This is a genomic window from Microbacterium sp. ABR10, from assembly GCF_057812175.1.
Map to the genome: position 1 here is coordinate 1 of NZ_CM173821.1, position 55,950 is coordinate 55,950.

Sequence of the window (55,950 nt, forward strand, 5' to 3'; positions counted from 1 at the left end):
ATGTCTCTGCACGAAGTACCGGATGTCCCCGTCTGGTCAGCCGTGCTGGACCATCTTCTCACCGACGACCGCGTCACACCCCAGCTGCACGGTTTCCTCAATCTGGCTGTTCCGCAGGGCGTCATGGGCGGCACGCTCTACCTCGACGTGCCCAACGACCTCACCGCCGCGCAGTTCAACAAGCGCATGCGCGCGCCCATCCTCGAAGCCCTCGCCCAGGTGCAGGGCAGCGACCCCGATGTCGGCACGTTCCGTGTCGTCGTGAACCCCGACATCGTCGAGTCCCACCGCGCCGGCAGCACGGCGGGCGGCGAGCGCAACGCGTCATCGCCGACGATCGCCGTGCACTCGAACGTCATCGACCAGGCCCCGGAGCCGATCGTTCCCGCATCGCGTAACGACACGCGCCTGAACCCCAAGTACACCTTCGACAACTTCGTCATCGGCCAGTCCAACCGCTTCGCCCATGCGGCGGCTGTCGCTGTGGCCGAAGCACCCGCCAAGGCGTACAACCCGTTGTTCATCTACGGCGATTCCGGCCTCGGCAAGACACACCTCCTCCACGCCATCGGCGACTACGCCGCGAGCATGTACGCCGGCATCCGCGTGCGGTACGTCTCGAGCGAGGAGTTCACGAACGACTTCATCAACTCGATCGCCAACAACCGCGGCTCGGCGTTCCAAGCCCGCTATCGCGACGTCGACATCCTCCTCATCGACGACATCCAGTTCCTGCAGGGGCGTGCCGAGACCCAGGAAGCCTTCTTCCACACCTTCAACACACTGCATGACCACGACAAGCAGGTCGTGATCACCAGTGACCTGCCGCCGAAGCAGCTGACGGGCTTCGAGGACCGTATGCGCAGCCGCTTCGAGTGGGGCCTGATCACCGACGTCCAGGCGCCCGACCTCGAGACCCGCATCGCGATCCTTCGTAAGAAGGCACAGAGCGAGCGACTGCTCATTCCCGACGATGTGCTCGAGTACATCGCGACGGTCGTGTCGTCGAACATCCGCGAGCTCGAGGGCGCTCTCATCCGGGTGTCGGCATTCGCCAGCCTGAATCGGTCGACGCTCGACATGTCACTCGCGCAGACGGTGTTGCGCGACATCATCGACCAAGACGACGCCAACGTCATCTCACCGACCGACATCATCACGGCGACGGCACAGTACTTCAAGCTGTCGGTCGACGACCTCTACGGTTCCAGCCGTTCACAGGCCGTCGCGACGGCGCGCCAGATCGCGATGTACCTGTGCCGTGAGCGCACGAGCCTGTCGCTGCCCAAGATCGGGCAGCTCTTCGGCAACCGCGACCACACGACGGTCATGTACGCCTACAAGAAGATCAGCGACCTGATGAAGGAACGCCGATCGATCTTCAACCAGGTCTCGGAGATCACGAGCCAGCTCGGCCGCATGCGCTGAGTGCCGTTCTCCCGGAGGGGTCCGTCCACGTTCGTGGATCGGGCCCTTTCGTGTTTTTCGCCCTCTGATCAGGCATGCAAGCCCGCCGGCATGGTGTTTCACTCGAGGTTCTGCACAGTGTGGAAAACCTGTGGATAACTTGGCTTTCCTGCGGATGACGTGTGCACGAATGCCTTAACCCTGTGGATGGGCGCCACCGGTGGGAGGCGCCCATCGCTGTTAACAGCACAGGCTCTCCGCGCACCGTCCACAGCGACCAACCCCCTCCTTCCCTGCTGTTAACACGCGTGTCGGGAGTTATCCACAGAATCCACAGCGGTTAACAAGATGAAGACTCCATCTCTTCGTTAAGGCAGATTCGATGACCTTGCCGTGCCGACAGCACTCGGCGTGCCCGTCGCAGAGGGGGCACTAGCATGGGAAAGCCATACCCGCCGTCAAGGGAGCACCCGTGAAGTTCCACGTCAATCGCGATGTGTTCAGCGAAGCCGTCTCGTTCGTGGTCAAGCTCCTGCCTCAGCGCAATCCCCAGCCGATCCTGGCCGGTGTGCTCATCGAAGCCGGCGAGCAGGGACTCACCCTCGCCGCGTTCGACTACGAAGCCTCCGCGCGCACGACGATCGAAGCCACCGTCGACGAACCGGGCACGATCCTCGTCCACGGCCGCCTGCTCAGCGACATCGCGAGCCGTCTCCCGAACGCGCCGATCCAGATCACCGTCGACGACGACGGAGGAATCCTGCTCACGTGCGGTTCGGCGCGATTCACCCTCGCCTCCATGCCCGTCCAGGAATACCCCGCGATTCCCGAGGTCTCCGGCGAGTCCGGCCTGGTCCCCGCCGACGAGTTCGCCACGGCCATCGCCCAGGTCGCCTTCGCGGCGTCGCGCGACGACGTCACACCGGTGCTGACCGGCGTGCAGCTCGAGGTCACCGGGACGCAGCTCAGCCTGGTCGCCACCGACCGCTACCGCGTTGCGCTTCGCGAGATCCCCTGGGACGGCGGTGCTGCGGCATCCGATGAACCGACGTCGGCTTTGGTGCCCGCGCGCACCCTGCAGGAGGTCGGCAAGACCTTCGCGCACGGCGGCGACATCTCGATCGCCTTCTCGGGCTCGGGCGACCGTGAAATCATCGCCTTCTCGTCGGGTAACAAGACGGTGACGTCGCTGCTCATCAAGGGGAACTTCCCGCCGGTTCGTCGACTGTTCCCGGCTCAGACGGAGCACCACAGCGTCGTGAACACCGCCGATCTCGCCGAAGCGGTGCGCCGTGTCGCACTCGTGCTCGATCGGTCCGCGCCGCTGCGTTTCACGTTCGGCCCCGACGGTGTCTCCATGGACGCATCCGGCACCGAGCAGGCCCGGGCGACCGAGTCCGTCGACGCGACGCTCGTAGGCGACGAGGTCACCCTGGGACTCAACCCGCAGTACCTCCTCGAGTCGCTCGGTGCGGTGCGTAGCGAGTTCGCCCGCATCACGTTCACCTCGAGCGACAACGCCAACAAGCTCAGCCCTGTTCTGGTCACCCCCCAAACGTCGATCGACAAGGGTGGCGAGGGGTCGTTCAAGTACCTTCTGCAGCCCAACCTTCTGCTGCGCTGAGCCGGCGCACCCCGGCCGTGTCGGAGGGGGCGGGTAGTCTGACCCGGTGATCGTGGAGCAGCTCGGACTGAAGGACTTCCGCAATTACGCGGAAGCCGATGTCTCGCTCTCTTCCGGTGCGAACGTCTTCGTCGGCCGGAACGGTCAGGGCAAGACCAACCTCGTCGAAGCCGTCGCCTACCTTGCCACCCTCGGTTCGCACCGGGTGTCCAACGACGCTCCTCTCGTGCGCGACGGGACGGATGCCGCGATCGTCCGGGCACGACTCGCCCACGGTGAGCGCACGGTGCTGCTCGAACTGCAGCTCAACCGGCAGGGTGCGAACAAGGCCCGGGTCAACGGCGTGAATGTGCGCACCTCCGAGCTCCCGCGCTACGCGCAGGTCGTGCTGTTCGCGCCCGAAGACCTCCAGATCGTCCGCGGCGATCCGTCTGCCAGGCGCCGCTTCGCCGACCAGCTGATCGTCCAGCGCACGCCACGCATGGCGGCAGTGCTCGCGGATTACGATCGCGTGCTCCGTCAGCGCAGTGCACTACTCAAGTCCGCCAGGGCCCGCGGAGTCCGCGGCGACGCGCTCAGCACGCTCGACGTATGGGATGACAAGCTGATCACTCTCGGAACGGAGGTGATCGAGGCGCGTGTGGCTTTGGCATCCGATCTCTCCGACCCCGTTGCGCACGCGTACGCGGCCATTGCGGGCGCCGATCACGAACCGCGGTTGTCCTGGGCTTTGTCGGTAGGCGGGGGGGATCCGGAAGAGGGTGACCCCGCGGCCCCGGATCGCTCCTCGGAGCCGCTCGCCGACCAATTCCGCGCGGCACTGACCGCCCGTCGCTCGGCGGAGCTCGAGCGTGGGCTCACCCTGGTCGGTCCCCACCGCGACGATCTCGTTCTCCAGGTGCGCGGCCTCCCCGTGAAGGGATACGCCTCGCACGGAGAGTCGTGGTCGGTTGCCCTCGCGTTGCGGCTGGCATCCGCGGAACTCCTGCGCGCTGAGTCGCGGCTGGGTGACCCGGTGCTGATCCTCGACGACGTGTTCGCCGAGCTGGACGTCGGGCGCCGAACGCGCCTGGCCGAGCTCGCCCGCGGCTACGAGCAGGTCATCGTCACCGCAGCCGTCGAAGAAGACATTCCGGACGCCCTCCGGGCGCACGTTGTGCGGGTCGATGCGGGCCGCATCACAGAGGCCGACGATGAGTGACGAACCCGAACTGCCCGAGACGATGTCGACGTACCTGCGGCTGCGGGGTCTCGAGCCGACGCCTTACCGCAAGAAGAAGCGCCGGCGACGTACGGATGATGGAGAGAACGCTCCCTTCACGCCCGGGCGCGATCCGCGCGGCTTGGGCGACGTCCTCTCTGCGCTCACCCGTTCGGCCGGGTGGGAGGCCCAGCTGTCGCGCGAGGATCTCGTGCGCACGTGGGACGAGGTAGCGGGAGCCGACACCGCCGCGCATACGCGCCCGGTGGCGCTGGATGCCGGAACCCTCACCGTGCAGGCGGACTCCACCGCATGGGCGAAACAGCTGCAGCTGATGCGCGCGCACATCCTGTCGGAGATCCTCAGACGTTTCCCCGAGGCGGGGGTCGAAGCGATCCGCTTCGTAGGGCCGGACGTCCCCTCCTGGAAATGGGGGCCCAGAGCCGTTCCAGGCCGTGGTCCGCGCGATACCTACGGCTAGGCCATGGTCGATCCCGACTCGACGCGATTTGTCCCCGCGTAGGGGCGTACAGGCCATTTCAAGGACCGGCGCGCGGTAAGATGGGGGTTCCGACGAATCGATCTGGAGCGCGTTCACTCATGACGTCCGAAAACCCCGACAGCGTTTCCGAGGAACCCAAAGCGACCACCCCCGCGAAGGTTCCCAACGAGTACGGGGCAGACGCCATCCAGGTGCTCGAAGGGCTCGAAGCCGTTCGCAAGCGTCCCGGCATGTACATCGGATCCACGGGTGAGCGGGGACTCCATCACCTCGTGCAAGAGATCGTCGACAATTCCGTCGACGAGGCCCTCGCCGGCTATTGCGACACCATCGACGTCACGATCCTCAGCGACGGCGCCGTCCGCGTGATCGACAACGGCCGCGGCATCCCTGTCGACATGCACCGTACAGAGGGCAAATCGACCGTCGAGGTCGTGCTCACCGTGCTGCACGCCGGCGGCAAGTTCGGCGGCGGCGGCTACGCCGTGTCGGGCGGCCTGCACGGCGTCGGCTCCTCCGTCGTGAACGCCCTGTCGACGCGCCTCGAAGTCGAGGTGCAGCGTCAGGGTCACGTGTGGCGCCAGTCATTCCGCGACGGAGGAGTGCCGCTCGCCCCCCTCGCCAAAGAAGAGGAGAGCGACAAGACGGGCACGACGATCACGTTCTGGCCGGACGCAACGATCTTCGACACCGTCGACTTCGACTACGACACGCTGCGCACGCGCTTCCAGCAGATGGCGTTCCTCAACAAGGGACTCCGCATCAGCCTGCGCGACGAGCGCCCCCAGTCGATCGTCACCGAGGGGGAACCCGGCGAAGAGGTGACCGCGCCCCGGCACGACTCGTTCCTGTACGAGCGCGGCTTGGTCGACTACGTCGAGCACCTCAACCGCGTGCGCAAGGCCGACGTCGTCAACGACGAGATCATCGAGGTCGAGTCCGAGGACACCGACCGCAAGATCGCCCTCGAGCTGGCGATGCAGTGGACCACGGCGTACACCGAGAACGTCTTCACCTACGCCAACACCATCAACACCCACGAGGGCGGCACGCACGAAGAGGGCTTCCGCGCCGCGCTGACGACGCTCGTCAACCGTTATGCGCGCGCGAACAACCTCCTCAAGGAGAAAGACGACAACCTCACCGGCGACGACATCCGCGAGGGTCTGACCGCCGTCATCTCCGTGAAGCTGTCCGAGCCGCAGTTCGAGGGCCAGACCAAGACCAAGCTCGGCAACACCGAGGCTCGCGCGTACGTGCAGAAGGTCGTCGGTGACAAGCTCGGCGACTGGTTCGACCGCAACCCGGGCCAGGCGAAGAACATCATCCGCAAGGCGATCGACGCCGCGACCGCGCGCCTCGCCGCCCGCAAGGCGCGCGAGACCGCGCGCCGCAAGAGCGTATTCGAGTCGGCCGCGATGCCCGACAAACTCAAGGACTGCACCTCGAAGGATCCGTCGATCAGCGAGATCTTCCTCGTCGAGGGTGACTCGGCCGGTGGCTCGGCCGTGCAGGGACGCGACCCGCACACGCAGGCGATCCTGGCGCTGCGCGGCAAGATCCTCAATGTCGAGCGTGCCCGCCTCGACCGCGCCCTCGGCAACAAAGAGGTGCAGGCGATGATCCAGGCCTTCGGCACGGGTATCGGCGAAGACTTCGACATGGCCAAGGCTCGGTACCACAAGATCGTCCTCATGGCCGATGCCGATGTCGACGGCCAGCACATCACCACGCTGCTGCTGACGCTGCTCTTCCGCTACATGCGCGGGCTCATCGAGGCGGGCTACGTCTACCTCGCCCAGCCGCCGCTCTACCGCCTCAAGTGGTCGAATCACCCGCACGAATACGCCTACAGCGACCGCGAGCGCGACGCGATGCTCGTCGATGGACAGGCCTCCGGACGCCGTATCCCGAAAGACAACGGCATCCAGCGCTACAAGGGTCTGGGCGAGATGAACGACCACGAGCTGTGGGAGACCACGATGGACCCCGAGACCCGCACGCTTAAGCAGGTCACGATCGACGACGCCGCCTCGGCCGACGAGATCTTCTCGGTGCTCATGGGTGAAGACGTCGAGTCGCGTCGTACGTTCATCCAGCGCAACGCCAAAGACGTCCGCTTCCTCGACATCTGATCGCGTCGGCGCGACACCGACGGCACCGACAGACGACGCACGCACTACGGAACTGAGAAGACATGGCTGACGACACCACTCCCGAGCCCACCCAAGCGCCCGAGGAAGCGGCTCACAACCACGGCAAGATCGATCAGGTCGACCTGCAGCTCGAGATGCAGCGGAGCTACCTCGACTACGCGATGAGCGTCATTGTCGGGCGTGCTCTGCCCGACGTGCGCGACGGCCTCAAGCCCGTGCACCGCCGTGTGATCTACGGCATGTACGACGGCGGCTTCCGCCCCGACAAGTCGTTCTCAAAGTGCGCGCGCGTCGTCGGCGAGGTCATGGGGCACTACCACCCGCACGGTGATGCCCCCATCTACGACGCTCTCGTGCGTCTGGTGCAGCCGTGGTCGCTGCGCTACCCGCTCGCCCTGGGCCAGGGCAACTTCGGCTCCCCCGGTAATCAGGGCGCGGCCGCCCCGCGGTACACCGAGACGAAAATGTCTCCTCTCGCGCTCGAGATGGTGCGCGACATCGAAGAAGAGACGGTCGACTTCGAGGACAACTACGACGGCCAGACCCAGGAGCCGACGGTTCTGCCGGCCCGCTTCCCCAACCTGCTCGTCAACGGTTCGGTCGGCATCGCCGTCGGTATGGCGACGAACATCCCGCCGCACAACCTCCGCGAGGTCTCAGCCGGCGCGCTGTGGGCTCTGGAGAACCCGGATGCCACGCGCGAAGAACTGCTCGAGGCGCTCATGCAGCGCATTCCCGGCCCCGACTTCCCGACGCGCGCGCAGATCCTCGGAACGCGCGGCATCAAAGATGCGTATCGCACGGGTCGCGGCTCGATCACGATGCGCGCGGTGGTCAACATCGAAGAGATCCAGGGCCGCACGTGCCTGGTGATCACCGAACTGCCCTATCAGGTCAACCCCGACAACGTCGCGGTCAAGATCGGCGATCTCGCCCGCGAGGGCAAGATCACCGGCGTCGCCGACATCCGCGACGAAAGCTCCGGTCGTACCGGTCAGCGCCTCGTCGTCGTGCTGAAGCGCGACGCCGTCGCGAAGGTGGTCCTGAACAACCTCTACAAGCACACCCAGCTGCAGGAGAACTTCGGGGCCAACATGCTGGCGATCGTCGACGGTGTGCCGCGCACGCTGTCACTCGACGGCTTCATCAGCCTGTGGATCGACCACCAGGTCGAGGTCATCGTCCGGCGCACGCGGTATCGCCTGCGCAAGGCCGAAGAGCGCATGCACATCCTGCGCGGCTACCTGAAGGCACTCGACGCTCTCGACGACGTCATCGCGCTCATCCGCCGCTCTCCCACCGCGCAGGATGCCAACGAGGGCCTGCAGAAGCTCCTCGACATCGACGACATCCAGGCGCAGGCCATCCTCGACATGCAGCTGCGGCGTCTGGCGGCACTCGAGCGCCAGAAGATCGTCGACGAGGCGACCGAGCTCGAAGCGCGCATCGCCGACTACAACGACATCCTCGCCACCCCCGGGCGCCAGCGCACCATCATCCGCGACGAGCTCACGGCGATCACCGACAGGTTCGGCGACGACCGTCGTACCGAGATCCTGCACGGCTTCGACGGCGACGTCTCGATCGAGGACCTCATCGCCGAAGAAGAGATGGTCGTCACCGTCACCCGTGACGGCTACATCAAGCGCACGCGTAGCGACAACTACCGGTCGCAGCATCGCGGGGGCAAGGGCGTAAAGGGTGCGCAGCTGCGTGCCGATGACGTCGTCGAGCACTTCTTCGTCACCACGACCCACCATTGGTTGCTGTTCTTCACCAACAAGGGCCGGGTCTACCGCTCCAAGGCCTACGAGGTTCCCGAAGCCGGTCGGGATGCCAAGGGCCAGCACGTCGCGAACCTGCTGGCGCTGCAGCCCGACGAGGAGATCGCCCAGATCCTCGACATCCGCGACTACGAGGTCTCGACCTACCTGGTCCTCGCCACGCGCGCCGGCCTGGTGAAGAAGACCCGTCTGTCCGAGTACGACACCAACCGCCAGGGCGGCGTGATCGCCATCAAGCTGCGCGGTCAGGTCTCGGAAGACGGGGACGACACCGAGCAGGGCAGCGCCGATGAGCTGGTCAGCGCGATGCTGGTCGACGAGGGCGACGACATCCTCCTCATCAGCCGACTCGGCATGTCACTGCGCTTCTCCGCCACCGACAGCGCGTTGCGCCCCATGGGTCGGTCCACCTCGGGCGTGAAGGGCATGGACTTCCGCGACGGAGACAGTCTGCTCTCGGCATCCGTCGCCAAGGATGACGAATTCGTCTTCGTGGTGACAGAAGGCGGCTACGCCAAGCGCACAGCCGTCACCGAATACCGCATGCAGAACCGCGGCGGACTGGGCATCAAGGTGGCCCGTCTGACCGACGATCGCGGCGTCCTCGCGGGCGGGATGATGGTGTCCGAGGGTGACGAGGTCCTCGTGGTTCTTGCCAGTGGCAAGGTGGTACGCTCCTCCGTGGCCGAGGTGCCCGCTAAGGGACGCGACACGATGGGTGTCGTTTTCGCCCGGGCCGGTGGCGACGATCGCATCATCGCGATCGCCCGCAACGCCGAGCGGAACCTGGCCGAGACGACGGAGACGACCACAGAGCCCTCCGCATCCCCTGCGGATGAGGCCGACGCCTCCGCTCCCGAGACCCCTGAGGAAAGTACTGACGCATGAGCACGGTAGCTGACAAGCTTGCGAAGAAGTCGACTCACAAGACCCAGGCCAAGCAGGTGCGACTGCGCCTGGTCTACATCGACTTCTGGTCGGCCGTGAAGCTGTCGTTCCTCGCGGCGGTGGCCCTGGCCATCGTCACCGTGGTCTCGTACTTCCTGCTCTACCTGGTCGTCTCGGCAACGCTTCTGCCGCGACTCGATGAGTTCTTCGTGAGCTTCACCGACGGCGGAGCCAGCCTGTCGCAGTATGTCGGGCTGCCCCAGGTGATGGCTTTCGCGGCGATCATCGCCATCCTGAATCTCGTCGTCGTCACGGTGCTCGGTGCCGTCATGGCGGGGATCTACAACCTCGCCGTGAAGGTGACGGGTGGCCTGCTCGTCGGGTTCACTTCGAACTGACGTCGATTCGTGAAAACCTCGGGATTCCGGTAAAGTCTTCGAGGTTGACGTGATCACGTCAGCGAGACGGGGCTATAGCTCAGGCGGTTAGAGCGCTTCACTGATAATGAAGAGGTCCCAGGTTCAAGTCCTGGTAGCCCCACCCCTTCCCTCGCGGGGCCTTAGCTCAGCTGGTAGAGCGCCTGCTTTGCAAGCAGGATGTCAGGAGTTCGAATCTCCTAGGCTCCACAACATCGAAGAGCCGGTCCATGAGGACCGGCTCTTCGCTTTTCTCTTCGCTAGAGTCTGGTCATGGACATGCGGGTCGCCGCGTACGCCGTCATCACCGACGCCGACGATCGCGTGCTGCTCGCCCACTGGATCGACGGACGACGGGCCGCGTGGACGCTGCCCGGTGGCGGACTCGAGCCCGGGGAGGACCCTGTGCACGCCGTCCGCCGTGAGGTGAGAGAAGAAACCGGGTTCCGAGTCTCGGTGGGTGAGCTGCTCGGCATCCATTCGCGGGTCATCCCCGCCGAAGCGCGCTTGGCCGACGACTCGTCCGGCCCGCTGCACACCCTGCGCATCGTGTATCGCGCGAGGATCGTGGGGGGCCGGCTCCGCAACGAGACGGACGGCTCGACGGACCGAGCAGAGTGGTTCACCCTGGGCGCGGCCAGAAGACTGCGCCGGGTGCAGTTGGTCGACATCGCGCTGCGAATGGCGGGCCTGCGGGCGTGACGTTACTCAGGCGCGGTCGGACGTGATGTCGGCGACGACCGCGTCGTAGGCGGCGATCAGGTCATCGGCGTCGACGAACAGGCTGAAGCCATGCGCGCCGGCGCCCATGGCGATGCGGGAGCCCACGATGCGTTCGTCGGCGAAGACGGGCCAAGCCGTTGTACTGCCGATCGGCACGATGGTGCCTCGTTCGTAGCCCGTCGCCGATAGTGCCAACTCGGGCTCCGGAAGACGGAGCTTGTTCACGCCCACCACAGCTCGGAGCTTGGGCCACGAGATCGCGCGATCGCCGGGAACGAGGGCGAAGAGGTAGGTATCGTCGGACCGCTTGACGACGAGCGTCTTGACGATGGATGCCGAAGGGATCCCGAGGAGTTCGGCCGCCTCATCGAGGCTCGACGCCGCGGGACGCTCGCGAACCTCGACAGAGAGGCCGCGCTCTCGCGCGGCCTCTCTGACTCTGATGGTGGGATCGCTCACGCGTCCGGGGCGCGCAGTGGGTCGTCGGCCACCCACAGCTCGTCGTCGGCCCGCAGCGTCTGCCAGGCCGCGTATGCGACGCCGGCGGCCGCCACGACACCGAGGATGATGGCGATGACGCCACCGGCACCGATGCCGTCGTGCTGCGACGGCAGCTTCTTGGCGAGACGCTTCGACGCCTGCTTGCCGTACTTCTCGGCACGCTTGGCGTACTTGTGGGTGTCGAGTTCGAACCCACGCCCCTTCGAGATGCGGTCGCGGGTGTCGCCTGCGGCATCCCACACCGACATCGCTCCCCCGACCACGGCTCCGGCAGCAGGAACGACCTTGTTGCTCAGGAAGCGGTTGCTGTACTTCACGCTCTTGTCGACGTACGGTGCGGCGTACTTGCTGTAGCCGTCCTGTACGGCGGGGACGAGATCTTCGCGGCTGAAGCGACCGAGCTGGTGGCCGGCTTCACGAGCGACCTTCCCGCTCTCGCCCAGCAGCACCTGCTGCGACTCCCACACCTTGGCGGCGTGCTTCTGGAGCTTGCGCAGTTCCTTCTTGCTCTTGCGGCTGAGGCCCACGGCTCATCCTCCCTGTCGATGGGATGTACGTCCGATCATCTTGCCAGACCGGGCCGCTCGGCCCGCCGACCCTTGCAGATAACTCTGAGAGAATGTACTCATGGCCAACCACACCGCCGTCGCGACCTTGCACACCAACCACGGCGACATCGTCGTCAACCTGTTCGGAGACCACGCTCCCCGGACCGTCCGCAACTTCATCGGTCTTTCCGATGGCTCGCAGGAGTGGACCAACCCGGCGACGGGTGCCAAGGGCGACGGTCCCCTGTACAAGGACGTCATCTTCCACCGCATCATCCCCAACTTCATGATCCAGGGCGGCGACCCGCTCGGTCAGGGCGTCGGCGGACCCGGCTACAACTTCAACGACGAGATCAGCCCCGAGCTCGACTTCACCCAGCCCTACAAGCTGGCCATGGCGAACGCGGGTCTCCGCCGCAACGCCATCACCGGTCAGCCCGAGGGCACGAACGGCTCGCAGTTCTTCATCACCACCGACCCGACTCCGTGGCTCCAGGGCAAGCACACCATCTTCGGTGAGGTCGCAGACGACGCCTCGAAGGCCGTCGTCGACGCGATCGCCGCCGTTCCCACCGCCGCTGGCGACCGCCCGATCGAGCCCGTGGTGCTCACCTCGGTCGACGTCGTCTCGGTCTGACCTCACGGGCGGCGGCGGGTGTCCACCACCGAGGAGTTCCGTCGCAACAGCGACAACTTCTGTTACCGGCATCCTGACCGGCAGAGCTTCGTGCTGTGCCAGCGGTGCATGCGCACCGTCTGTTCGGAGTGCCGCACACCCGCCGCCGTCGGCGTCATCTGCCCGGAGTGCATGGCGCAGCAGCAGGCCGCTCAGACGCCCGCCCAGAAGAAGGCCGAGCGGCGCTGGGCTTCGCGCTCGCGGCCGATGACCGTGGTCGCCTCCGGTCGGCCTCGTGTGACGCTCACCATCGTCGCCGTGACCGGGCTCGTGTACATCATCGGTCTGATCCCGGGTGTCGGCGGGCTGGTCGCGAACCTCCTCGCTTTCAACAGCATCTTCGTGCTGCCTCAGGCGGGGGTCTTTCAACCGTGGCGGCTCTTCACCGTCGCGCTCGTCCACAGCGGGTTCTTCCACGTCGGCCTGAACATGCTGGCGCTGTGGTTCATCGGGCGCAGTCTCGAGCCGATGCTCGGCCGCGCGCGCTTCCTGGTGCTCTATCTGTTGGGGGCGCTGGGCGGGTCGGTGGCCGTGACGCTGCTGGCTCCCGGCGTCTGGACGGTCGGAGCGTCGGGGGCGATCTTCGCGCTCTTCGGGGCATTGCTCGTCATCGGGCGGCACATCGGCGCCGACATCCGCGTGATCGGCATCCTGATCGCCATCAACTTCGCCTGGCCGTTCGTTCTCGCGGCCATCAACGCCATCGGTTCGGGCGACTTCATCGGGTCACTGACCGCCGTGGGCATTTCGTGGCAGGCCCACCTCGGCGGGCTGATCACCGGAGCACTGGTCGGACTGATCTACGCCCGTACGCGCACCGCATCGCGACGCGGTGTGCAGATCGGGTCGCTCGTGGGGCTCGGCGTCGCGCTGCTCGCGCTTCTGGCGATACCCGCCGTGCTGTTCTGATGTGAGTTATCCACAGGTTCATCCACAGATGGGGATGAATTACACCGGTGTAAGTCAGCGCCACCGGGTGGTCATGAGGAAACCCACGAAGGCGATTCCGAAGCCGATTACGAGGTTCCAGGCGCCGATGCCGGGGATCGGGAACGTGGAATTGCTGAGATAGAAGACCAGCACCCACACGAGACCGACCAGCATGAGACCGATCATGATGGGGAGGAACCACACCGGGTTCGGAGCCGCGTTGCCATCGGTGCGTTCTGCGATCGGGTCGTCGCCTTTGCCAGTTCGAGCCATGGGCCACAGTCTAATGCTCAGCGGTCACCGAACCCACGGAACTAGAATCGCCCCGTGCAGACCGACACGCAGCCGCTGACCCGCCGTGATCGGCGTGCAGCGTCGACGCCTCCGCCCGCACCCGCCCCCCGTCGACGGGTGTCGGTCATCGGTGTGATCGGCGATCTGCTCGTCACGGCGGGGGTCCTCGTGCTGCTGTTCGTGGTCTGGCAGCTGTGGATCGGCGATGCCATCATCGGCGCCCAGTTCAAGGACGAAGGCAAACAGCTGAGTGAGCAATGGGCAGCCGATCCCCAGCTCCCGGCGCCCAGCGCCTCGGCCGCGCCCGACGCCCCCGACCAGCCCGCCGGCCCCCCGACGGCGGAGCCGCCCGCGCTGGAGCAGCCGGGCGACGCCGAGCGATTCGGCGTGGTCCACATTCCGAGATTCGGTCCCGACTACCTCTTCACCGTCGCGGGCGGTGTCAGCGCGTCGCGCACCCTCGACCCGATTGGGCTTGGACACTACCCCGACACCGCGATGCCCGGTGCCGTCGGCAACTTCGCCATCGCCGGGCACCGGGGCAGCCACGGTGCACCCTTCGCCGATCTGCCCTCGCTTCGCGTGGGAGACGCGGTCGTGGTCGAGACCGAAGAGGGGTGGTTCACCTACCGCTACCGCAACCTCGAGTACGTGCGGCCCGACGGTGTCGACGTTCTTCTCCCGCTGCCGCAGCAGCCACAGGTGCAGGCAACCGACCGCGTCATCACCATGACCACTTGCAGCCCGCGCTACGGCTTCTCGGAGCGCGCCATCGCGTACGGCGTCTTCGAGTCGTTCACGCCCCGCACCGACGCGGGTCCGCCGCTTTCCCTCACCACTGGAGCAGCCTGATGTATGGAGCCCTCTGGCGAGTCCTGCCCGGTCCCTGGTGGATCCGCCTCCTGATCGTCCTCGTGCTGCTTGCGGCGGTGCTGTACGGACTCTTCTTCTACGTCTTCCCCTGGGTGAGCGACATCGTCTATCCCCAGGAGGTCACGGTCGAGTGACCGCGTGGCGCGTCGCGGTCGTCGACAACCGCGACAGCTTCGTCCACACCCTCGCCGGTTACCTGCGTGACCTGGGTGCGGCAACCGTCCTGCGCACCTCGGATGACCCGGAACTTCCCGGTCGGATCGTGCGCGACGCCGACGCGATCCTCATCTCGCCCGGCCCGGGTCATCCGGATGACGCCGGCACCTCGGTCGAGGTGGTGCGAGCGGCTTACGCGGAGGGCATGCCGGTCCTCGGCGTCTGCCTCGGTCACCAGGCGATCGCCTCGGCGTTCGGCGCACGCGTGGGACACGCTCCCGAGCTGCTGCACGGGATCACCAGCATCATCCGCCACCAGGGTGCGGGGGTCTTTCACGATCTGCCCGACGGGTTCGTGGCGACCCGGTATCACTCCCTCGCCGTCGACCCCGGAACGCTTCCCGCCGAGCTCGAGGTGACCGCGCGCACCGAGGAGGGCGTGGTCATGGGCCTCCGGCACCGTCGGGCACCGATCGAGGGAGTGCAGTTCCACCCGGAAAGCGTGCTCACCGAGGGTGGTCACCTCTTGCTCGGGCGCTGGCTCGAAGATGCCGGTCTGCGCGGTGCAGCGGCGCGTGGCCGGGGTCTTCACCCCCGCGGGGTCAGGAACCTGAGCACACCGTCAGCGTGATCTCGCTGTGGACGGGCACCTCGCCCGGCGCCAGCGACTGCGTGGCGACCGTCGGCGGGGTTGCGGCCCGGCATCCGGGGTCGTCCTGCCGCTGTACCGTCAGCTGTTTCTCTTCCGACTCCAGCTCGCGCTGCGCCGCCTCGAGCGTGTACCCGGTGTAGTCGACGATCACGACCTGGCCGCTCGCGATGACGAGGTTGACCGTCGTGCCCTTCGCCACGGCAGAGCCGGACTCGAGGGTGGAGGAGATCACCGTTCCCTCGGCGAGGGCGGGATCGTTCTGCCGACGGATGGATCCGACCGTCAGACCCGCCGCCTCGAGGGAGGAGCGTGCTTCGTTCTCGTTGATGCCCTCGAGCGTGGGCACGGTGGCGGTGTCGGGACCGCTGGACACGTACACGGTGATCTTCTGGCCCGCGGCCACACTCGTGCCCGCTTCGGGCACGGTGCTCACCACGTTGCCCGCCGCGATCTCTTCGTCGGATTCGTTCACGCGGGCCGTTGTCAGCTGCTGCCCGGTCAGGGTCTCGGCGGCGCGTTCGTACGACATGTCGACGACGTTCGGCACCGTGAGCGAGGTCGTGGGCACCTCGTCGTTCGGCTGGATCTGCATCACCCAGATCAGCACGGCGACCAAGAGCACCGCGAGCACGCTGACGCCCGCCCAGATCCACGCCACGGGAGGACCCGCCTGCGTGCGACGCATCGTCGTGTCGGTGCTGAGCTGCCGCAGGGAGCGAGCGGTTTCCGCCGCCTGACGCGGGTTCGGTCCGTACAACTCGTTCGAGAGCGCCGACATCTGGCGCTTGGTGGGAGCCTTGCCGTCGGCGGTCTCATCCAGCGCCTCGCGGAAGCTCGCGGCATCCTGCGGACGCTGGAACGGGTCTTTCGCGAGGGCGCGGAGCACGATGGCATCCAGTGCCCGCGGGATGGACTCGTCGATCTCGCTGGGAGGGAGGGGAGCCTCGCTGACGTGCTGGTAGGCGACGGCGACCGGCGTGTCACCCCGGAACGGCGTGCGTCCCGTGAGCAATTCGTAGAGCACCACACCGGTGGAGTACAGGTCGGCACGGGCGTCGACCGATTCGCCCTTGGCCTGTTCGGGCGAGAAGTACGCGGCGGTGCCGACGATCGCCGTGGTCTCGGCGACGGTCGAGGACGAGTCGGAGACCGCGCGGGCGATGCCGAAGTCCATGACCTTCACGCGGCCGGACTCGGTGATCATGACGTTGCCCGGCTTGATGTCGCGGTGGACGACGCCGGCGCGATGTGAGTACTCCAGCGCTTCCAGGATGCCGTCGACGTAGCGCAGCGCGTCGTCGGTCGGCACCTTCCCCTGCCCGATGACGTCCTTCAACAGGCGCCCGTGCACGAGCTCCATCACGATGTACGGGACGGGGCGTTCGACACCGTCGACATCGGTCTCGGCGTCTTCGCCCGCATCGAACACGCGCACGATGGTGGGGTGCGCCATGCGCGATGCCGCCTGCGCTTCGAGCCGGAAACGCGTGCGGAAAGCCGCGTCGCCGGCCAGGTCGGACTTCAGGATCTTGATGGCGACCGTGCGGCCGAGCGTCTGGTCGTACCCGCGGTAGACGCTCGCCATCCCGCCGCGACCGATGAGGTCGTCGACACGATAGCGCCCGGAGAGGACGCGCGTCTCAGTGGTCACGAATGGAGCTCCTGGCGTGAAAACGGGTCGGTCAGTTGGACGCGGCCGTGGCGGTCGGCGTCGGCGAGGAGGAGGGGTTCCCGCCCGTGATCGACGCCGACGCTTCTCCCGAGGGACCTGCCTGACGGTCGGGGCTGCCCGAGCAGCTGACGGTGTAGGTGACCCGCAGCGTCTGGCCGGCGGAGTTGCTGACCTTCAGTGCGGCGTTGCGCGCGTCGGGCGGGAAGGACGACGTCGACTGACCGTTCGCATCGAACGTGCCGTTGGTCGCCGTGAAGTTGTACGAGGTCACCGAACCGGTACCCGACGGGCAGGTGTACTGCTGCCAGGCCACCTGGATGTCACTGCCGGCCGAGACCGACGCGCTCGGGAGGGTCGGCGTGCCGGGCGTCTCGAGCGGCGTCTGCTCCGCGTAGAAGCGCACCGTGATGGTGGTGCCCGCTTCGACTCCACCCGTCGGGTTCACGTTGTAGATGAGTCCGACGTCGCTCGCCTGGGTCGCCGCGTTGCCCACCTGGCAGTCGGCGACGAGGTCGTTCTCTTCGAGGATGGCTCGGGCGTCGTCGCACGTCTTGCCCTCGAGACCGAGGGACGACACCTCGACGCGCTGCGAGCTGGGCGTGGGCGTCGGCGTCGCCGAGGTCGGCGACGGCGTGGGCGTCGGCGAGGGGGCCGCGCTCGTGGGGACGGGCCCGGGCTCGCTCTGGTTGGAGATGACGTTGAAGAGCGTGACGCCCAGGACGAGGGCCAGCAGCGCGATCAGGGCGATCAGCGGCCACGTCCACCGCGAGCGCTTCTTCTGCGGGGCGGGGTCTTCTTCGATGTGCTCCTCGGTCAGCAGCGAGGTTGCCGCAGCCGGGGTCGGCATCAGCCGCGTCGCGGCGGACGTCTGGCCGGCGGTCAACAGCTGCGTGGCCTCGTCGGCGACCGCGGCACCCGCGGCGACGGCCGGTACGGCGGCGGTGGCCGCCGTGAGGTCTCCGCGACGGAGTGCCGTCGCTGCGCGCGACACGGCGGCCGAGGACGCGGGACGGTCTTCCGGCTTCTTGGCGATCATCGCCATCACGAGGTTCTGCACCGGCACCGGCACGGTGGGGGGCAGCGGCGCGGGCTGCTCGTTGATCTGGGCCATCGCGATGGCAACCTGCGACTCGCCCGTGAAGGGGCGCTTGCCGGCCAGGCTCTCGTACGCGACGATGCCCAGCGAGTACGTGTCGGTCGCGGGTGACGCGGGGTGGCCCGACGCCTGCTCGGGCGAAAGGTACTGCACGGTGCCCATGACCTGACCGGTCGCCGTCAGCGGCACCTGGTCGGCGATGCGAGCGATGCCGAAGTCGGTGATCTTTACCCGGCCGTCGGGCGTGATGAGCAGGTTTCCCGGCTTGATGTCGCGATGCACGAGACCGGCGGCGTGCGCGGCCTGGAGGGCTGCTGCGGTCTGGGCGACGATGTCGAGGGTCTTGTCGGTCGACAGCGACCCCTCGCGCTCGAGGATCGTGGAGAGCGCCTCACCGGGCACGAGCTCCATGACGAGGAAGGCGCTGCCGTCTTCCTCGCCGTAATCGAACACGCTCGCGATGCCCTCGTGATTGACGAGGGCTGCGTGCCGGGCCTCGGCGCGGAAGCGCTCGAGGAAACCGGGGTCGCCCATGTACTCGTCTTTGAGGATCTTGATCGCGACCGTACGTCCGATGACGTGGTCGGTCGCTTCCCAGACCTCGCCCATGCCGCCGATCGCGATCCGCGACTCGAGCTCGTACCGCCCGCCGAAGGTCACACCCTGTGTCGGTCTCATGTACCCAGCACCGCCTCCATGACCTTCTTCGCTATCGGGGCGGCGATCTCGTTGCCGCTCCCGCTCTGCCCCTGGCCTCCGCCGTTCTCGACGACCACGGCGACGGCGACCCGGGGGTCATCCGCCGGCGCGAAGCCGGTGAACCAGAGAGTGTAGGGACGGGAATCGTTCTCCGCGGTGCCGGTCTTACCCGCGACCGGGACCCCGTCTATTCTTGCATTCGATGCCGCGCCGTCCTGGACGTTCGCCGTCATCATCGACACCATCTGCGCCGCGATGTCGGTTTCGAGCGCCCGCCCGAATTCGCTGCTGCTTCCCTCGCTCGCGACCGACAGGTCGGGTCTGATCACCCGGTCGATCATGCGCGGATTCATGACCACGCCGCCGTTCGCGATGCCCGCAGACACCATGGCCATCTGCAGCGGCGTCGCGCGCACGTCGCCCTGACCGAAGCCGCTCAGGGCGGTCTGAGGAGCGTTGGGCGCGTCGGGATAAGTGGATGCCGTGGACTGCAGCGGCATCGAGAACTGCGTGTTGAAGCCGTACTTCTCGGCTTCGGCACGGATGGCGTCGTCGCCGAGATCGACCGCCAGTTCGGCGAACGGGATGTTGCAGCTGAGCCGCAGCGCCGTGGCGATGGTGACGGTGTCGCCTTCGCCGCACGTGCCGCCCCCGGCGTTGCTCACGACGTTCGTCGACTGGGGGAGCGTGTACGCCGCGAGGTTCGGGAAGGCCGAGTCGGGGGTGTACCGACCGGATGCGAGTGCGGCCGAGGCCACGACGAGCTTGAACGTCGAGCCGGGAGGGTTCAGATCGCCCTCGATGGCCCGGTTGTCGAGCGGCTTGGACGCGTCGGCGACGAGCTGGTCGTAGGCCGCGTTCACGGCATCCGTGTCGTGCGACGCGAGGGTGTTCGTGTCGAAGCTGGGCTTGGAGACCATCGCGAGGATGCGGCCCGTCGAGGGTTCGATCGCCACGACCGCGCCCTGCTGGTCACCGAGTGCATCCCAGGCCGCCTTCTGCACGCTCGCGTCGACCGAGAGTTCGACGTTGGCGCCGCGCGGCAGCTGGCCGGTGGCCGCGCGCTCGATGCGCGAGAAGTAGTCCGCATTGTCGGAGCCGCTGAGCACGCCGTTCTCGGTCGCCTCGATACGCGTCTTCGAGTCGAGCACCGGGTTCATATAACCGGTCACGGGCGCCCACATCGCGGCATCCGTGTACTGGCGCTGCCAACTGAACACATCGTCGGAGGGCACCGACGACGCGATGGCCGTGCCGCTGGCGATGATCGAACCGCGCTGCACCTCGTACGAGTCGTAAAGGGCACGCGTGTTGCCCGCCGTGTTCGTCAGGGCGCCGGCCTGGACGACCTGGATGATGCTCGTCGAGGTGAACAGGGCAAGGAACATCGCGAGCATGACGATGCTGAGGCGGCGGAGCTCCTTGGTCACGGTGCCTCCTTCGTCGTCGGGGCGGGTACGGGCGGGAGAGGACGTGTCATCAGCCGATCACCACCCGTGGGCGGCTGCGGACCGCATCGGAGATGCGCAACAGGAACGCCACGATGATCCAGTTCGCGATGAGCGAGGATCCACCGGCGGCGAGGAACGGCGTGGTCAGCCCGGTCAGGGGGATCACGCGAGTGACACCGCCGACCATGATGAACACCTGCAGCGCGATGGTGAACGAGAAGCCCGTCGCGAGGAGCTTTCCGAAGTCGTCTTGGCCGGCGAGTCCGATCCGGATGCCGCGACTGGTGAACACCATGTACAGCGCCAGGATCGCGAACAATCCCACGAGCCCGAGTTCTTCGCCGAGGCTGGGCACGATGTAGTCGCTCTGCGAGAGCGGCGTGATGTACGGACGCCCCTGCCCGAGGCCGGTGCCGAACAGGCCGCCGTGGGAGAGGCCGAAGATGCCCTGCACGAGCTGGTAGCTGCCGCCGTCGCGCTCGATGACTTCGGGGTCGAAGGCGCTCAGCCAGTTGGCGAAGCGTCCGTTGACGTAGGGAAGGACACGGGATGCCAGGAACGCACCGCTCGCGACCAGCACGAGACCGATGACCACCCAGCTCGTCTTGCCGGTGGCGACGTACAGCATCGCCACGAACATGCCGAAGATGAGCAGGCCCGTACCGAGGTCGCGCTGGAGCACGATGATGCCGAGCGAGACAAGCCAGATGATCAGCACGGGGCCGAGCTCGCGCGCGCGCGGCCACGTCATGAACAGGAAGCGCGTACCGGTGGAGGTGAGGCTCTCGCGCGTGCGTACGAGGTAGCCGGCGAAGAAGATCGCCAGGCAGATCTTCGCGAGCTCGCCCGGCTGGAACGAGACGAAGCCGAGTGAGACCCACACGTCGGCGTTCTGGTCTGTGCCGAGGCCCGGAACGAACGGCAGGAGCAGCAGCAGGATGCCGATGAGGCCCGACAGGTAGGTGTAGCGGAAGAGCACGCGGTAGTTGCGCACGAAGATCAGCACGGCGAGGGCGGCGACCATCGCGATCACAGCCCAGGCGATCTGGCGGTGGCCCGTGGCATCCCATCCGCTGGCCTGATCGGCCAGGTCGATGCGGTAGATCATCGCGATACCGAGACCGGTGAGGACGGTGGCGATGGGCAGCACGAACGGGTCGGCGTCGCGGGCGCGCAAGCGCAGCACGATGTGCGTGACGAGCGCCAGGACCGCGGGGATGCCCGCGAGGATGAGGAACCCGGTTTCGACGGCACCGGTCGCCCCGAGCTGGACGAGGGTGACCGCCGCACCGTAGACGGCGATGGCGAAGACGAGCAGTCCGAGCTCGCGGTTGCGCTGCGTGGCGGGTACTCGGATCTTCTTGAGGGCGCGCATGACGGCGGTGTCGGTGGACACGGCATCCGTCGACCGGGTGAGCTTCTGATCTGTCATCCGCTTACCTCCGGGGCGGGGCGCAGGCGATCGACGATGCTCTGGGCGTCGGCGAGCGAACCGGCCGAGATGGTGGTCTCCACCGTCTGCCGATCGAATTCCGACAGGTCGTCCAGTGCGACGTCGGTGTCTTCGTAGACCGTCGAGAGCGTGAGGGGGCCGATGGACTGCTGGATGCCGCGGTAGATGACGACCGAGTTCTCGTCGGCACCCACGTAATAACGCGTCTGGGTCCAGTTGTAGCCGGCGAACAGGCCGAGCCCGATGCCGGCTAGCACGATGAGCAGCGCCGCGAGCCAGCCGAACCGCCGGCGACGCGCGCGGCGACGGTCCTCTTCGATGAGCTCCTCGAGGAACTCGGCCGCGGGCTCGAAGTGCGTGGGCTCGTTCGCGACCTGACGGGCGTGGTGCAACCAGCCGCCGCGTCCGGTGCGCGCCGCGGGGACGACGACACCACTCGGGTTGGACGCCGAGCCGACGACCGTCGGGGTGCCGATGAAGACGGGGTGCTGACCTCCCACGTCGACCAGGACGACGGTGACGTTGTCGGGAGCGCCGCCGTCGAGCGCCTGCTTCAGCAGAGCGTCAGCCGTGCGCGCCGGTGGCATGCCCAGCGCGAGGGTCTTGGCGGTGTGGTCGTCGTCGACGACCCCCGACAGTCCGTCGGAGCACAGCAGCCAACGGTCGCCGTCCTGCGTCGGCATGATGAAGCTGTCGACCTCGGGGTCGGGGTCCATGTCGCCGAGCACGCGCATGAGCACGGAGCGCCGCGGGTGGTAGCGCGCCTCCTCCGGGGTGATGCGGCCCGAGTCGACCAGGCGCTGCACGAAGGTGTGGTCGGCGGTGATCTGGGTGAGCGTGTCGTCGCGGTAGAGATAGATGCGCGAGTCGCCGATGTGGCCGATGACGGCGTAATCGTCGACCATGACCAGCGCGCTCACGGTAGTCCCCATGCCCGCGAGTTCGGGGCGGCGTCCCACCGTGTCGATCAGCTCGGTCGCGGTGTCGGCCAGGGCGTCGCGAATGGCGTGCTCGGCATCGGTCGGCGAGCGGAACGGCTGGTCCAGCTCGGTGAGGCGACCGATGGCCAGGCTCGAGGCCACGTCGCCGCCCGCGTGCCCGCCCATACCGTCGGCGACCACGAAGAGATTGGACCCGGCGTAACCGGAGTCCTGGTTGTTGGAGCGCACCTTGCCCGTGTGGGAGATGGCGGCGCTCGAGCCCTGGAAGACCATGGAGGTGGCTTACGTCCTCAACTCGAACGTCGTCGCGCCGACCTTGATCGGAGCACCCACCTTCACCTGCACGGGAGCCGCCACGCGCGTACCGTCGTGAGAGGTGCCGTTCGTGGAGTCGAGGTCTTGCAGCATCCACTGTTCGCCCCAGAGCACGAGGCGAGCGTGATGGCTGGAGGTGTAGTCGTCGCGAATGACGAGGCCGGATTCGCTCGAGCGTCCGATCGTGAGCGGCTCGGTGCCGAGCGGCAGCTCGAGCCCTGCCTTCGGGCCGCTCGTGATGACGATGCGCGAGACGGTCGCGGTGGTGGCGAGCCCGCCCGCCGGGGCGGGGACCGGTGCGGAGGGACGCTTGACCTGGGTGGTCACGGCATCGGGCGAGGCCACGGGGGCCGCGGCCGCCGGAGCGGGGGATGCCACCGGCTCGGGGAGCTTACGCACTTTGACGCCGAAGAGGTCGGCGCGCAGGGAGTAGACGACACCGAACACGAAGAACCACAGCAGGACGAGGAAGCCGCCCTGCAGAAGAAGAAGAGTCAGTTGACTCATGACTGGGGTCCCCGTTCCCGGACGTCGAAGATGCTCGTGGCGTCGGGCGCCTGCGGGCGCCGCGGCGGCTGCGCCTGCGCGACCACACGGAACACGATATTGGTGCGGCCGATCGAGATCGTCGAATCGGGCGGCAATGCCGCCTCGGACACCTTGTGGCCGTTGAGGGTCGTGCCGTTGGTCGAACCGAGGTCTCGGACCATTGCGCGCTCGCCGTCCCAGAGGATCTCGACGTGTTTGCGGCTGGTGCCGGCGTCGGGGATGGTGATGTCGGCATCGCTGCCACGGCCGATCACCGTGCGCGATCCCGTGAGCGGATGCCGCGTGCCGTCGATGTCGACGACCCCACGCCAGGCGATGCGGCCCTCGGTGGTCTGCGAGTCGACGCGCAGCGTTCCGGTCGACAGGGAGGCGTCGCGCTCGATCGAGATGGCGACGGGGCCGGCGAACGAGTAGCCCTGAGTGCGCGCGTGCTTCTTGACCAGGGTGTCGAGTTCGGAGACGAGGGTCGAGCCGAGTGCACTCATCTTCTCGTCGTCCGCGGGGGAGAGGCGGACCGCGAAGGTGTTGGGGGCCAGGATGCGATCACGCGTGACGACAACGGCCTTCTTGTCGAGCTCGCTGCGCAACGCGGCGGCGATCTCCACCGGCTGGATGCCGCTGCGGAAGGTCTTCGCGAACGCACCATTGACGGCGCGTTCGAGACCTTTCTCGAAACTGTCGAGTAGTCCCACGAGACTCCTTCGGGCAGGCAGACCAGTAGGCACATCGTAGTCAGCACGGCTGGACAGGTCATGGATGCCGCTTGCGGAGCCTGCGTTTCGTGACGCGGTGGCCGCCGTGATATTCTCGGGAAGTTGGTCGCGTGGCATCCTCGATGCCCCGCACGCGCGAGTGGCGGAATAGGTAGACGCGCTGGCTTCAGGTGCCAGTGCCTTCACGGGCGTGGGGGTTCAAGTCCCCCCTCGCGCACACAACGAAGAAGGCCCCGGGTTCATCCCGGGGCCTTCTTTGTTGTCTGGGGGAGCGGGGGGTTCGCCACCCGTGCGGGTGGGCCCGCACCGCCGGAGGCTCCGCGCCGCGAGGAGGAGCGCTCACGGGTTGATCCCGGAACGCTCCTTTCTCCCCGCAGGTTCGGCCGACACCGAGACGCAGCTCGGGAGATCGGTGCGCCACAGCGAGACGGTGACGCCCGCCCGCGAGCGCCCGGACCTGGCCGCCGTGCGCGGTGAGCGCACGTGCGACATCGAGAGCCCACGATCTCCACGGTGAGGTCTCGACCGTCGGCACGCGCACCCCGCCGAACGCGCGCGCGGTCAGGCGGCGCCGTAGTGCTGCTGTCGCGAGTTCGTTCCCTGTGACGCGTACGCGTCGAGCACAGCGTCACTGATCCGACCGCGATCGGACACCTCGAGGTTGTTGGCCCGTGCCCATTCCCGGATCGCACGCCGCTTCATCGTGCGCTGCGATCTCGTCAGATGACGGGCGTTCTCGAAGCCCTCGGTCCTGGCGGCGGCGATGAACGGTGCCAGAGCCTCTCGGAGCTTCTCGGTGTTGCCTCGCGTCAAATCGATGGAGTATTGAACTCCCTCGAGAGCAAATGACACCGGGGTGGAATCCAAGTCCAACTCGGATCCGTCCAAGTCGTCGAGTCGACGAAAAATCTGCTCGAGTGCCACAGCACTCCCCTCCCATTGTGCCCCCACACAAGACCAATCATAGCGGCCGATCTCTCGATTTCCAGGGGTCGTTGATCGAGTCGAGATCATGTATATGAATCGACCTCGACGCGCCGCTGAGCCGGACAGGCCACGGCGCTGAGCCCGGCATCCGAGAAAACTCGCGAGTTTCTGCGCCTGCACCGTCGCGTGCCCGCGCGACACACAGAATTCGGGGCGCTGCGCAACCCACCCCCGAAAATCGCTTCCTGGGAGGAACCTGGACATAACGAGAGCCTGCCCACGGGTGGGCATCGGTTCACACTCGCGAAAGGAACAAAAATGGGATTCCTCGGATTTCTCCTCCTCGGCCTCATCGCCGGCGCCATCGCCAAACTGATCCTCCCCGGCAAGCAGGGCGGCGGATGGCTCATCACGCTCGTCCTCGGTGTCGTGGGAGCGCTGCTCGGTGGCTTCCTGGGTAGCGTGCTCTTCAACGCCCCCCTGGAGAACTTCTTCTCCATTCAGACCTGGCTCCTGGCCATCGGCGGTTCGATCATCGTCCTGCTGATCTACGGCCTCATCGTCGGACGTCGCGCCTCGCGCTGACGATCTGAGGAAGGCCCGGGGCGGTGGGACCGCGCCCCGGGCCTTTCGTCGTTCCGGCCCCCCGTCAACCCGGGCCCCTCTCGGACTGCTCCTTCCATACGGTGGGCTCATGCCCCATGACACCCCCTCTGCGCAGACGATCGTCCGCCGCATCGTTCAGACGGCGTCGGCCGATGTCGAATCCACCGAAGCCGCAGCCCTCGCCGACGTGCCCGATGGATTGCACCAGCACCGCACCGTCGTACGGAGGCTGCGAAGCGTCGTCACGGCGTTTCGACGGATCATGCCGGCAGGGGAGACCCGTGAGTTGAACGAGGCCCTGAAGACGTGGGGTCAGTTGCTCGGCCACGCGCGCGACGCCGAGGTGCGCGCGGAACGCGCCGAAGACGCCCTGATGGAAACCGGAGTGGACGATGCCGACGCGCGTCGCCGGCTCGTGGGCGACGAACGTGCGGCATACTGCCACCTCCATGCGCGAGTCGTCGCGGCGCACGAGACAGAGGAGTCCCGCGCCCGCACCCAGCTCGTTCGCGAAGCAGGACTGCGCCTCGAACTCGACGACGCCGACGCCAAGTCGAAGAAGGTCTTCCGTCGTCTCCTTCACGGGGAGGCCGACCGTGTCGCACGAGCGGCGCGACGCAGCGACGGCTCGATCGAGCGCCTTCACGACGTGCGCAAGGCCGCGCGTCGGCTGCGCTACCTCGCTGAAGCCGTCGACCGCGCTGATCCTGAGCTGCTCGGCGGCGACGCTCGACGCGTGGGACGCTCCGCGAAGCGCGTGCACAAACTGTTGGGGCATCACCGCGACGACCTGCTGCTGGCCGAACGTGCGAACGACCTCCACCGCCGTGCCTTCACCGCGCAGGAGGACACTCGTCCCTATGACGCGGTCGCCGCGCTCGCGGCCGAGCGGGCCGAGGCCCACCTGAAGGATGTGCCGAAAGCCCTCAAGACGGTGAAGAAGGCGGCCAGGCGCCTGGGCTGACCCACCGCGGACGCCGATGCTCCGTCGCCCCCGTCTCTCGTTCCTCGTCGTCCTGATCGTCGGCGGGGCGGTCGCGTCGATCGCGGTATGGCCCGGGAATGTCGGCGTACTGATGGTCCGCGGGTGGGGCGTGCCCGGCCGATCGTCGCGACGCTCACGCGCCGGTGAGCGCCGGCGTCACTCGAGGGTCGGGGGCAGGACGTAGACGACGTCGTCACCGTCGCGTCGGTGCTCGACGAAGCCGATGCGTGCGAGGACGTCGTGGGACGGCTCGTCGCTCGCGGCGACGCACGCGTACAGCGGCCGCTCGGCTTCTCGCGCGGTCAGCAGACGCAGTGCCTCGGTGGACGCGTCGCCCTCGGTGTCGGGTGCGACGGCGAGAAGGACCTCCCGGTCGCCGTCGACGTCCAGCGCCGCGGCGATGCCGACCACCGAGGCATCCTGGACGATGGCGAGAGCGACGACATCGGTGCGATCCGTCCACGCGTCGAACGAGGGGCGATCGTCGAACGTGGCACGCGGCCACGCGGATCCGCTGGCGTGAACGGCCGAGAACACGGCATCCCGGTCGTCGTCGTGAAGATCGCGTAGCTCGATGTGCGGCATCCCGTCACGCTAGCGGCGCCGGACGACGCCACCGCCGCACTTGTGCGGTCAGGAGAAACCGTGCAGAGCGAGGAACGTCCAGGTGGCGCCGTTCGCGTCGCGCGCGGCGACCTGCGTGCGCAGGTGATGGAAGAGCGGCTCGCGCGTGTCGTCGGAGATGCTCTCCCAACCGTCGAGATTGCGTCGCAGGACCAGGTCGGTCTGCTCCAACGCCCGAGAGAAGACGATGTTGCCGGATGCGGCTGCCATGTGGGCGTAGAACGTCAGGACGGCGGTGACGTACGACCGCGAGGTCTCGGCGTCGCGCATGCGATCGACGAGGACGACGGCGACATCGATCTCGTCGTCGGTGCACCGCGCCAAAGCCACGCGGACGGCACCTGCGATGGTGTGGGCGGCGTACTCGCGCATGTCGACACGGGCTCGGTCGGTGACTTCGGACACCCGCGTGTACCGGTTGGCCGCGATCTCGACGAGGCCGATACGCTCCAGCTTCTGCAGGGCCTCGCGCACCGGCGTGCGGGAGATGCCCATCAGTTGCGCCAGCTCAACGTCGCGCAATCGGTCTCCCGGCCGTAGACGACCGTCGACGATCGCCCCGCCGAGGGCACGATACGCCTCGTCGACGAGGGCCGAAGCGCGGCGGCGATCATCCATCAGGCGGAGTTTACGGCTTCCAGATATCACAGAACATCGACATAAGTTACTGTTTCTTCGATTTCGTGTCGCGCGCACGCCTCGACGCCGGTATTGTCATCACGTCACGCTTGCGTGGCATATCCGGGGGGATCCGTCGACGCCCGGGCTTTGAGCCCTGCTCAGCCCGGGCGTCGTATGGGCTCCGGGTGTGCGAGGCCCCGTTCCGGCTCACGCAACGTTTGTGTCACAGTGCCGTGCGCACGGCGAATCCGCCCGTTACCGTGGGGGCACAGTCCGGCGCGCTCGGTGTCGGCTCGAGCGGGAAACGGCATCAGGATGAGCACGCAGGGCACGGTCAAGTGGTTCAACTCGGAGAAGGGCTTCGGCTTCATCGCCCCGGATGACGGCGGGCAGGATGTGTTCGCCCACTACAGCGCCATCCAGTCGGGCGGCTATCGCTCGCTCGAGGAGAACCAGCGCGTCGAGTTCGAGGTCGCCCAGGGCCCGAAGGGCCTGCAGGCGGAGGACATCCGCCCGCTCTGACCTCCTCGCACTCCGAAGCGGATGCGCCCCGGCCGACAACTGCGTCGTCCGGGGCGTTTCAGTTGTCGGACCGGACGAGATCCACCCCGGCGGCCGCGAACTGCCGGATCGTCGCGTGCGGGAGGAACGCCCGTGTGAGAGCGGCACCGATGCGCGTGAGATCCGCCTCATCGCGGTAGAGCAGGTACATGGTCTCGTAGCGCGGGTGGAACTTCTGCTTGAAGCGGTGCAGCGAGGCGAAGCCGTACACGGGTTCGAGTGCGTCGGCCATGCGCTTCTGCAGGTCGGCGATGACACCGGCATCCGCGGGGTACTCGTGCGCCAGCGGCGCCCCCGACAGCGACATCACCTCAGCACCCTCGGCGGAGAACTGTCGGGCGGATGCGCCGATGAGGAACTCCATCACAGGGCCGAAGCCGCCATCGCGGCGTCGCATGAGGTCGAGGGTCCATCCGCGGATCGCACCATCGCCGTAGATGGGCAGCCACGACAGGAACCCGTCGACGTCTCCGGCGGGCGACACCGCGAGGGCGATCCGCACCTCGGGGTCGGATGCCTCGTGCAACGTGCCGAGCGTGAAGCCCATCTCGGGCAGGCCCTTGTCGCCCACCCAGCTCTCGGAGATCGCACGCAGCTGTTGGCGGACACCCCAGCTCTCGTCGCTCAGTCGGGAGAGGCGGAACGTCATGCCCTCGCGCTCAGCACGGTTCAGTGAAGTGCGCACCGCCCACCACGCCTTGCCGGTGAACTGCAGGCCAGGGAGGTCGACTACCGTGTCGTCGGCCACGACGATGCTGCGCCATCCGCTCGGCACGGCGGCGAAGGTCTCCGCGCCGGCGCTGAAGAAGCACGGGGCCAGCCCCGCCGCTTCGGCGCGGTCGATGAAGGTGCGAACCGTGTCGGCTCGTGCGTCGGCCGGACCGAGCGGGTCGCCGAGCGCCAACGCGACGCCGGAGCGCCGTTGATACGCCACGATGCCGCGGCCGAAGCGGGCGTACGACATGCCGTCCCACGTCGTCATCCACGACAGGGTCCCGCCACCGGTGGCGCTCAACTCCTTCTTGACGTCGTCGGGCGTCGGTGTCGGGATGTCACCGAGGGCAGCGCGTGGACGGGCGCGGAACGCCGCTCGCACCAGCACGAAGTAGACCGACGCCACGATCCACAACGCCGACGAGGCCAGGACGCTGGTGACATCGGCATCCAGGTCGGCCTCGATGCCGCTCACTCCGGACAGGAGCAGGACGGCGACGACGAGCGCAACCAGGGCGAAGTTCAGGGCGCAGTAGACCATCACGACGACCCACGCCCACCGGCGGCCGCGTCGCAGGGCGGTGGCCACGAGGAGGACAATCGCCGTGTTCACCGCGACGTCGATCCACGACCCCGAGACCGCCGCGGAGGTGCCGAACGGGCCGGTCATGGGCGCGATATAGCCGAGGATCTCGATGGCCCCGAGCGCGCACAGCACGACGAAGGCCACCAGGCGCTGTTCGCGAACGCTCACACGCTGCGGGCGCAACGATCGGTCGACGGCGAGGACCAGCAGCACCGCGAGGACGTGCTCGAGGTCGGGCAGCGAGCCGTAATAGAAGAACGACACGAGCAGCACGGCGAGGAAGACCGTCCAGACGCGCAGACGCCACGGGGAGGGGAGCAGCGCGAGCGCGGCGGCGAGGCACGCGAACAGGCCGCCCGACGGACCGACGTCGAGGGCGGCTGCCTGCTGCTGTGCCCACGACCACGGCAGGAGCGCGGCTCCCCACAGGAACACCGAGGCCGCGAGGACGGAGAACAGCTGGCCCCCGGCGAAGGTGATCGCTGCGGCGCGGGAGCCCCGGCGCGCCTCGAGGAACCCCATCGCCGCGAGAATCGGGATGCCGGCCGCATAGACCCAGGGGGAGTCGACGAAGAAGGTGCCGGTGATCGGCGTCCACCATCGACCGGCCGAGAGGGCGGGCAGCCCGTAGGCGACCGAGGAGAACAGGTCGGAGTCGGCGAAGGGCCGCCGCAGGCTGCCGGAGAACAGTCCCACCAGCAGCAGGATGCCGGCGAGCGTCAGCGTGACCGGGACGCGCCTCGCCACCGCGAGCGAGCGAGCGACGAGGGTCTTCTGCGCCATGCCGCCCACCATAGGGCACGCGTGCGTCGTGACGTGAGGCGGCGAAGGGGGCTGCGCCTCAGACGGGTGTCAACGCGGGGTGGACCAGGTGGGTGGGGTCAGCGCGGGGTGGACCAGGTGGGTGGGGACAGCGCAGGGCGGACCAGGCGGCGGGTCAGCGCAGGGCGGACCAGGCGGCGCGGGCGGCGGTGAGCGCCTGCGTGGCGTCGGTGGCGGCGCGGGCCTCGGCGAGGTGGCGCCGCGCGCGTTCCACCCGCAGGCGCTGGGCGATGCGGTCGGCGTCGTTTGGCGCCTCATCGCGCTTCTCGTCGGCCGCGTGGATGGCCGTTCCGTCGGCTGTCTCGGCAGTCGCCCGCGGAGCGGCTTCTGCGACTGTCTCGGCGGCGGCGAGGGCCGCGCGGGCACAGGCAAGCGTTCCGGGGAGCGCCGTGCGAGCGGCCTCGACACGTCGGCGCATGCTGACGGCGGCGTCGAGGAGCTCGTCGCGCTCTTCGCGCACGCGTGCAACGGTGGCGACGGCTTCGCGTGGGCGTCGAGACGCCGCGGCGGCAGCGTCGTCGAGTTCGACAGCCGCCGCACGAAGGCGCTCGGCTGCTCCCGGCCGGCAGGCTTCGGGACGGGCGGTGGCCACATCGATCGCCTCGCGGATCTCGGCGCGTGCGGCGGCCACCTCGGCGTCGGCGTTTCCGGCGGCCTGGAGGGCGATGCGGTGGCCGTCTTCGACCTCGCGAAGGTAGCGTGCGGCGAGGCGCAGAGCCACGGTGGCGCGGAAGATGTGGCCGCCCTCGGCCTCCCCCTCAGCGCGTCGGAGGGCGTCGTCGGCGTCGGCCAGAGCGCTTCTCGCTCGATCCGTCGCCACGGCAGCCTCGGACCAGTCATCGTCGTCGAAGCGCGCGCGCAGAGCGCCGACGAGCGGCTCGGGGTCACCCGATGTCGCGACCAGATCATCGCGACGGCGACGCGCGGCCGCGAGCAGACCGGCGGGTGAGCGGTTCTCGCGCTCCCACTCCGCGAGGCGGGCGCGTACCGCGGAGACCTGCGTGCGCTGCGCATCGAGCGCCCCGTGCAACCGCCGCGCCTGGTCGCGCCGGCGAGCGGCCACGCCGGTGTCGGCCTCGAGCACCAACAGGTCGCCGAAGCCCCGATCGCGGGCGCGGTGCGCCGTGGTGCGGGCGCGACGCAGCTCGGTGGGGACGTCGTCGGCATCGAGCGCGTCGGCGGCCTCGAAGGCGAGGTCGAGATCGTCGACGTCGTCATCGAGTGCGAGCAGGGCGACCGCCGCACCCGACACCGTCTGACCGGCGGCCGCACGGCTGCGGGGAGACCGGCGCTGCACGCGGACGGCGATGACGACGACCGCCACCACGAGGGCGGCGGCGGCGAGGGCGATCGCCGTCGGCACCGCCCACGCGAGATCAGGCATCGGCATCGGGCGCGTCACCGACGAGGAGCAGGGCACGAAGCTGATCGACGTCGTCGACGGCCGCCTGGGCGCCCTCGGCCTCGTGCGGCCAGCTGAAGCCCCACCGTACGAAGATCACCGGCACGCCGGCATCCTGACCGCCTTCGACGTCGTGGTGCCGATCGCCGATCAGCACGGGGCGCGACGTGTCCACCCCGGCGACGTCGAGCCGACGGAGCGCTTCGCGCACGATGTCGGACTTGGCGCTCAGCGTGCGCTCGTCGAGGGTCGCGCCGACCATGGCCTCCAGATCGGGGGCCAGACCGAAATGGTCCATCAGCGCCACGACCTGCACCTCGGGCTTCGAGCTCGCCGTCGACTGAGGGATCCCTGCCGCGTGCAGGTCGTGCACCAGCTCGCCGACCCCCGGATACAGCCGCGCGCTGACCGTGTAGCCCTCGCTCTTGTTCAAGCCACGGTAGAACGCGACGGCCTCGACGGCCTGCTCGGGAGTCATGCCGACGTTCACCTGGAACGACTCGAACATGGGCGGGCCGATCCAGTGCGACAGCTCGCCCCGCGTCGGCGGCGTGCGCCCGAAGTGGTCGAGCGTGGTCGTCAGGCGGCGGAGGATCCCCTCGGACGCGTCGACGAGGGTTCCGTCGACGTCCCACAGGACGCACGAGAAGGGAGAGCGTTCGGGCATGCGTCCACGCTACCGGCGCGGTGTGCCGGTAGGCCGTCGGATGCCGTGGTGCGGAGTCGCGACGTGGACGATCTTCGAGGACTAGTCGGCGCGGGGGTGATCGGGGAGCCGGTCGCCGACGTCGATGAGCACGCTCACGATCAGGCCCACCACGAGGCCCACCGCTCCGCACACGACGGCCCAGCCGGCACACCACGCGAGCATGGAGTGCAGGAGGAACCTCGGATCGTCCGCATGCATCGCGAGAGCGGACGGGAACCACCCGATCAGCACGAAGAGAGCGCCGAGCACCGCGCCGCACGCGAAGCCGATCGTCCCGCACCTCACGAGTCGACGGATGAGCGGGAGCGCACATCGGGTCATGGCGGCCACGGCCTCAGGAGAAGACGAGTGAGGGTCTACAGCCCGAGCAGCCTCTTCAGTTCCGCCGTCTGCTTGGTAGTGAGGCAGCCTTTCGGCAACACCCGCATCGCGTCGACGCTGAATGAGCGCGTCTTCCCGCCGTACGTGATCTTCACGAAGCCGGGTCGCGATTCGAGGACGCAGATCGTGGGAGCGGGCGGAGTAGGCGGCTCGGTGTACATGTCGGCGGGCCTGCCCCCGTTCCACTGGTTGGTGCCGTTGGAGAACTTGTAGTTCGCCGACGCCGTCGCCACGAGCTCGCCCTGGGCGTTGATCGACCAGCTCATCAGGGTGCTCGCCGGGGCACCCTCCACCTTGTCGGCATCCCAGTGGGCATCACCCTTCACGGCGGGGTCGTCGACGACCCAGTCTCGACTGACGACGGGGGCGTCGAGCGTCATGCGCGGATAGCCGGGGAGGCACCCGTCGGGGAAGGGGTAGACGCGCTCGCCGACGACCCGCCACGTGACTGATCCGTCGGCGCCTCGATCTCCGACGTCGCCCGCCACCGTGACCTTGATCTGCTGAGCTCGCGACAACGTCACGGGGGCAGAGAACTTCCCCCTCGCGTCGGTGTGGCCGTGCGTCTCGACCGCCGCGTCGGTTCCGCCGACGATCTGCTCCGTGACCTTCACCCCGACACGGCCGGCGACGTCCATGGGTTCGTGCGCGATTCCGACGCGGACCGCCGCGCCGCCCCCGGAGGTGCAGAAAGGCTCGCCCCACACCGCGGAGAGAGCCGGGATCGTAGGCGGAGCGGCCGGCTGGTCGGCGGCGAGAGCCGGGGACGCGGCGACGAGCGCGAGCGCCGTGGTCATCGCAGCGACCGTTGTCACGATTCGGAATCGGGCGGAGAGCAGCCGTCGGGCGCTTCTGGCGAGCATGTAGTCCTTCGAGAATCAGGGCTGAAAGCCCGACCGGCGAATGGGTGGGCGGGAGGGGATCGCCGCGCGTGCAGTCCCCGCTGCCCGGACAGTAGCAGTCGAGCGTTCCCGGTTCTCGCCGCTCCCCGTCATGCGCTCCGCGCGCTCACCTGGCGGCGTGCCCGGTTCTGGCGGTGGGCCGCTGCATCCGCGTATGGCGACTGCGGGCGATCGGCGCCGCGGCATCCTGCGTCTCGTTGCCCTCAGAAGAGGCGGGGTGCGCCCGACTGCACGCCTTTCATCTCGTCGTAGTCGAGGGTGAGGCACCGGATGCCGCGGTCGGTGGCGAGGACCCGCGCCTGCGGCCTGATCTCCTGCGCGGCGTAGACGCCCGTGACGGGGGCGAGCAGGGGGTCGCGGTTGAGCAGCTCGAGATAGCGGGTCAGCTGTTCGACGCCGTCGATGTCTCCCCGGCGTTTGACCTCGATCGCGACGGTGCCGCGACCGTCGTCGTTGCGCAGCAGCAGATCGACGGGGCCGATGGCGGTGGGGTACTCGCGGCGTACGAGCGTGAGATTCTCACCGACGACCGACACCTGCTCGGCGAGCAGGCGTTGCAGGTCGGCCTCGACACCGTCTTTGATCAGGCCGGGATCGACTCCCAGGTCATGGGCGGTGTCGTGGACGATCTCGTGGATGCGCACCAGAAGGGCATCGCCGGTCTTGGCGTGCGTCACGCGCCAGCGCTCGATCACCCCGTCTTCGACGTCGACCTCGTCGGGCTGCTCGAGAGTGAGGGAGCAGGGCGGGCTCATCCAGTTGAGCGGCTTGTACGAGCCGCCGTCGGAGTGCACCAGCAGACTGCCGTCGCCCTTGTGGACGAGCAGTCGGGTGGCGAGGGGGAGATGCGCGTTGAGGCGGCCGGTGTAGTCGACGGAGCAACGGGCGATGACGAGACGCACCCGACGAGCCTAATCGCGCCGTGCGGGCTCGGCGGGCTCGGGGGTCGAGGCCTCGTCGACGACGAGGGGCTTGGCGGCTCCCGAGAACAGACCGGATGCCACGATCAGCCCCACTACGATGAGCAGCGTGTTGAGCAGACCGATGTGGTCGCCGATCCACCCGAGGATGGGCGGGCCGCAGAGGAACGCGACGTAGCCGATCGTGGCGGCGGCGGCCACGCGCGAGGCGGCCTTGGCGGGATCGTCGGCGGCGGCCGACATGCCGATGGGGAAGCCGAGCGAAGCGCCGAGACCCCAGAGAGCCGCACCGACGAAGACGAGCGGGCCGAACGGCGCGAGGATGAATAGCAGCAGCCCGGCCGCCGCCGTGCCGGCGAGGACCCGCAGCACGAGCACGCGGCCGAGTCGGTCGACGACCGGACCGCCGGCGATGCGTCCCACGGTCATGGCGACCGAGAACACGGCGAGAACGGCCGGGCCGGCCTCTTCGGGGGCACCGTGGCCGTAGACCACGGCCGAGGGGAGCCAGTCGTTCGCGCTGCCTTCGGCGAAGGCCATGCCGAGCATGATGACGCCGAGCGTGTACGTGCGCGGCTCGCGCCACGCCTGAAGCGAGGTGGAGAGGCGTTCGCGCCAGTGCGCGCGCTCCTCGGCGGCGGGGGCGTCCATCGCGACCTCGGCGCGGGGGACGTTGGCCACCGACACGAACGCGACGACGAGGATCACCACGCCCATCGCGACGCAGTGCGCCATGACCGGGATGTCGAGGGTCACGGCGAGGAAGCCGAGCCCGGCGCCGATCACCGTGCCGAAGCTGAAGAAGGCGTGCAGCAACGGCATGATCGTGCGGCCGGTCGCCTTCTCGAGCGCCGCACCCTCGACGTTCATCATCACGTCGACGGCGCCGTTGCCGAACCCGAAGAGAGCGAGGCCGACCAGGGCGACACCGAAGAGTTGAAGCGTGTCGGCACCGAACCCGATGATCGCCAGGCCGATCCCGACGAGCACGAGCGCGACGAGCATGCCGGAGCGGGCGCCGATGCGTGCCATGACGGCGGGGGCGATGGAGAGCCCGATGATGGATGCCACGCCCATGCCGAGCAGGAGCAGTCCGACGCCGGAGTTCTCGATGCCCAGGGACTCGCGGATGGCGGGCACGCGAGACGCCCAGGTCGAGATGCTCAGACCGCTCGCGAGAAAGATCGCGCAGATCGCGACGTGCCAGCGCACGAGCTGGGAGCGGGTCAACGTGGAGTGCATGCCGACACTGTACCGAATCGATTCGGCCACGATCGAATCGATTCGGGGTTAGCCCACCTCCCCGGGTAGCATCGCCCCGTGAGCTCCCGTCGCGCGACCATCAACGACGTCGCCCGAGAGGCCGGCGTCTCGCCCTCGACCGCCTCCGTCGTCTTCAGCGGCAAGACGCCCACCTCCGAGGCGACCCGCGCCCGCGTGCTCGCGGCCGCCGAGAGCCTGGGCTACACCGGCCCCGACCCGCGCGCGGCATCGCTGCGGCGCGGGCGCTCCGGCATCGTCGGGGTCGTCTTCGACCAGCACCTCGGCACGGCCTTCCTCGACCCGGTCACCACCCACATGATGGACGGCCTCGCCGACGGGGTCTCGCGGTTGGGAGCCGCGCTCCTCCTGCTTCGCGACGACGGCGTGACGGTCAGCGAGCCCTCGCTGCACACGGCGCCCATCGACGCCGCCGTCCTCATCGGATGCAGTCCGCGCATGCGTGACTCGCTCGAGATCGTCCGTGGACGCGGCATCCCGGTCGTCGTGGTCGAGGGGGATGCGGGCGAGGGGATTCCCCGCGTGCTGCTGGATAACGCCGACGCGCAGCGCGCTGCAGCCTCGCACCTCGCCTCCCTCGGGCACAGCGACGTCGTGATCGTCACCCTCCCCGTCGATGCGGGCCGACGGCGCGGGTGGCTCGCCGACGATGCCGTCGTCGGGGTCGACGTGACCGCCGACCGTCTGCGGGGCGCGAGAGAAGTCTTCCCCAAAGCCCCCGCGCTCGCCGCGGCGACGAGCTCCATCGACGAGGGGGCGATCGCCGGTCGCACGATCTTCGCCGAGCGCCGCCCCACCGCCGTCATCGCACAGAGCGACCTGCTCGCGGCCGGCGTCATCCGGGCCGCAGAAGAAGCAGGACTCAGGGTTCCGCAGGACGTCAGTGTCACCGGGTTCGACGGCGTGGTCGTCGACGGGCTGGCCCCGCACGTCCTCACGACCCTCGTGCAGCCCGCCACCGCGAAGGGCCGCGCCGCGGGCGAGGCGGTGGCGGCGATGCTCGAGGACGCCACGCCGTCGGGCCTCGATCTCGAGTGCACGTTCCGCGCCGGAACGACGACGGGGCCGCCGCGTACCACATGACATCCGTGGGTTCGTGAACTCTCATGCGCCGCATAGAATAGGTCCGACACCCCGAGAGCCCGGGCATCCGCCCGTCGACCCCGAGGAGGCCCGCGCTTGTTGATCTTCCTTGGCGCGTTCGCGGCGCTCCCGCTGCTGTTGCCGTGGTTGGTCTCACGCATCGGGCCTCGCGCGTTTTACGTCGCGGCCGTCCTCCCCGCTGTCGCCTTCGTGCACGCAGTCGTGCTCGCCCCCGCGGTCTTCGCCGGGAACATTCCGTTCGAGGAATACCGCTGGATCCCGGCGATCGACGTCTCGCTCTCGATGCGGATGGACGTGCTGGGCTGGCTGCTCACGCTCGTCGTCACCGGCGTCGGCGCCCTCGTCATGCTCTATTGCCGCTGGTATTTCCGTGGCAAGACCCAGGGCGTCGGGCAGTTCTCAGCCGTGCTGCTGGCCTTCGCCGGGGCCATGTACGGGCTCGTCCTGACCGACGACCTCGTCGTGCTCATCATGCTCTGGGAAGTCACGAGCGTGTTGTCGTACCTGCTGATCGGCTACTACCACGCCCGATCCGCCAGCCGGCGTGCCGCGCTCCAGGCGTTGCTGGTGACGACGCTCGGCGGGTTGGTCATGCTGATCGGCGTCGTGCTGGTGGTCGTGCAGGCGGGCACATCGAGTCTGTCGGCAATCCTCGCCGATCCGCCCACCGGCACCGTCGTCGACGTCGCCGTGCTACTGCTTCTCGTGGGCGCCCTGAGCAAGTCGGCCATCTTCCCCTTCCACTTCTGGCTCCCCGGCGCCATGGCGGCCCCCACCCCGGTCAGCGCGTACCTCCACGCCGCGGCCATGGTGAAGGCCGGCATCTACCTCGTGGCGCGCCTCGCCCCCGGCTTCGCCGAGACGCCCTTCTGGCGTCCCACGCTCATCGCGCTCGGCGTGTTCACCATGCTGCTGGGCGGATTCCAGGCTCTGCGCGAGCGCGACCTCAAGCGCATCCTCGCCTTCGGCACCGTCAGCCAGCTCGGTTTCCTGACGGTCATGCTCGGCTACGGAACGCGGGATGCCGCCCTCGCCGGTGTCGCGCTGCTGCTCAGCCACGCGTTGTTCAAGTCGTGCCTGTTCCTCATCGTCGGCGTCATCGACCGGCAGCTGAACACGCGTGACATCGGACAGCTCTCGGGCCTCGGGCGCCAGGCGCCGGTCATGGCCACGGCCTCGTTCATCGCGATCGCCTCGATGGCGGGCGTCATCCCCACTCTCGGGTTCGTCGCGAAAGAGACGGCGCTCACGGCCCTCGTCCACGAGGCGGAGGCCGGCGCCGGGTGGGGCATCGTCGCCCTGGTGGGCATCGTGCTGGGCTCCGCTCTCACGGCGGCGTACGGCATCCGATTCCTCTGGGGCGCCTACTGGACGAAGCGCGACGTGGAGGCGACCGACTGGCCGGATCCCCCGATCGGTTTCCTCTCGGCGCCGGTCCTGCTCGCGGCGGCGTCGCTCGCCCTCGGGTTCCTCGCCCCGATCGTCGACCACTGGCTCGCGCCCTACGCCGACGGACTGCCTGAGGCCACTCCGGGTGTTCCGGCACCCGAGTACCCGTACCATCTGGCGCTCTGGCACGGCCTGGAGCCCGCGCTCTTCATCTCGCTCGGGACGCTGGCTCTCGGCGCGGGCGTGTTCTGGGTGGTGCGCAAGACGCAGCTGCACACGCGTCCGCGCGTGCTGCCCTTCACCGCGAACGACGTCTACAACCTCGCGCTGCGCTCCATCGACCACTCCTCCGAGTGGGTCACGGCGCGGTTCCAGCGCGGTTCGCTGCCGTTCTACGTCGGCACGATCTTCATCGTGCTGGTCGTCGCCGAGGGCACGGCGCTCCTGGCCTCGCGCGATTGGCGTGCGCAGCTCGACGCGTGGCAGTCTCCCGCGCAGCTGCTCGCCGCCCCCCTGATGATCGCGGCGGGAATCCTCGCGGTGCGCGCCCGCAAGCGCTTCACGGGCGTCGCCCTCGTGTCGGTCACGGGCCTGGGGCTCGTCGTGCTGTTCGCCACGAGCGGCGCGCCCGATCTCGCCCTCACCCAGGTGCTGATCGAGACCGTCACCCTCGTCGTGTTCGCCCTCGTGCTGCGGCGCCTGCCCGCGCGCATGGGCGAGCAGAACGCCTCCGTCGCCCCCATCGCCCGGGCCGTGCTCGGCGTCGGCGTCGGACTCACGATGGCCCTCGTCGCGATCGTCGCGACGGGCGCCCGTCAGGACGTCCCGGTGTCGATGGAGTGGCCCCCGCTGTCGTACGAGATCGGGCACGGCCGCAACGTCGTGAACGTCGCGCTCGTCGACCTGCGCGGCTGGGACACGATGGGGGAGCTGTCGGTTCTCGTGCTCGCGGCCACGGGCGTGGCATCCCTCGTCTTCATCACCGACCGCAGCGACAACCTCGCCCGCCGGTCCGGTACCGCCCGCAGTCGAACCGGCATCGGGCGCCGTCGTCCCCTCATCGAGACCGACAGCGGTGTGCGGGCGCGGCGTCCGGGTGAAGCCGACGCCCCGCGCGCCTGGCTGATCTCGGGGTCGAAGGTGCAACCCGAGAACCGCTCGATCCTGCTCGAGATCATCGTGCGGGTGCTGTTCCACTCGATCATGATCGTGTCGCTTTACCTCCTGTTCGCCGGTCACAACCTTCCGGGTGGAGGCTTCGCCGGCGGCCTGGTCGCCGGGATGGGGCTCGTCATGCGGTACATCGCCGGAGGTCGCTGGGAGCTCGGCGCCGCTGCTCCCACCGACGCCGGTCGTCTGCTGGGGGCCGGCATGGCGATCGCCGTGCTCTGCGCCCTGCTGCCGATGGTGTTCGGATTCGCGCCGCTGCAGAGCTTCACGTTCGAAGGCGATCTCCCCCTCATCGGGCACTGGGAGTTCGTCACCAGCACGATCTTCGACGTGGGTGTGTATCTCGTGGTGATCGGTCTCGTCCTCGACGTGCTCCGGAGCCTCGGAGCCGAGGTCGATCGACAGTCGCAGCATCCCGAAGATGCGGAGATGGCCCCCTCATGACCATCTCCCTCGTCCTCGTCATCGTCATGGCCGCGCTCTTCGCGTGCGGCGTCTACGCGATGCTCGAACGCAGCCTCACCCGCGTGCTGATCGGCTTCCTGCTGCTCGGCAACGCGGCCAACTTGCTGCTGCTGATCATGATGGGAGCGCCCGGTCGCGCTCCGTTCTACGACGACGGCGCGACGGATGTGTCCGAGATGTCCGATGCGCTCCCGCAGGCGCTCATGCTGACCGCCATCGTCATCACCTTCGCCATCTCCGCCTTCCTGCTCGCCCTCATCTACCGGTCCTGGCAACTCGGCCAGGCCGACACCGTCGTCGACGACGCCGACGACGTCGCCCTGCGCACGCGTACCTCGGCCGAGGCCGAGGACGCGATGGACGAGGAGTCCCGCTCCGACGATGACGACGTCACGACGGACTTCGTCGGCGACGTGGCCTCGCCCATCCGCGTGCTGCACCAGGGCGACCTGTCATCGCTCGTCGACGACGCCCCAGTCGACCGCGTGGCTGTGCGGCGCGACGGGGAGCGCGCGCAGGACGACACCCGCGACCCACAGGACGGTGACCGCCCGTGAGCGCGCTCGTGCCCCTGCTCGTCGGCATCCCCCTCATCGGCGCCGCGATCAACCTCATCTTCGGTCGGCGCAAGAAGACGCAGATCGTGGTGTCGGTCGCTGCCCTGACGACCGTGCTGGTGCTGGGGGCGGTGCTGCTGGTCACCGTCGACACGAGCGGCCCGATCGCCGTGGCCATCGCCGCCTGGCCGGTTCCGCTGGGCATCGTGCTGTACGTCGACGTGCTCGCCGCGCTGCTGGTGGTGGTCACGAGCATCGTGCTGCTCGCGGTCCTGCTCTTCTCCATCGGCCAGGGCGCCGCCGACAACGACGCCGACACCCCGGTGTCGATCTTCTACCCGGCCTACCTCATCCTGGGCGCGGGGATCTTCAACGCCTTCATCGCGGGCGACCTGTTCAACCTCTACGTGGGGTTCGAGATCCTCCTGGTCGCCTCGTACGTGCTCATCACGCTGGGCGGGACCGAATCGCGTATCCGCACCGGTGTCGTCTACATCGTCGTGTCGCTGGTGTCGTCGATTCTCTTCCTCGCGGCGATCGCGATGGTCTACGGAGCTCTCGGCACCGTCAACATGGTGCAGATCAGCGAGCGCATGGCGCTGCTGCCCCAGGACACGCAGACGATCCTGCACCTGATGCTTCTGCTGGCCTTCGCGATCAAGGCGGCGGTGTTCCCGCTCTCGTTCTGGCTGCCCGACTCGTATCCCACCGCGCCGGCCCCGGTCACGGCGGTGTTCGCGGGCCTGCTCACCAAGGTCGGCGTCTACGCGATCATCCGCACCGAGACGCAACTGTTCGTCGCGAACGACCTCAACTTCCTGCTGTTGATGGTCGCGCTCGCGACGATGATCGTGGGCGTGCTCGGGGCGGTGGCGCAGGCCGAGCTCAAACGCATCCTGTCGTTCACCCTGATCAGCCACATCGGATACATGATCTTCGGCCTGGCGATCAACACGCCGTTGGCGATCGGCGCGACGATCTACTACATCGTCCACCACATCATCGTGCAGACGACGCTGTTCCTCGCCGTGGGGCTGATCGAGCGCAAGGCGGGAAGCACCTCCATCCTGAAGGTCAAGGGGCTCATGCGCGGGGCACCCCTGATGGCCGTGCTCTACTTCATCCCGGCCATCAACCTGGGTGGTCTCCCGCCGTTCTCGGGCTTCATCGGAAAGTACGCGCTGTTCGACGCTGCGGCCCAGGTGGGCACGCCCGTCATGATGGTCCTCATCGTCGGCGGTATCGTCACCTCGATCCTCACCCTGTACGCCCTCATGCGGGCATGGAACCTGTCGTTCTGGCGTGAAGACGACGACTCGTCCGAAACGAGCGAGCGCATCGCGTATCTCGGCAACGCTCCGGCGGCGTCCGTGTCGACCGAGCGACGCACGATCCCCCGGATCATGACGTTCGCCACGGCCGGAATGGTGGCGGTCACGATCTCCCTCACCGTCTTCGCGGGCCCGTTGCTCGACGTGTGCCTGCGCGCGGGGGAGCGTGTCGCCGAGGGTGTGACCCTGGTGCAGCTCGAAGAACAGGTGGGGCAGCGATGAGCCCGTCCGCGCGGTCGCAGAGATCGCTCTTCCTGCATCAGCTGCCGCTGCTGCTGTGGCTGATCGCGCTCTGGATGCTGCTGTGGGGCCAGCTGACGTGGTTGGGCCTGATCACCGGCATCGTCATGGCGATCTTCGTCACGCGCGTGTTCCGTCTGCCGCCGGTGGAGCTGTCGGGCCGCATCAACCTCTGGTACGGCCTGCTGTTCGTCATCACCTTCCTCGGTGCCGTCATCAAGGGCTCGCTCATCGTGGCGTGGCAGGTGCTCGATGTGCGCCGACAGCCGGGTGCGGCCATCATCGCCGTGCCGCTCCGGGTCGCCGACGACGTGATCATGGCCCACACCGCGGTCACGGCATCGCTCATCCCGGGGTCGCTCATCGTCGACGTCGACCGCGAGAACCGCACCCTGTACCTGCACACGATCGGCGTGCGAAGCGACGAGGATGCCGAGCACCAGCGCCGCGTCGTGCTGCGGTGGGAGGCGCGCATCACGAGGGCGGTGGGGTCGAAGGAGGAGCTGCGCGACCTGCGCGCGCGCATCGCCGACAGCTCGGTCCACCGGACCGCCGGCTCTCCCGAGAAGCGGAGGACCGCCCCGTGAACACCGTGCTGGTCGCCGTCATCCTCGTCGTGTTCGCCGCCGCGGCCCTGCTCGCGCTGATCCGCCTCGTCATCGGGCCCTCGATCCTCGACCGCGCGGTCGCCGCCGACGTGCTGCTGACCGAGGTGGTCTGCATCCTCGGAGCCGACATGGTGATCAATCACCACACGCGGTCCCTGCCCGCGATGCTCGTCATCGCCGCGATCGGCGTGTTCGGCTCGATCGCCGTGGCCAGATTCGTCGCACGGAAGGAGAATCCCCGATGACCATCGAGGCTGTTCTCGACACCGTGGCGCTCGTCCTCGTGCTGCTGGGTGCCGTGCTGTGCCTGACCGCGACCATCGGCCTGCTGCGCTGGCGCGACGTGCCCACGCGCCTGCACGCCGCGACGAAGCCGCAGGTGCTCGGCGTGCTGCTCATCGTCATCGCCGTCGAGCTCGCGCTGCGGTCGTGGGAGGCGCTGGCCTTCGGCATCCCGATCGTGCTCATCCAGTTCGCGACCGCGCCGCTGGCCGCGCACATGGTGGGACGCGCGGCGTACCGCAACCGGACGACCGACGAGGCGAACCTCTACGTCGACGAGCTGCAGCACCGCACCGAGCAGCCGGGGTCGACCGGCGCCGAGACGCGCCCGGAGAACTAGGTCAGGTCGCCGATTCGCGCACGTCTCGGCGGGCCTGCGGTGACGGCGTGCCCTCCGGTGGATCGGGTGTCTCGGTGCGGTGATCGAGTTCGCGCGCTTCGCGCTCCGCACGGCGGCCCTCGGCGAGGAACGCCAAGCGGTTCAGGCACTCGTGGTTGCGAATCGTCAGCATCGGCTTCCACAGCAGCGACGGAAGAATCGATGCCGCGCCCGACACGGGCTCCTCGACGATCGTGACCGCGGTGCCCGACGGATGCGGACGCGCGTCGATACGGATGACACCCCGGCCCACGATGCCGGCCTCCGGGCGCAGCCGTAGCCGGCGGGGAGGATCCCATTCGACGATCTCGGTCTCATCATGGATCATGACCGGCCAGACGCCGAGCGAGTGGTGGATGCGGGAGCCCTCCCGCGGCCAGTGTTCGTCGACGTCGCGCATGCGCGCGGCCCCCACGACCCACACGGGGTAGAGCCACCCGTCCGAGAGCACCGCGAACAGGTCGTCGGGGGTGCAGTGCATCAGTCGCGTGTTGCGGGCGGCCATGGCATCCTCCGGTCGGCGTGCTTCGACTGTAGGGCGGATGCCGCGGGGTCGGCAGGACTTGACGTGGGCTCGGGTGGGCGTGGGGTGGGGTCGTGTCGACGGAGCGCGAGCGGGCGCCGGATCCTGCGACGCAGGCTCCGTGGTCTGCGCACGCTCAGTGGCATCCGGGACCAGGCGACTGATCTTGCGCGAATCGCTGAGTGTGCGCTGCCGCCGAGTCGCGCGGGCGCGGGTTCTCGACGGGCTCGACGACCAAGGGGACACGGGCCGTGACGAACGGAGGGCGAGGGAGGAGGGGAGGGGGATGCCGCGAGAGCGGTCCTCCGCAGTTCCCTGGCCCTCCGCCCGTCACGGGTGCTGGCTGCGTTGAGCGAGACCGAGGGGGATGCCTCGAGAGCGGTCCTCCGCTCATCCCTGGCCCTCCGCCCGTCACGCGGGCACGACGGTCACCCGCGGGTGATGTCGGTGACGACGCCCTTCGCGAGGCGGAGGCGACGGCGGGCCCGCTGGGCGACGGCGGAGTCGTGCGTCACGACGATGAGCGTCAGACCCTCGGCGTTCAGCGCCTGCAGCACGTCGAGGATCTCGTCGCGCATGCTCTCGTCGAGGTTGCCGGTCGGTTCGTCGGCGAGCAGCACCCGGGGCTGTTTCGCCACCGCGCGGGCGATCGCGACGCGCTGCTGCTGGCCACCCGAGAGCTCACCCGGGCGATGGTCGGCCCGGTCCTGCAACCCGACGCGTTCGAGTGCCTCGGCCACCCGCCGTCGCCGCTCCGCGCGATCGAGGCCGAGGGGCTCCAGCCCCATGTCGACGTTCTCGGCGGCGGTGAGGGTCGGGATGAGGTTGAAGCCCTGGAAGACGAAGCCGATCTCCTGCGCCCTCACCCGCCCGAGCTCAGCGTTCGAGGCGGCCGCGATGTCGACGTCGCCGAGCGTCACGGATCCGCTCGTGGGGCGGTCGAGGGCGCCGAGCATCTGCAGCAGCGTGGACTTGCCGCCGCCGGTCGGGCCCTGGACGGTGACGAAGTCGCCCGCGGCGATGTCGAGGTCGACGCCGGCCAGGGCCTGGACGGTGCGGTCGCGCTGGCGGTAGGTGCGGGTCACGCCGCGCAGGCTGTAGGCGGTCGTGGTGAGGGCGGGGGCGGTGAGGGTCATGATGTCTCCTTCGAAGGATGGGGGATGCCGCTCACGCGACCGAGCGGAGGGCGGCGGCGGGACTGAGACGCGCGGCGCGCCAGCCGCCGAAAGCACCCGCGAGCACACCGCCGAGCACGGCGATGCCAACGGCGGCCACGACGACGACCGGCGTCACGGGTGCGTTGAGGACGATGTCGGTGGCCTGCGCCGCCGCCTGGCCGAAGCCGCCGGGGCCGCCGGGACCGAAGCCCTCTCCGCCGCCCTGACCGGGGCCCGTGGCCTGGCCGCTCACCGAGATGGTCGGCGAGACGACGTTCACGAGCAGGATGCCGCCGAGCCCGAGGATGAGACCCGCGACGCCGCCGAGCAGGCCCTGGACGAGCGACTCGCCGGCGACCTGGCGCACGATGCGGCCGTTGGACCACCCGATGGCCTTGAGCGTTCCGAACTCCCGCGTTCGGCGGGCGACGCCCGACATCGTGAACAGGACGGCGAGGGCGAGGGCGACCAGCAGCACGACGACCGACAGCCACGTGCCGAGGTTCGAGATCATCGACGACGCGCTCGACAGCGAGCCCGAGACGGTCGAGGCGAGCTCGGACTGCGAGCTGACGGTGGCGTCGGGGAGTGCGGCCGTGATCTCGCTCTGCACTGCGTCGATGGCATCCGCCGACGTCGCCTGCACGTACACGGTCGAGACGACGTCGCCGACACCGGCCAGGGTCTGCGCGACGTCGAGGGGCAGATAGACGTTGGCCGCGGTGTCGGCCTCGGCCGAAGCGGATGCCACGATCCCGACGATCTGCATCGTCGTACCGGCGACGTCGACCGTGCCGCCCACGGCGAGTCCGGCGCTCGCCGCGTACGTCGCGTCGATCACGGCGACGTCGGTCCCGGCGTCGGAGGCGGCGAGGGCGCGCCCGTCGGAGACGGTCACGGCCGAGAGCGGACCGATGGATGCCGCGGGGTCGACGCCGAGCACGCTGAACGAGTCGACACCGAAGGCGCTGCCCCCGTCTCCGCCGGGGCCGACGCCGGACGGGGGCTGCTGCGGCATCCCCTCGCCCTGCGTGGTTCCGGTTGCGGCACCGCGGTCGGGCATCTGCCCCGAGAACGTCGTGTTCGTCAGCGACAGTGCGCCGGTGACGGCGGAGACGCCGTCGAGGCCTTCGACGGTGGTGACGGTGGAGGCGTCGAGGGTGCCGCGTCGCATGTCGGTCATGAGCCGCGACTGGCTGAGCGTCGTGGTCCCGTCGGTGGTCGTGCCCGCGTCGGCGCCGAAGTCGAAGCGCGGGCCGCCGCCGCCCTGACCGGGTTCGGTCTGGGCGCCGGTCACGGTCAGGTCGGTGCCGACGCCGTACACCGACGACAGAGCCTGCGACTGCGCGTCGCGGACGCCCGCCGAGAGCGCGTTGACGACGATGACGAGCGCGATGGCGATCGCGAGCCCCACCGCGACGATCACGGTCTGCTTGGTGCGGCCGGCGAGTTCGCGCCGAAGGTACGTGCCGTACATGGTTCTCCTTCCGGACGCGGGGTGCGGCCGTCTCAGGCGAAAGTAGGAACGGCACCCTCACCGCTCCCTCACCGTTGCTATGAACCGCGTATGTCGCGTGACTCCGAGGCCGGGGAGCGTGCATGCTGGCTCTCGTGACCTCCCGCCCTGCGCCCCTCGCCCGTCCCGACGGCTCGCCCATCCGTGTGCTCGTCGTGGACGACGAGGCGAACCTCAGTGATCTCCTGCGCATGGCGTTGCAGAACGAGGGGTGGGACGCGCGCACCGCGGCGAACGGGCAGGAGGCGCTCGGCGTCATCCGCGAGTTCGCGCCCGATCTGCTGGTGCTCGACATCATGATGCCGGGGCTCGATGGCATGGAGCTGCTGACCCGCGTCCGGGCGGCGGGCAACGACGCGCCCGTGCTGTTCCTGACGGCGAAGGATGCCGTGGAAGACCGCATCGCCGGGATCTCGGCCGGCGCCGACGACTACGTCACGAAGCCCTTCAATCTCGAGGAGGTCATCGTGCGCCTGCGGGGAATGGCCCGCCGTCACGTCGCGGCGGCCGTCGACGCCGACCCGCGGTTGCGCGTGGGCGATCTCTCGCTCGACGAGGAGTCGTACGAGGTCGAGCGCGGTGGCATCCCGATCAAACTCACCGCGAAGGAGTTCGAGCTGTTGCGCTACCTGATGCAGAACCCGCGCCGGGTGCTGAGCAAGGCGCAGATCCTCGATCAGGTGTGGAGCTACGACTTCGGTGGCAACGGCAGCGTCGTCGAGATCTACATCTCGTATCTGCGCAAGAAGATCGACACGCTCGGCGAGCCCCTGATCCACACCGTCCGCGGCGTCGGATACACGATCAAGGCGTCATGACCCGGGCCCGCTGGACTCTGCGGCGCACCCTCGTCGTCGGCACGAGCGTGCTGGTCGCGCTCGCGTTCGTCGTGATGAGTCTGGCCACGATCCTCGCGCTGCGCTCCTTCGCCCTCGACCGGCTCGACCAGCAGGTGCGCGAGGGGCTGTCGTTCGCGGTCGGCCGGGACGCGTTCGGGGGGCGCGGCGACGACAGTCGGCCCCCGGGGATGGATACCGGGAGCCCGGCGCCGCGCATCGGCACCCTTCAGGCGGTGATCGATGGTGACGGGACGGTGCAGCGCTCGGGCTACACGCGAGCGGACGGCACCGAGGTGGCGTTGAGCGACGAGCAGGTCGCGCTGCTGCGCTCGTCGGTGGCGACCGACGGCACGCCCACGACCGTGGACCTCGGCGCAGACTTCGGGGCGTTCCGCGTAGCGGCGGCCGTCGACGATGGCGTCACCGTCTTCGCCGGCAACTCGCAGGCCGACGTGACCGCGACCACCTCGGCCCTGACCGTCATCCTCGTCGCCGTCTCGGCGGTGACGCTGCTCGTCGCGGTGCTGGGGCTGTCGCTCTTCGTGCGACGGAGTCTGCGGCCGCTCGACCGGGTGGCGGGCGTCGCGCAACGGGTGTCGACGCTGTCGCTGAGTGCGGGGAGCGTCGACATCCCCGACCGGGTCGCCCCCTCCGACACCGACCCCACGACCGAGGTGGGCAGGGTGGGGGCGTCGCTGAACGGGCTGCTCGGGCACGTGCAGTCCTCGCTCGCCGCGCGGCAGCACAGCGAGGAGCAGCTGCGGCGCTTCATCGCGGACGCCAGCCACGAGCTCCGCACGCCCCTGGCCAGCATCCGCGGCTACGCGCAGCTCTCCCTCGGCGAAGACGCGCCGATGACGCCCACCCAGGCCCGTTCGTTCGACCGGATCGAGTCGGAGGCCCAGCGCATGGCATCCCTCGTCGACGATCTTCTGCTTCTGGCGAGACTGGATGCCGGACAGCCGCTGCGCCGCGACGAGGTCGAGCTGACGCTGCTCGCCGTCGACGCCGTGAGCGATGCCCAGGCCGCGGATGCGACGCACGAGTGGCGGCTCGACGTGACCGACGACCTCATCTCGGTGACCGGAGATGAGAACCGCCTGCGGCAGGTCGTGGCGAACCTGCTGCGAAATGCGCAGACGCACACGCCGCCGGGGACGACGGTGACGCTGTCGCTCGCCCGCGAGGCCGCGGAGGCCGTGCTGCGCGTGGCCGACACCGGGCCGGGGATCGATCAGAGCGTCGCGGAGCGCCTCTTCGACCGTTTCGCCCGGGGAGATGACTCGCGCAATCGGGATGCCGGGAGCACGGGTCTCGGGCTCTCGATCGCGCAGGCGATCACCGAGGCGCACGGCGGGAGCATCTCGGTCGAGAGCGCGCCCGGGCGGACGGTGTTCGAGGTGCGGCTGCCCGAGTGAGCGCGGGCGGCCGCGGAACGAATCGGTCGGCGCAGAGCGTCTCCCCCGGATCACCCCGTCTCGCAGGTGGTGGCGGTCTGCACGAATCCCTCTCACGAGCAACGCCCCATATCCCACTCATAGGAACGCTTAGGGTCGCGTTATGTGCTCGCTATGAGGATCTGAAGATGCCTGCGCCCCCCGACGCTGATTTCGTTGTACTCACCAGCCGTTTAGCGCCTCACCGCGACGGAGGGTACGCCGTCGCGGTCGCTACGCGCCTTCGCCTGCTCGGGTCGATCGGCGTCACGCACCCGCTGCTGCTGACCTTCGACGTCGGCGGCGCGGACGAGCACGCGAGGGACAATCGACAAGCCTTCCCCGATCCGCACCCGAACGTCGAGATCCGGAACCTCTTCGAAGAGATCCTGCACGATCCGTCCTGGCTCTGGGAGAAGGCTCGAGAGGGCCGGGCCGATCCCGACGCCTCGTACCGCGCGATCCGCGACGGGGAAGGACGAGAGGTCGTCTCCCTCCCCGTCATCGGGGATCCCGCCTGGCACCTGACCGAGACAGCGGTCGTCGTGCGCGCAGACGGCGGCTGCAGAACCATGGCCGGCTTCAAGGAGCTGTACATGGCATGGTTGACGCGCGTGGCCGCGCAGCTGCGTTCGCGCGCCGACGACGAGGATCGTTGCATCGTGGTCATCTGCGAGTCCAAGCAGCTCGGTGAGCTGATCGCGGACTGGGCCGATCCGAACGTGCGCATCGTGCACACCGTTCACAACTCGCACCTCGACGCCCCCTGCGAGCCCTCGTCGGCGCTGCGCGACGACGGGTGGCGCAGATGGTTCGCCCTTCTCGACCGCTTCGATGCCGTCATCTGGCCCACCGCCTCGCAAGAGGATGACGTGGCCGAACGCTTCGGAGCCCGTGAGGGCTCCGTCGTCATCCCCACACCCATCACCCCCGATCCCCGTCCCCGTCTTCGCCGGCGGAGGGTCCGCGAGGTGCTCATGGTGAACAGGCTCGTCGACCAGAAGCGGGTCGACACCGCGATCGCCTCCTGGCCGCGCGTGCTGCAGAGCGTTCCCGACGCGCACCTCCACATCTACGGGGACGGTCCCCTGCGGACCCTGCTGCAGAACCTCATCGAGGACCGCGGCTTGGCCCAGAGCGTGCACCTCCACGGATATTCGGATCGGGTCCGCGAGGCGATGGCCATCTCCACCGCCTTCCTCAGCACCAGTGCGTTCGAGGGACAGAACCTGGCCATCGGCGAAGCGCTCGCCAGCGGTCTGCCGGTCGTGGCGTTCGACGTGTGTTACGGGCCCCGCGACTACGTGGGCGAGGGAGGCATTCTGGTCGCCCCCGGCGACACCGAGGGTGTGGCGAGCGCTCTGTCCGCACTCCTGCTCGATGACGCCGCGCGGGCCGATATGTCGAAGCGAGCCGTCGAACAGTCGCGCCGATTGAGCCCGGAGGCGGTCGGGGAGACTTTCTCGCGTCTCCTGGAAGACGTCGTCGCCCGCCCGGCGCGACCCCGAACGTCAGGCGCCAAGCGCGCGGCGTGAAGTACCCGTCGAGCCGCTGATATGCGTCGTCCGTCGGCGCTGGGGTGGTAGCGGTCCCTTCGACAGGCTCAGGGACCTGTGGTGGGGAGGTGGCTGAGCTCGTCGAAGCCCCCGGGACCCGGCTCAGCCGATCAGGCTCGGCTGCAGGTCGCGCAGCGTGCGGTGGTGCGTCATGCGCGTCACGCCGATCGCCGCCACCAGCACGCCGCCGACCATCCACGCTCCCAGCACCAGCAGATCCGAACCGACCCGCGCGACGTCGCCGCCGTACATGACCTGGCGCATGGCATCCACGACGTATCCCATCGGCAGAACATGGTGCAGCGCCGCGAGCGGGGCGGGCAGCGTCTGCCACGGGAACGTGCCACCGGCGGTGACGAGTTGCAGCACCATCAGCACGAGTCCGAGGAACTGTCCCACCGAGCCCAGCCACACGTTCAGGGCGAGGACGATCGCGGCGTAGGTCGCCGACGCGAAGATCAGGATGCCGAGGGCGGCGGCCGGGTTGGCGAACGAGAACTGCAGGGCGATGGCGAGCACGGTGAACAGCCCCACCATCTGCAGCGCGCCGAGACCGGCCGGGGCGAGCCAGCCCGCCAGCGTCACGCGCACGGGGGAGCGCAGCGCCGTGATCGCGCGCTTCGACACCGGCTTGACGATGAGGAACAGCGCGTAGATGCCGATCCACCCGGCCAGGGCCGCGAAGAACGGCGCGAGGCCGGCTCCGTAGTTCTGCGCCGTGGTCACCGCGCTCGTGCCGACGGCGACGGGATCGGAGATGGCCTGGGCCTGCGCCTGGCGCGTCGCGTCGTCGGCGTCGGGGATCTGGGCGACCCCGGCCGCGAGACCGTCGCGCAGTTGCGTCGCACCGGTGGAGAGCTGAGCGATCCCGCCGTCGAGTTGCGACGCTCCGTCGCGCAGCTGCGCCGAGCCGTCGCGGAGCTGGGCGGCACCGGATGCCGCGGTGCCGGCGCCGTCGGCGAGGGCTGCGGCCCCGTCGGCTGCGCTCGCCGCGCCGGTGGCGAGGGAGGCGCTCCCGGCCGCGACCTGGCGGGCGCCGTCGTCGAGCCGGTCGATCTGGTTCACGGTGTCCTGCACGCGCGTGTTCGCCGCGGCGAGGCGTTCGCCGACGGGGTCGAGGCGCGAGAGGATCTCGTCGACGCGGGCAGGGTCGAGTCCTGCGTCGGTCAGGGCTCGTGCGATGTCGGCCCGGGCCTGGGGCAGCTGGGCCGCGGCATCCCCGGCCGCCGTCCCCACCCGCCGGGCGGCCTCGTCTATGCGGTCCACCCCGCCGGCGACCTGCTGCGCGCCGTCGGCGACCTGTGCCGCGCCGTCACGAACCTGGGCCGTACCGTCGCGCAATTGGTTCGCGCCGGTCGAGAGCTGCGCGGTGCCGTCGGCGAGCTGCGACGAGCCGTCGGCAAGGGTCGCAGAGCCGCTCGCGAGTTGCGACGAGCCGTCTTTCGCCGTCGACAGACCGTCGACGAGCTGCGTCGCCCCGGTGGTGGCGTCGACGAGCTGCACGCGGATCGTGTGCAGGGCGTCGAGCAGGGTGAGCCCCGCCTCGTCGGTGACCTTCTGCGCCACCGACGTGCGGATGCGGGCGACGGCCTGCGTGCCGATGGTGGAGGCGAGGTAGTTGTTCGCGTCGTTCGTGCGCAGCTCGATGCCGGCCTGGCGCGGGCTGGCGCTCGAGAGCGAGGCCACGGCATCCGTGAAATCGGCGGGCAGGGTCACGATGAAGTCGAAGTCGCCCGCCTCCAGCCCCGCGTCGGCCTGGTCGGAGGTGACCCGGTGCCACTCGAACGTGTCGCTGTCGAGCAGCTGCTCCGCCGCCTCGTCGCCGAGGTTGCGCTGCTGGCCGTTCACCTCGGCGCCGGTGTCGTCGACGACGAGCGCGACGGGGACGCTGGACAGGTTGCCGTACGGGTCCTGGTTTGCCCACAGATAGAGACCGCCGTAGAGGATGGGCACGGCGAGCAGGGCGACGAGGGCGATCACCGACATGCGCGTCGAGGTGAGGCGGCGGAGCTCCGCCGTGATCATCTGCGGGATCTTCATCGTGTGACCTCCGCGGCGTCGTCGGCCTCGCCGACCTCAGCGTCGACCTCGGCGACGATCTCAGCGCCGACCGCCGCGGCCTCGATCGCGGTGCGCGAGGCCTGACCGGCGATGACCAGCACGGCGTATCCACGCTCCGCGAACTCCTGGGCGATCCCCCACCAGGCGAGGGGTTCCCCACCGTGGCGATCGGGCGCGACCAGCACGAGCGCCTCGACGTCCTTTCTCAGCGCGGCCAGTTCGAGCAGCAGCCGGATGCGCACGGTCGGTTCGACATTGCCGATGGGAAGGCCGGTGGACGCGTCGAGGCCGATGCCCTCCAGCCACCGCGCGGCGGCGAACGGGGTGGGGGCGTGCCCGGCGAACATGAGCTCTTCGGCGGCGACGCCGATGACCGACACGTTCGGCTCGGGTTCCGACACGATCGGGGCGTCGACGAGGGCGACGCGACGGCGGAGGGTTCTGGCATCCACCCGTCCATCGACGGTGACGGAACCGGAATCGATCTTCATGCGACCGGATGCCATGAGACCCAGCACCGTGGGGCGCTGCTCGGTCTCGGCGACGACGAGACTCGCCCGGCCGGTCTCGAACGCGGTCGTGGTCGCGGGCAGGGCGCTGCGGCCCTTCGCGACGGCGTCGACGACGACCCTCACGATGTCGCCAGCTCGGGGTGCTGGGCCAGCAGGTGGCGCGCCTCGGTCCAGGAGAGCCCGGCGATGCCGAGCACGGCGTAGACGGCGATCTCGCGTGCCGTGGAGCTCTCGGCATCAACCCGGGAGACGACCGTGCGACCGGTCTCCTCCAGCAGGCGCGACAGCGTGGGGGCGGGAAGGTCGGTGCGCAGCTCTCCCGCTTCTTGGCCGCGGCGCACGATCTGGTCGATGCGGCGGCGCAGCGGTGCGAGGGCGGCGGAGGTCTCGGTCAGGTGGGCGTCGTCGAGGGCGAGGGCGGCGGCGGCCTGCACGTGGGCGGCCTCGCGCCAGAGCTCGGATGCCAGGCGGGCGAGCGCGACGCGGGAGTCGGCGTCGTCGATCCCGGCGGCGATGGCGTTGAAGCGCATTGCGCCCGCGGCGATGACCTCGCGGACGATGGCGGTGCGGTCGTCGAAGTGCCCGTAGAGGGCGCGACGCGACAGGCCGGCGCGGCGGGCGATCGTGTCGATCGATGCGCGGGGGTCGTGGCCGATGGCGGCGGTGGCCGCTCTCAGGATGCCGGCGCGGTTCTCGACGGCGTCGCGGCGGGTGGATGTGCTCACGACGAGCAAGTGTACGCCTAAAGTGCACACAGGTGTGCAAGTTATGAGAGCGTGCTCACGCCTGCTGCGGGTAGGCCCCGTCGGCACCGGCCGCGGTCCACGCCGCACCGAGGGCGAACAACGTCGGTGCGCGGTAGTACTCCATCGCGGCAGCGATGCGACGTCGACCTGTGCGCGCGTTGATCCCCAGCTGGCTCGACGCGCCCGCGAGCGTGTAGCCCTGCTGCATGAGGCGCAGGATCGACGTCCACGGTTGCGCGTCGACGCCGACGGGGGATGCGCGGCGCCACAGCTCGTCGAAGTACGCGCGCACCATGTTCGCCAGGCCCTCGTGACGTACACCGAGAACGCTGGTGGGGGTGGTCTCGCCCCACACGTAGGGCAGGGCGAGGTAGTCGCCGTCGACCCAGAACCACGCCGGGGCCTTCTCGAGGGAGCGGTACTCGAGTCCGGTGGGACCGTACAGCGCCATTCGTTCGAGGACCACCGGATCGGTGGTCACCGATGCGGGGACGATGATCCGCACGTTGTCGCGGGCGCTGAGTGCGGCGCCGAATCGCAGCGCCCGGTCGGGGGATGCCGCCATCAGTCGGTCGACGCTGGTGAAGACGGCGACCAGCGAGCTCGACGGGGTTCCGGAGAGCTCCCACATGAGGTCCTCGGCGGCGTACGGGCCATGCCGCAGCACTGTGGGGACCAGGTCGGCGGACGCCTCTCCGACCGACCAGGCACGCAGGATCGACGGGAGGTTCTCGAGGATCCGCTCGATGCCCGACATCGCGTCTTCGGCGGCCGCTCGAACCCGACGGGTGTGCACCGTCACGGCCTCGTTGGCCCAGTCGGCGGGGGGCGGGTAGGCCAAGAGGTCGTCGACACCGCCGATGAGGCCGCGCTTGCGCAACCGCTCGATGGCGGAGACGACCCGCGCGGTGTCGAGGTGGGTGGTGAGGACGGCGTCGGCGACCGTCGCCGGGCGCCCACGGAGGAGGATCTCCAGCAGGGTGTCGTCATCCATGTGCTTCTCCGAAGTGTGACCGGTCGGACTCCCCATCATGGCCGGGGCGCTTTCTCGCGATGACGGCTTGCGTTCGCCGGACAGTTGCGTTTCCGCCTCACCCTCGTCGGCCCGTTCGGGGCTCGAAAGGACGGAGCGACGGTGCGCGCGAGTCGATGTCGATTCCTCCCCGCGAGTGGGGCGTCGGCCTCGCGTCATCCCCCGACGGCAATGGTCAGGATCGCCGCCCCGGCGAGGCCGAGACCGGCCATCTGCACCCGGCCGATACGTTCACGCACGACCCCGACCGCGAACGCCACCGTCACGGCGGGGTAGAGCGAGATGACCACGCTCGCCAGCGACAGCAGCCCGGTGCGGAACGCGTAGAGCATGGCGACGTTGGCGACGGCGTCGAAGACGCCGATCATGACGGTGAGCCAGAACAGCCCGCCCCCCACGGGTTTCGCGCGGCCGAGGCGGAGCGCCGCCACGATGATGACCGCCGCGGCGACGGCGCGGGCGAAGGCCAGCGGCCAGAGGCCGCCGTCGGCGGGCATCTGACCTGTGAACACGAAGCTCAGTCCGAACAGCACGCCGGATCCCACCGTGAACCAGGCGACGCGCGGTGTGAATCGGCGTTCGTCAGTTCCGCCGGCTCCGCTGCGGCTGACCAGGGGGATGGCGATCACGGCCAAGACGATCCCCACCACTGCCAGCGTCGACGGGCGTTCGCCGAGCGCCACGCCCGCGATGACGGGAATCGCCGTGACGAGGATGGCGGCGACCGGCGACACGACGCTGATCGGACCGTCGGCGAGGGCGAGGTAGTACCACCAGATCGCCAC

At 68.9% G+C, this 55,950-nt stretch carries 54 protein-coding genes and 3 tRNA genes (1 of these 57 only partly in view); 29 read left to right on the forward strand and 28 right to left on the reverse strand.

The window, feature by feature from the left end; all coding sequences use genetic code 11:
• The 10 genes from dnaA to ACXKZF_RS00050 all read left to right on the forward strand — a co-directional run bounded on the left by dnaA (position 1) and on the right by ACXKZF_RS00050 (position 10,680).
• On the forward strand, positions 1-1,428 hold the full coding sequence (gene dnaA, locus ACXKZF_RS00005; protein ID WP_055952715.1) for a chromosomal replication initiator protein DnaA: 1,428 nt from the start codon (positions 1-3) through the stop codon (positions 1,426-1,428).
• A 451-nt stretch (positions 1,429-1,879) separates the two neighbouring features.
• Positions 1,880-3,031 (forward strand): DNA polymerase III subunit beta, encoded by a 1,152-nt coding sequence (dnaN, locus tag ACXKZF_RS00010; protein ID WP_055952717.1) that lies wholly within the window; start codon positions 1,880-1,882, stop codon positions 3,029-3,031.
• A 46-nt stretch (positions 3,032-3,077) separates the two neighbouring features.
• Entirely contained in the window at positions 3,078-4,232 is a 1,155-nt protein-coding gene (recF, locus tag ACXKZF_RS00015; protein WP_488984971.1) for a DNA replication/repair protein RecF, read from the forward strand.
• Positions 4,225-4,713 (forward strand): DciA family protein, encoded by a 489-nt coding sequence (locus tag ACXKZF_RS00020; RefSeq protein WP_055952722.1) that lies wholly within the window; start codon positions 4,225-4,227, stop codon positions 4,711-4,713. The genes recF and ACXKZF_RS00020 overlap by 8 nt, the downstream gene beginning before the upstream one ends.
• Positions 4,714-4,832: 119 nt before the next feature.
• On the forward strand, positions 4,833-6,869 hold the full coding sequence (gene gyrB, locus ACXKZF_RS00025; protein ID WP_055952725.1) for a DNA topoisomerase (ATP-hydrolyzing) subunit B: 2,037 nt from the start codon (positions 4,833-4,835) through the stop codon (positions 6,867-6,869).
• A gap of 62 nt (positions 6,870-6,931) precedes the next feature.
• Entirely contained in the window at positions 6,932-9,562 is a 2,631-nt protein-coding gene (gene gyrA, locus ACXKZF_RS00030) for a DNA gyrase subunit A (protein ID WP_488984972.1), read from the forward strand.
• Complete coding sequence (locus tag ACXKZF_RS00035) at positions 9,559-9,960, forward strand: DUF3566 domain-containing protein (protein WP_055952731.1); 402 nt, start codon at positions 9,559-9,561, stop codon at positions 9,958-9,960. The genes gyrA and ACXKZF_RS00035 overlap by 4 nt, the downstream gene beginning before the upstream one ends.
• A gap of 68 nt (positions 9,961-10,028) precedes the next feature.
• A tRNA-Ile gene (locus tag ACXKZF_RS00040) sits at positions 10,029-10,102 on the forward strand.
• Positions 10,103-10,115: 13 nt separating this feature from the next.
• Positions 10,116-10,188: transfer RNA gene (locus ACXKZF_RS00045), tRNA-Ala, on the forward strand.
• Positions 10,189-10,251: 63 nt separating this feature from the next.
• Positions 10,252-10,680, forward strand: a complete 429-nt coding sequence (locus ACXKZF_RS00050) for an NUDIX hydrolase (RefSeq protein ID WP_488984973.1) — start codon at positions 10,252-10,254, stop codon at positions 10,678-10,680.
• Positions 10,681-10,686: 6 nt separating this feature from the next.
• Here the strand turns inward: ACXKZF_RS00050 and ACXKZF_RS00055 are convergent, their stop codons facing one another.
• The gene (locus tag ACXKZF_RS00055; RefSeq protein WP_488984974.1) at positions 10,687-11,160 is read right to left on the reverse strand and encodes an aminoacyl-tRNA deacylase; all 474 of its coding nucleotides are present in this window, start codon (positions 11,158-11,160) and stop codon (positions 10,687-10,689) included.
• Positions 11,157-11,729, reverse strand: coding sequence for a DNA helicase (locus ACXKZF_RS00060; RefSeq protein WP_488984975.1), 573 nt, complete (start codon positions 11,727-11,729; stop codon positions 11,157-11,159). Before ACXKZF_RS00060 ends, ACXKZF_RS00055 begins: the two co-directional genes overlap by 4 nt.
• 100 nt (positions 11,730-11,829) lie before the next feature.
• Between ACXKZF_RS00060 and ACXKZF_RS00065 the strand changes: the two genes are divergently transcribed.
• Both ACXKZF_RS00065 and ACXKZF_RS00070 read left to right on the forward strand, forming a co-directional pair.
• Entirely contained in the window at positions 11,830-12,387 is a 558-nt protein-coding gene (locus ACXKZF_RS00065) for a peptidylprolyl isomerase (RefSeq protein ID WP_285136694.1), read from the forward strand.
• A gap of 18 nt (positions 12,388-12,405) precedes the next feature.
• Positions 12,406-13,335, forward strand: coding sequence for a rhomboid family intramembrane serine protease (locus tag ACXKZF_RS00070; RefSeq protein ID WP_243223020.1), 930 nt, complete (start codon positions 12,406-12,408; stop codon positions 13,333-13,335).
• A gap of 54 nt (positions 13,336-13,389) precedes the next feature.
• Here the strand turns inward: ACXKZF_RS00070 and ACXKZF_RS00075 are convergent, their stop codons facing one another.
• Positions 13,390-13,629, reverse strand: coding sequence for a cell division protein CrgA (locus ACXKZF_RS00075; RefSeq protein WP_243223019.1), 240 nt, complete (start codon positions 13,627-13,629; stop codon positions 13,390-13,392).
• A gap of 54 nt (positions 13,630-13,683) precedes the next feature.
• On the opposite strand from ACXKZF_RS00075, the gene ACXKZF_RS00080 reads away from it, so the two are divergent.
• The 3 genes from ACXKZF_RS00080 to ACXKZF_RS00090 are packed head-to-tail and all read left to right on the forward strand — an operon-like array spanning position 13,684 to position 15,310.
• Positions 13,684-14,502 carry a class E sortase gene (locus ACXKZF_RS00080; protein ID WP_488984976.1) on the forward strand — a complete coding sequence of 273 codons (819 nt, stop codon included), beginning with the start codon at positions 13,684-13,686 and terminating at the stop codon, positions 14,500-14,502.
• Positions 14,502-14,657: a hypothetical protein gene (locus tag ACXKZF_RS00085; RefSeq protein ID WP_200936071.1), complete on the forward strand. Its 156-nt coding sequence runs from the start codon at positions 14,502-14,504 to the stop codon at positions 14,655-14,657. Before ACXKZF_RS00080 ends, ACXKZF_RS00085 begins: the two co-directional genes overlap by 1 nt.
• Positions 14,654-15,310: an anthranilate synthase component II gene (locus tag ACXKZF_RS00090; RefSeq protein ID WP_488984977.1), complete on the forward strand. Its 657-nt coding sequence runs from the start codon at positions 14,654-14,656 to the stop codon at positions 15,308-15,310. The genes ACXKZF_RS00085 and ACXKZF_RS00090 overlap by 4 nt, the downstream gene beginning before the upstream one ends.
• Here ACXKZF_RS00090 and pknB read toward each other — a convergent pair.
• The 7 genes from pknB to ACXKZF_RS00125 are packed head-to-tail and all read right to left on the reverse strand — an operon-like array spanning position 15,282 to position 24,199.
• Positions 15,282-16,982 carry a Stk1 family PASTA domain-containing Ser/Thr kinase gene (gene pknB / locus ACXKZF_RS00095; protein ID WP_488984978.1) on the reverse strand — a complete coding sequence of 567 codons (1,701 nt, stop codon included), beginning with the start codon at positions 16,980-16,982 and terminating at the stop codon, positions 15,282-15,284. The two genes, ACXKZF_RS00090 and pknB, sit on opposite strands and share 29 nt — an antisense overlap.
• A gap of 31 nt (positions 16,983-17,013) precedes the next feature.
• Positions 17,014-18,777: a serine/threonine protein kinase gene (locus ACXKZF_RS00100; RefSeq protein ID WP_488984979.1), complete on the reverse strand. Its 1,764-nt coding sequence runs from the start codon at positions 18,775-18,777 to the stop codon at positions 17,014-17,016.
• Positions 18,774-20,228 carry a peptidoglycan D,D-transpeptidase FtsI family protein gene (locus ACXKZF_RS00105; protein ID WP_055952762.1) on the reverse strand — a complete coding sequence of 485 codons (1,455 nt, stop codon included), beginning with the start codon at positions 20,226-20,228 and terminating at the stop codon, positions 18,774-18,776. The genes ACXKZF_RS00100 and ACXKZF_RS00105 overlap by 4 nt, the downstream gene beginning before the upstream one ends.
• A 49-nt stretch (positions 20,229-20,277) precedes the next feature.
• Positions 20,278-21,681: an FtsW/RodA/SpoVE family cell cycle protein gene (locus ACXKZF_RS00110; protein ID WP_055952765.1), complete on the reverse strand. Its 1,404-nt coding sequence runs from the start codon at positions 21,679-21,681 to the stop codon at positions 20,278-20,280.
• A complete protein-coding gene (locus tag ACXKZF_RS00115) occupies positions 21,678-22,916 on the reverse strand; it encodes a PP2C family protein-serine/threonine phosphatase (protein ID WP_055952767.1) in 1,239 nt (412 codons plus the stop codon). Before ACXKZF_RS00115 ends, ACXKZF_RS00110 begins: the two co-directional genes overlap by 4 nt.
• A gap of 9 nt (positions 22,917-22,925) precedes the next feature.
• Positions 22,926-23,465, reverse strand: coding sequence for an FHA domain-containing protein FhaB/FipA (locus ACXKZF_RS00120; RefSeq protein WP_488984980.1), 540 nt, complete (start codon positions 23,463-23,465; stop codon positions 22,926-22,928).
• Complete coding sequence (locus tag ACXKZF_RS00125) at positions 23,462-24,199, reverse strand: FHA domain-containing protein (protein ID WP_488984981.1); 738 nt, start codon at positions 24,197-24,199, stop codon at positions 23,462-23,464. Before ACXKZF_RS00125 ends, ACXKZF_RS00120 begins: the two co-directional genes overlap by 4 nt.
• Positions 24,200-24,353: 154 nt before the next feature.
• Between ACXKZF_RS00125 and ACXKZF_RS00130 the strand changes: the two genes are divergently transcribed.
• Positions 24,354-24,437 (forward strand) — tRNA-Leu (locus tag ACXKZF_RS00130).
• 344 nt (positions 24,438-24,781) lie between these two features.
• Here the strand turns inward: ACXKZF_RS00130 and ACXKZF_RS00135 are convergent.
• A complete protein-coding gene (locus ACXKZF_RS00135) occupies positions 24,782-25,144 on the reverse strand; it encodes a histone-like nucleoid-structuring protein Lsr2 (RefSeq protein ID WP_488984982.1) in 363 nt (120 codons plus the stop codon).
• 321 nt (positions 25,145-25,465) lie between these two features.
• On the opposite strand from ACXKZF_RS00135, the gene ACXKZF_RS00140 reads away from it, so the two are divergent.
• Both ACXKZF_RS00140 and ACXKZF_RS00145 read left to right on the forward strand, forming a co-directional pair.
• The gene (locus tag ACXKZF_RS00140; RefSeq protein WP_488984983.1) at positions 25,466-25,732 is read left to right on the forward strand and encodes a GlsB/YeaQ/YmgE family stress response membrane protein; all 267 of its coding nucleotides are present in this window, start codon (positions 25,466-25,468) and stop codon (positions 25,730-25,732) included.
• A 109-nt stretch (positions 25,733-25,841) separates the two neighbouring features.
• Positions 25,842-26,717 carry a CHAD domain-containing protein gene (locus ACXKZF_RS00145; RefSeq protein ID WP_488984984.1) on the forward strand — a complete coding sequence of 292 codons (876 nt, stop codon included), beginning with the start codon at positions 25,842-25,844 and terminating at the stop codon, positions 26,715-26,717.
• 177 nt (positions 26,718-26,894) lie between these two features.
• Here ACXKZF_RS00145 and ACXKZF_RS00150 read toward each other — a convergent pair whose 3' ends face one another.
• Positions 26,895-27,323 carry a GNAT family N-acetyltransferase gene (locus ACXKZF_RS00150; RefSeq protein ID WP_488984985.1) on the reverse strand — a complete coding sequence of 143 codons (429 nt, stop codon included), beginning with the start codon at positions 27,321-27,323 and terminating at the stop codon, positions 26,895-26,897.
• A gap of 48 nt (positions 27,324-27,371) precedes the next feature.
• A complete protein-coding gene (locus ACXKZF_RS00155; protein ID WP_243223009.1) occupies positions 27,372-27,980 on the reverse strand; it encodes a GntR family transcriptional regulator in 609 nt (202 codons plus the stop codon).
• A 318-nt stretch (positions 27,981-28,298) separates the two neighbouring features.
• Between ACXKZF_RS00155 and ACXKZF_RS00160 the strand changes: the two genes are divergently transcribed.
• Entirely contained in the window at positions 28,299-28,505 is a 207-nt protein-coding gene (locus ACXKZF_RS00160; RefSeq protein WP_055952808.1) for a cold-shock protein, read from the forward strand.
• Between the two features lie 58 nt (positions 28,506-28,563).
• Here ACXKZF_RS00160 and ACXKZF_RS00165 read toward each other — a convergent pair whose 3' ends face one another.
• The 7 genes from ACXKZF_RS00165 to ACXKZF_RS00195 form a co-directional block, all read right to left on the reverse strand.
• Positions 28,564-30,627 carry a bifunctional lysylphosphatidylglycerol flippase/synthetase MprF gene (locus tag ACXKZF_RS00165; RefSeq protein ID WP_488984986.1) on the reverse strand — a complete coding sequence of 688 codons (2,064 nt, stop codon included), beginning with the start codon at positions 30,625-30,627 and terminating at the stop codon, positions 28,564-28,566.
• Between the two features lie 154 nt (positions 30,628-30,781).
• Positions 30,782-32,056, reverse strand: a complete 1,275-nt coding sequence (locus tag ACXKZF_RS00170; RefSeq protein WP_488984987.1) for a hypothetical protein — start codon at positions 32,054-32,056, stop codon at positions 30,782-30,784.
• The gene (locus tag ACXKZF_RS00175; protein WP_314456493.1) at positions 32,043-32,735 is read right to left on the reverse strand and encodes an HAD hydrolase-like protein; all 693 of its coding nucleotides are present in this window, start codon (positions 32,733-32,735) and stop codon (positions 32,043-32,045) included. The genes ACXKZF_RS00170 and ACXKZF_RS00175 overlap by 14 nt, the downstream gene beginning before the upstream one ends.
• 81 nt (positions 32,736-32,816) lie before the next feature.
• Positions 32,817-33,107 (reverse strand): hypothetical protein, encoded by a 291-nt coding sequence (locus ACXKZF_RS00180; protein WP_488984988.1) that lies wholly within the window; start codon positions 33,105-33,107, stop codon positions 32,817-32,819.
• A gap of 26 nt (positions 33,108-33,133) precedes the next feature.
• Positions 33,134-33,955, reverse strand: a complete 822-nt coding sequence (locus ACXKZF_RS00185) for a hypothetical protein (RefSeq protein ID WP_488984989.1) — start codon at positions 33,953-33,955, stop codon at positions 33,134-33,136.
• A 308-nt stretch (positions 33,956-34,263) separates the two neighbouring features.
• The gene (nucS, locus tag ACXKZF_RS00190; RefSeq protein WP_488984990.1) at positions 34,264-34,962 is read right to left on the reverse strand and encodes an endonuclease NucS; all 699 of its coding nucleotides are present in this window, start codon (positions 34,960-34,962) and stop codon (positions 34,264-34,266) included.
• Between the two features lie 9 nt (positions 34,963-34,971).
• Positions 34,972-36,222 (reverse strand): MFS transporter, encoded by a 1,251-nt coding sequence (locus ACXKZF_RS00195; protein WP_243223004.1) that lies wholly within the window; start codon positions 36,220-36,222, stop codon positions 34,972-34,974.
• A 78-nt stretch (positions 36,223-36,300) separates the two neighbouring features.
• Between ACXKZF_RS00195 and ACXKZF_RS00200 the strand changes: the two genes are divergently transcribed.
• From ACXKZF_RS00200 to mnhG, 7 genes are all read left to right on the forward strand, one after another.
• Positions 36,301-37,344: a LacI family DNA-binding transcriptional regulator gene (locus ACXKZF_RS00200; protein ID WP_488984991.1), complete on the forward strand. Its 1,044-nt coding sequence runs from the start codon at positions 36,301-36,303 to the stop codon at positions 37,342-37,344.
• Positions 37,345-37,440: 96 nt separating this feature from the next.
• Positions 37,441-40,368, forward strand: a complete 2,928-nt coding sequence (locus tag ACXKZF_RS00205; protein ID WP_488984992.1) for a Na+/H+ antiporter subunit A — start codon at positions 37,441-37,443, stop codon at positions 40,366-40,368.
• The gene (locus ACXKZF_RS00210; protein ID WP_055952835.1) at positions 40,365-40,946 is read left to right on the forward strand and encodes a Na(+)/H(+) antiporter subunit C; all 582 of its coding nucleotides are present in this window, start codon (positions 40,365-40,367) and stop codon (positions 40,944-40,946) included. Before ACXKZF_RS00205 ends, ACXKZF_RS00210 begins: the two co-directional genes overlap by 4 nt.
• A complete protein-coding gene (locus ACXKZF_RS00215; RefSeq protein ID WP_055952838.1) occupies positions 40,943-42,499 on the forward strand; it encodes a Na+/H+ antiporter subunit D in 1,557 nt (518 codons plus the stop codon). The genes ACXKZF_RS00210 and ACXKZF_RS00215 overlap by 4 nt, the downstream gene beginning before the upstream one ends.
• Complete coding sequence (locus ACXKZF_RS00220; protein ID WP_055952841.1) at positions 42,496-43,104, forward strand: Na+/H+ antiporter subunit E; 609 nt, start codon at positions 42,496-42,498, stop codon at positions 43,102-43,104. The genes ACXKZF_RS00215 and ACXKZF_RS00220 overlap by 4 nt, the downstream gene beginning before the upstream one ends.
• On the forward strand, positions 43,101-43,370 hold the full coding sequence (locus ACXKZF_RS00225; protein ID WP_055952845.1) for an MrpF/PhaF family protein: 270 nt from the start codon (positions 43,101-43,103) through the stop codon (positions 43,368-43,370). Before ACXKZF_RS00220 ends, ACXKZF_RS00225 begins: the two co-directional genes overlap by 4 nt.
• Positions 43,367-43,747: a monovalent cation/H(+) antiporter subunit G gene (gene mnhG / locus ACXKZF_RS00230; RefSeq protein ID WP_055952848.1), complete on the forward strand. Its 381-nt coding sequence runs from the start codon at positions 43,367-43,369 to the stop codon at positions 43,745-43,747. Before ACXKZF_RS00225 ends, mnhG begins: the two co-directional genes overlap by 4 nt.
• A 1-nt stretch (position 43,748) precedes the next feature.
• Here the strand turns inward: mnhG and ACXKZF_RS00235 are convergent, their stop codons facing one another.
• The 3 genes from ACXKZF_RS00235 to ACXKZF_RS00245 form a co-directional block, all read right to left on the reverse strand.
• Positions 43,749-44,291, reverse strand: a complete 543-nt coding sequence (locus ACXKZF_RS00235) for an SRPBCC family protein (RefSeq protein ID WP_488984993.1) — start codon at positions 44,289-44,291, stop codon at positions 43,749-43,751.
• Between the two features lie 446 nt (positions 44,292-44,737).
• Positions 44,738-45,445, reverse strand: a complete 708-nt coding sequence (locus ACXKZF_RS00240; RefSeq protein WP_488984994.1) for an ABC transporter ATP-binding protein — start codon at positions 45,443-45,445, stop codon at positions 44,738-44,740.
• A gap of 31 nt (positions 45,446-45,476) precedes the next feature.
• On the reverse strand, positions 45,477-46,943 hold the full coding sequence (locus tag ACXKZF_RS00245) for an ABC transporter permease (RefSeq protein WP_488984995.1): 1,467 nt from the start codon (positions 46,941-46,943) through the stop codon (positions 45,477-45,479).
• 122 nt (positions 46,944-47,065) lie between these two features.
• Between ACXKZF_RS00245 and ACXKZF_RS00250 the strand changes: the two genes are divergently transcribed.
• The 3 genes from ACXKZF_RS00250 (at position 47,066) to ACXKZF_RS00260 (ending at position 50,792) form a co-directional block, all read left to right on the forward strand.
• Positions 47,066-47,800, forward strand: coding sequence for a response regulator transcription factor (locus ACXKZF_RS00250; RefSeq protein ID WP_488984996.1), 735 nt, complete (start codon positions 47,066-47,068; stop codon positions 47,798-47,800).
• Positions 47,797-49,239 carry a sensor histidine kinase gene (locus tag ACXKZF_RS00255; protein ID WP_488984997.1) on the forward strand — a complete coding sequence of 481 codons (1,443 nt, stop codon included), beginning with the start codon at positions 47,797-47,799 and terminating at the stop codon, positions 49,237-49,239. Before ACXKZF_RS00250 ends, ACXKZF_RS00255 begins: the two co-directional genes overlap by 4 nt.
• Positions 49,240-49,406: 167 nt before the next feature.
• Entirely contained in the window at positions 49,407-50,792 is a 1,386-nt protein-coding gene (locus tag ACXKZF_RS00260; RefSeq protein WP_488984998.1) for a glycosyltransferase, read from the forward strand.
• A 123-nt stretch (positions 50,793-50,915) separates the two neighbouring features.
• Here ACXKZF_RS00260 and ACXKZF_RS00265 read toward each other — a convergent pair whose 3' ends face one another.
• The 5 genes from ACXKZF_RS00265 to ACXKZF_RS00285 all read right to left on the reverse strand — a co-directional run.
• Complete coding sequence (locus ACXKZF_RS00265) at positions 50,916-52,853, reverse strand: YhgE/Pip family protein (protein WP_488984999.1); 1,938 nt, start codon at positions 52,851-52,853, stop codon at positions 50,916-50,918.
• Positions 52,850-53,509 (reverse strand): hypothetical protein, encoded by a 660-nt coding sequence (locus ACXKZF_RS00270; RefSeq protein ID WP_488985000.1) that lies wholly within the window; start codon positions 53,507-53,509, stop codon positions 52,850-52,852. The genes ACXKZF_RS00265 and ACXKZF_RS00270 overlap by 4 nt, the downstream gene beginning before the upstream one ends.
• Complete coding sequence (locus ACXKZF_RS00275; RefSeq protein ID WP_488985001.1) at positions 53,506-54,111, reverse strand: TetR/AcrR family transcriptional regulator; 606 nt, start codon at positions 54,109-54,111, stop codon at positions 53,506-53,508. The genes ACXKZF_RS00270 and ACXKZF_RS00275 overlap by 4 nt, the downstream gene beginning before the upstream one ends.
• Before the next feature lie 55 nt (positions 54,112-54,166).
• Positions 54,167-55,126, reverse strand: coding sequence for a hypothetical protein (locus ACXKZF_RS00280; RefSeq protein ID WP_488985002.1), 960 nt, complete (start codon positions 55,124-55,126; stop codon positions 54,167-54,169).
• A 194-nt stretch (positions 55,127-55,320) separates the two neighbouring features.
• Positions 55,321-55,950, reverse strand: partial view of a DMT family transporter gene (locus ACXKZF_RS00285; RefSeq protein WP_055952903.1) — the 3' portion only. The gene runs 216 nt beyond the window's last position; 630 of the gene's 846 nt are visible here — the last part of the coding sequence; the start codon falls outside the window, past its right edge; the stop codon is at positions 55,321-55,323.

What these genes read in the sequence shown, in the direction of transcription:
- dnaA (WP_055952715.1), top strand. Translation starts at nt 1, where the DNA reads ATGTCTCTGCACGAAGTACCGGATGTCCCCGTCTGGTCAGCCGTGCTG.
- ACXKZF_RS00020 (WP_055952722.1), top strand. Translation starts at nt 4,225, where the DNA reads ATGAGTGACGAACCCGAACTGCCCGAGACGATGTCGACGTACCTGCGG.
- gyrB (WP_055952725.1), top strand. Translation starts at nt 4,833, where the DNA reads ATGACGTCCGAAAACCCCGACAGCGTTTCCGAGGAACCCAAAGCGACC.
- gyrA (WP_488984972.1), top strand. Translation starts at nt 6,932, where the DNA reads ATGGCTGACGACACCACTCCCGAGCCCACCCAAGCGCCCGAGGAAGCG.
- ACXKZF_RS00035 (WP_055952731.1), top strand. Translation starts at nt 9,559, where the DNA reads ATGAGCACGGTAGCTGACAAGCTTGCGAAGAAGTCGACTCACAAGACC.
- ACXKZF_RS00050 (WP_488984973.1), top strand. Translation starts at nt 10,252, where the DNA reads ATGGACATGCGGGTCGCCGCGTACGCCGTCATCACCGACGCCGACGAT.
- ACXKZF_RS00065 (WP_285136694.1), top strand. Translation starts at nt 11,830, where the DNA reads ATGGCCAACCACACCGCCGTCGCGACCTTGCACACCAACCACGGCGAC.
- ACXKZF_RS00075 (WP_243223019.1), bottom strand. Translation starts at nt 13,629, where the DNA reads ATGGCTCGAACTGGCAAAGGCGACGACCCGATCGCAGAACGCACCGAT.
- ACXKZF_RS00085 (WP_200936071.1), top strand. Translation starts at nt 14,502, where the DNA reads ATGTATGGAGCCCTCTGGCGAGTCCTGCCCGGTCCCTGGTGGATCCGC.
- ACXKZF_RS00100 (WP_488984979.1), bottom strand. Translation starts at nt 18,777, where the DNA reads ATGAGACCGACACAGGGTGTGACCTTCGGCGGGCGGTACGAGCTCGAG.
- ACXKZF_RS00110 (WP_055952765.1), bottom strand. Translation starts at nt 21,681, where the DNA reads ATGACAGATCAGAAGCTCACCCGGTCGACGGATGCCGTGTCCACCGAC.
- ACXKZF_RS00115 (WP_055952767.1), bottom strand. Translation starts at nt 22,916, where the DNA reads ATGGTCTTCCAGGGCTCGAGCGCCGCCATCTCCCACACGGGCAAGGTG.
- ACXKZF_RS00120 (WP_488984980.1), bottom strand. Translation starts at nt 23,465, where the DNA reads ATGAGTCAACTGACTCTTCTTCTTCTGCAGGGCGGCTTCCTCGTCCTG.
- ACXKZF_RS00140 (WP_488984983.1), top strand. Translation starts at nt 25,466, where the DNA reads ATGGGATTCCTCGGATTTCTCCTCCTCGGCCTCATCGCCGGCGCCATC.
- ACXKZF_RS00145 (WP_488984984.1), top strand. Translation starts at nt 25,842, where the DNA reads ATGCCCCATGACACCCCCTCTGCGCAGACGATCGTCCGCCGCATCGTT.
- ACXKZF_RS00150 (WP_488984985.1), bottom strand. Translation starts at nt 27,323, where the DNA reads ATGCCGCACATCGAGCTACGCGATCTTCACGACGACGACCGGGATGCC.
- ACXKZF_RS00155 (WP_243223009.1), bottom strand. Translation starts at nt 27,980, where the DNA reads ATGGATGATCGCCGCCGCGCTTCGGCCCTCGTCGACGAGGCGTATCGT.
- ACXKZF_RS00160 (WP_055952808.1), top strand. Translation starts at nt 28,299, where the DNA reads ATGAGCACGCAGGGCACGGTCAAGTGGTTCAACTCGGAGAAGGGCTTC.
- ACXKZF_RS00165 (WP_488984986.1), bottom strand. Translation starts at nt 30,627, where the DNA reads ATGGCGCAGAAGACCCTCGTCGCTCGCTCGCTCGCGGTGGCGAGGCGC.
- ACXKZF_RS00170 (WP_488984987.1), bottom strand. Translation starts at nt 32,056, where the DNA reads ATGCCGATGCCTGATCTCGCGTGGGCGGTGCCGACGGCGATCGCCCTC.
- ACXKZF_RS00175 (WP_314456493.1), bottom strand. Translation starts at nt 32,735, where the DNA reads ATGCCCGAACGCTCTCCCTTCTCGTGCGTCCTGTGGGACGTCGACGGA.
- ACXKZF_RS00185 (WP_488984989.1), bottom strand. Translation starts at nt 33,955, where the DNA reads ATGACCACGGCGCTCGCGCTCGTCGCCGCGTCCCCGGCTCTCGCCGCC.
- ACXKZF_RS00195 (WP_243223004.1), bottom strand. Translation starts at nt 36,222, where the DNA reads ATGCACTCCACGTTGACCCGCTCCCAGCTCGTGCGCTGGCACGTCGCG.
- ACXKZF_RS00210 (WP_055952835.1), top strand. Translation starts at nt 40,365, where the DNA reads ATGACCATCTCCCTCGTCCTCGTCATCGTCATGGCCGCGCTCTTCGCG.
- ACXKZF_RS00220 (WP_055952841.1), top strand. Translation starts at nt 42,496, where the DNA reads ATGAGCCCGTCCGCGCGGTCGCAGAGATCGCTCTTCCTGCATCAGCTG.
- mnhG (WP_055952848.1), top strand. Translation starts at nt 43,367, where the DNA reads ATGACCATCGAGGCTGTTCTCGACACCGTGGCGCTCGTCCTCGTGCTG.
- ACXKZF_RS00235 (WP_488984993.1), bottom strand. Translation starts at nt 44,291, where the DNA reads ATGGCCGCCCGCAACACGCGACTGATGCACTGCACCCCCGACGACCTG.
- ACXKZF_RS00240 (WP_488984994.1), bottom strand. Translation starts at nt 45,445, where the DNA reads ATGACCCTCACCGCCCCCGCCCTCACCACGACCGCCTACAGCCTGCGC.
- ACXKZF_RS00245 (WP_488984995.1), bottom strand. Translation starts at nt 46,943, where the DNA reads ATGTACGGCACGTACCTTCGGCGCGAACTCGCCGGCCGCACCAAGCAG.
- ACXKZF_RS00250 (WP_488984996.1), top strand. Translation starts at nt 47,066, where the DNA reads ATGCTGGCTCTCGTGACCTCCCGCCCTGCGCCCCTCGCCCGTCCCGAC.
- ACXKZF_RS00255 (WP_488984997.1), top strand. Translation starts at nt 47,797, where the DNA reads ATGACCCGGGCCCGCTGGACTCTGCGGCGCACCCTCGTCGTCGGCACG.
- ACXKZF_RS00260 (WP_488984998.1), top strand. Translation starts at nt 49,407, where the DNA reads ATGCCTGCGCCCCCCGACGCTGATTTCGTTGTACTCACCAGCCGTTTA.
- ACXKZF_RS00265 (WP_488984999.1), bottom strand. Translation starts at nt 52,853, where the DNA reads ATGAAGATCCCGCAGATGATCACGGCGGAGCTCCGCCGCCTCACCTCG.
- ACXKZF_RS00280 (WP_488985002.1), bottom strand. Translation starts at nt 55,126, where the DNA reads ATGGATGACGACACCCTGCTGGAGATCCTCCTCCGTGGGCGCCCGGCG.